This is a genomic window from Nonomuraea sp. NPDC048892, from assembly GCF_040649735.1.
In the GTDB taxonomy this organism is placed as follows: Bacteria; Actinomycetota; Actinomycetes; order Streptosporangiales; family Streptosporangiaceae; genus Nonomuraea; species Nonomuraea maheshkhaliensis.
Genome location: NZ_JBEZFZ010000046.1, coordinates 1 through 53,048, shown reverse-complemented (window position 1 = coordinate 53,048; position 53,048 = coordinate 1). Strand labels below are relative to the sequence as shown.

General features: G+C 69.6%; 47 protein-coding genes and 2 pseudogenes. 25 read left to right on the top strand and 24 right to left on the bottom strand.

Going from position 1 to position 53,048, the window contains the following annotated elements:
• Positions 1-263 precede the first annotated feature (263 nt).
• The 7 genes from AB0C28_RS54085 to AB0C28_RS54055 all read left to right on the top strand — a co-directional run bounded on the left by AB0C28_RS54085 (position 264) and on the right by AB0C28_RS54055 (position 6,613).
• Entirely contained in the window at positions 264-485 is a 222-nt protein-coding gene (locus tag AB0C28_RS54085) for a hypothetical protein (RefSeq protein WP_358085018.1), read from the top strand.
• A complete protein-coding gene (locus tag AB0C28_RS54080) occupies positions 472-1,056 on the top strand; it encodes a sigma-70 family RNA polymerase sigma factor (protein WP_358085015.1) in 585 nt (194 codons plus the stop codon). The genes AB0C28_RS54085 and AB0C28_RS54080 overlap by 14 nt, the downstream gene beginning before the upstream one ends.
• Positions 1,053-2,237: a hypothetical protein gene (locus AB0C28_RS54075; protein ID WP_357863038.1), complete on the top strand. Its 1,185-nt coding sequence runs from the start codon at positions 1,053-1,055 to the stop codon at positions 2,235-2,237. The genes AB0C28_RS54080 and AB0C28_RS54075 overlap by 4 nt, the downstream gene beginning before the upstream one ends.
• 120 nt (positions 2,238-2,357) lie before the next feature.
• Entirely contained in the window at positions 2,358-3,431 is a 1,074-nt protein-coding gene (gene pstS, locus AB0C28_RS54070; RefSeq protein WP_358085012.1) for a phosphate ABC transporter substrate-binding protein PstS, read from the top strand.
• Positions 3,432-3,503: 72 nt separating this feature from the next.
• Positions 3,504-4,631, top strand: coding sequence for a mandelate racemase/muconate lactonizing enzyme family protein (locus AB0C28_RS54065; RefSeq protein ID WP_358085010.1), 1,128 nt, complete (start codon positions 3,504-3,506; stop codon positions 4,629-4,631).
• 48 nt (positions 4,632-4,679) lie between these two features.
• Positions 4,680-5,783 (top strand): mandelate racemase/muconate lactonizing enzyme family protein, encoded by a 1,104-nt coding sequence (locus tag AB0C28_RS54060; RefSeq protein ID WP_358085026.1) that lies wholly within the window; start codon positions 4,680-4,682, stop codon positions 5,781-5,783.
• An 11-nt stretch (positions 5,784-5,794) separates the two neighbouring features.
• Positions 5,795-6,613: a FadR/GntR family transcriptional regulator gene (locus AB0C28_RS54055; protein ID WP_358085007.1), complete on the top strand. Its 819-nt coding sequence runs from the start codon at positions 5,795-5,797 to the stop codon at positions 6,611-6,613.
• 51 nt (positions 6,614-6,664) lie between these two features.
• Here the strand turns inward: AB0C28_RS54055 and AB0C28_RS54050 are convergent, their stop codons facing one another.
• From AB0C28_RS54050 to AB0C28_RS54030, 5 genes are read right to left on the bottom strand one after another with little or no spacing between them, the layout of a single operon-like run.
• Positions 6,665-7,939, bottom strand: coding sequence for a glucarate dehydratase family protein (locus tag AB0C28_RS54050; protein WP_358085004.1), 1,275 nt, complete (start codon positions 7,937-7,939; stop codon positions 6,665-6,667).
• Positions 7,936-8,346 (bottom strand): universal stress protein, encoded by a 411-nt coding sequence (locus AB0C28_RS54045; RefSeq protein WP_357863029.1) that lies wholly within the window; start codon positions 8,344-8,346, stop codon positions 7,936-7,938. Before AB0C28_RS54045 ends, AB0C28_RS54050 begins: the two co-directional genes overlap by 4 nt.
• Complete coding sequence (locus AB0C28_RS54040) at positions 8,343-9,851, bottom strand: tripartite tricarboxylate transporter permease (protein WP_358085001.1); 1,509 nt, start codon at positions 9,849-9,851, stop codon at positions 8,343-8,345. The genes AB0C28_RS54045 and AB0C28_RS54040 overlap by 4 nt, the downstream gene beginning before the upstream one ends.
• Positions 9,852-9,860: 9 nt before the next feature.
• Positions 9,861-10,451, bottom strand: coding sequence for a tripartite tricarboxylate transporter TctB family protein (locus AB0C28_RS54035; RefSeq protein WP_357863025.1), 591 nt, complete (start codon positions 10,449-10,451; stop codon positions 9,861-9,863).
• A 26-nt stretch (positions 10,452-10,477) separates the two neighbouring features.
• A complete protein-coding gene (locus tag AB0C28_RS54030; protein WP_357863024.1) occupies positions 10,478-11,485 on the bottom strand; it encodes a tripartite tricarboxylate transporter substrate binding protein in 1,008 nt (335 codons plus the stop codon).
• A gap of 171 nt (positions 11,486-11,656) precedes the next feature.
• On the opposite strand from AB0C28_RS54030, the gene AB0C28_RS54025 reads away from it, so the two are divergent.
• The 3 genes from AB0C28_RS54025 to AB0C28_RS54015 all read left to right on the top strand — a co-directional run bounded on the left by AB0C28_RS54025 (position 11,657) and on the right by AB0C28_RS54015 (position 14,955).
• Complete coding sequence (locus AB0C28_RS54025; protein WP_358084998.1) at positions 11,657-12,571, top strand: LysR family transcriptional regulator; 915 nt, start codon at positions 11,657-11,659, stop codon at positions 12,569-12,571.
• 135 nt (positions 12,572-12,706) lie between these two features.
• Positions 12,707-13,621 carry a 5-dehydro-4-deoxyglucarate dehydratase gene (kdgD, locus tag AB0C28_RS54020; protein WP_357863020.1) on the top strand — a complete coding sequence of 305 codons (915 nt, stop codon included), beginning with the start codon at positions 12,707-12,709 and terminating at the stop codon, positions 13,619-13,621.
• A gap of 11 nt (positions 13,622-13,632) precedes the next feature.
• Positions 13,633-14,955, top strand: a complete 1,323-nt coding sequence (locus tag AB0C28_RS54015) for an enolase C-terminal domain-like protein (RefSeq protein ID WP_358084996.1) — start codon at positions 13,633-13,635, stop codon at positions 14,953-14,955.
• 11 nt (positions 14,956-14,966) lie between these two features.
• On the opposite strand, the gene AB0C28_RS54010 is transcribed toward AB0C28_RS54015, so the two are convergent.
• Positions 14,967-15,830 (bottom strand): DUF72 domain-containing protein, encoded by an 864-nt coding sequence (locus tag AB0C28_RS54010; RefSeq protein ID WP_358084993.1) that lies wholly within the window; start codon positions 15,828-15,830, stop codon positions 14,967-14,969.
• 82 nt (positions 15,831-15,912) lie between these two features.
• Between AB0C28_RS54010 and AB0C28_RS54005 the strand changes: the two genes are divergently transcribed.
• Positions 15,913-16,770 (top strand): NAD(+)/NADH kinase, encoded by an 858-nt coding sequence (locus AB0C28_RS54005; protein WP_346110270.1) that lies wholly within the window; start codon positions 15,913-15,915, stop codon positions 16,768-16,770.
• Here AB0C28_RS54005 and AB0C28_RS54000 read toward each other — a convergent pair.
• Positions 16,764-18,170 (bottom strand): YibE/F family protein, encoded by a 1,407-nt coding sequence (locus AB0C28_RS54000; RefSeq protein WP_358084990.1) that lies wholly within the window; start codon positions 18,168-18,170, stop codon positions 16,764-16,766. The two genes, AB0C28_RS54005 and AB0C28_RS54000, sit on opposite strands and share 7 nt — an antisense overlap.
• A gap of 73 nt (positions 18,171-18,243) precedes the next feature.
• On the opposite strand from AB0C28_RS54000, the gene AB0C28_RS53995 reads away from it, so the two are divergent.
• Together AB0C28_RS53995 and AB0C28_RS53990 are read left to right on the top strand one after the other, a co-directional pair.
• Positions 18,244-18,951 carry a DUF72 domain-containing protein gene (locus AB0C28_RS53995; RefSeq protein WP_357863012.1) on the top strand — a complete coding sequence of 236 codons (708 nt, stop codon included), beginning with the start codon at positions 18,244-18,246 and terminating at the stop codon, positions 18,949-18,951.
• Positions 18,951-19,922: a magnesium transporter CorA family protein gene (locus AB0C28_RS53990; RefSeq protein ID WP_357863010.1), complete on the top strand. Its 972-nt coding sequence runs from the start codon at positions 18,951-18,953 to the stop codon at positions 19,920-19,922. Before AB0C28_RS53995 ends, AB0C28_RS53990 begins: the two co-directional genes overlap by 1 nt.
• Here AB0C28_RS53990 and AB0C28_RS53985 read toward each other — a convergent pair.
• From AB0C28_RS53985 to thrS, 4 genes are all read right to left on the bottom strand, one after another.
• Complete coding sequence (locus AB0C28_RS53985) at positions 19,889-20,350, bottom strand: DUF1850 domain-containing protein (protein ID WP_357863008.1); 462 nt, start codon at positions 20,348-20,350, stop codon at positions 19,889-19,891. The two genes, AB0C28_RS53990 and AB0C28_RS53985, sit on opposite strands and share 34 nt — an antisense overlap.
• A gap of 11 nt (positions 20,351-20,361) precedes the next feature.
• The gene (locus AB0C28_RS53980; protein ID WP_357863007.1) at positions 20,362-21,315 is read right to left on the bottom strand and encodes a TAXI family TRAP transporter solute-binding subunit; all 954 of its coding nucleotides are present in this window, start codon (positions 21,313-21,315) and stop codon (positions 20,362-20,364) included.
• The gene (locus tag AB0C28_RS53975) at positions 21,312-23,249 is read right to left on the bottom strand and encodes a TRAP transporter fused permease subunit (RefSeq protein WP_357863005.1); all 1,938 of its coding nucleotides are present in this window, start codon (positions 23,247-23,249) and stop codon (positions 21,312-21,314) included. The genes AB0C28_RS53980 and AB0C28_RS53975 overlap by 4 nt, the downstream gene beginning before the upstream one ends.
• An 88-nt stretch (positions 23,250-23,337) precedes the next feature.
• Complete coding sequence (gene thrS / locus AB0C28_RS53970) at positions 23,338-24,705, bottom strand: threonine--tRNA ligase (RefSeq protein ID WP_357863003.1); 1,368 nt, start codon at positions 24,703-24,705, stop codon at positions 23,338-23,340.
• 17 nt (positions 24,706-24,722) lie between these two features.
• Between thrS and AB0C28_RS53965 the strand changes: the two genes are divergently transcribed.
• The 3 genes from AB0C28_RS53965 (at position 24,723) to AB0C28_RS53955 (ending at position 27,520) form a co-directional block, all read left to right on the top strand.
• A complete protein-coding gene (locus tag AB0C28_RS53965) occupies positions 24,723-25,760 on the top strand; it encodes a LuxR C-terminal-related transcriptional regulator (RefSeq protein WP_357863001.1) in 1,038 nt (345 codons plus the stop codon).
• A 99-nt stretch (positions 25,761-25,859) separates the two neighbouring features.
• Positions 25,860-26,204: a YciI family protein gene (locus AB0C28_RS53960; RefSeq protein WP_357862999.1), complete on the top strand. Its 345-nt coding sequence runs from the start codon at positions 25,860-25,862 to the stop codon at positions 26,202-26,204.
• A gap of 35 nt (positions 26,205-26,239) precedes the next feature.
• Positions 26,240-27,520, top strand: coding sequence for a DUF6596 domain-containing protein (locus tag AB0C28_RS53955; RefSeq protein ID WP_358084987.1), 1,281 nt, complete (start codon positions 26,240-26,242; stop codon positions 27,518-27,520).
• 16 nt (positions 27,521-27,536) lie between these two features.
• Here the strand turns inward: AB0C28_RS53955 and AB0C28_RS53950 are convergent, their stop codons facing one another.
• The gene (locus AB0C28_RS53950) at positions 27,537-27,956 is read right to left on the bottom strand and encodes a hypothetical protein (protein ID WP_358084984.1); all 420 of its coding nucleotides are present in this window, start codon (positions 27,954-27,956) and stop codon (positions 27,537-27,539) included.
• Positions 27,957-28,134: 178 nt separating this feature from the next.
• On the opposite strand from AB0C28_RS53950, the gene AB0C28_RS53945 reads away from it, so the two are divergent.
• Positions 28,135-29,148, top strand: coding sequence for a nucleoside hydrolase (locus AB0C28_RS53945; protein ID WP_357862994.1), 1,014 nt, complete (start codon positions 28,135-28,137; stop codon positions 29,146-29,148).
• A 24-nt stretch (positions 29,149-29,172) separates the two neighbouring features.
• On the opposite strand, the gene AB0C28_RS53940 is transcribed toward AB0C28_RS53945, so the two are convergent.
• On the bottom strand, positions 29,173-29,565 hold the full coding sequence (locus AB0C28_RS53940) for an ATP-binding protein (protein ID WP_357862992.1): 393 nt from the start codon (positions 29,563-29,565) through the stop codon (positions 29,173-29,175).
• Positions 29,566-29,870: 305 nt separating this feature from the next.
• Here AB0C28_RS53940 and AB0C28_RS53935 point away from each other — a divergent pair, with 305 nt between their 5' ends.
• The 3 genes from AB0C28_RS53935 to AB0C28_RS53925 all read left to right on the top strand — a co-directional run bounded on the left by AB0C28_RS53935 (position 29,871) and on the right by AB0C28_RS53925 (position 32,016).
• Positions 29,871-30,338 carry an adenylyltransferase/cytidyltransferase family protein gene (locus AB0C28_RS53935; protein WP_358084981.1) on the top strand — a complete coding sequence of 156 codons (468 nt, stop codon included), beginning with the start codon at positions 29,871-29,873 and terminating at the stop codon, positions 30,336-30,338.
• Between the two features lie 292 nt (positions 30,339-30,630).
• The gene (locus AB0C28_RS53930; protein WP_346110285.1) at positions 30,631-31,218 is read left to right on the top strand and encodes a hypothetical protein; all 588 of its coding nucleotides are present in this window, start codon (positions 30,631-30,633) and stop codon (positions 31,216-31,218) included.
• Between the two features lie 54 nt (positions 31,219-31,272).
• Positions 31,273-32,016, top strand: a complete 744-nt coding sequence (locus tag AB0C28_RS53925) for a DUF427 domain-containing protein (RefSeq protein WP_357862988.1) — start codon at positions 31,273-31,275, stop codon at positions 32,014-32,016.
• 61 nt (positions 32,017-32,077) lie between these two features.
• Here AB0C28_RS53925 and AB0C28_RS53920 read toward each other — a convergent pair whose 3' ends face one another.
• The 5 genes from AB0C28_RS53920 to AB0C28_RS53900 form a co-directional block, all read right to left on the bottom strand.
• The gene (locus AB0C28_RS53920) at positions 32,078-32,332 is read right to left on the bottom strand and encodes an NUDIX domain-containing protein (RefSeq protein WP_358084978.1); all 255 of its coding nucleotides are present in this window, start codon (positions 32,330-32,332) and stop codon (positions 32,078-32,080) included.
• A gap of 430 nt (positions 32,333-32,762) precedes the next feature.
• Positions 32,763-33,362: a TIGR03086 family metal-binding protein gene (locus tag AB0C28_RS53915; protein WP_358084975.1), complete on the bottom strand. Its 600-nt coding sequence runs from the start codon at positions 33,360-33,362 to the stop codon at positions 32,763-32,765.
• A 198-nt stretch (positions 33,363-33,560) separates the two neighbouring features.
• Positions 33,561-34,823 carry a M20/M25/M40 family metallo-hydrolase gene (locus AB0C28_RS53910; RefSeq protein ID WP_357862982.1) on the bottom strand — a complete coding sequence of 421 codons (1,263 nt, stop codon included), beginning with the start codon at positions 34,821-34,823 and terminating at the stop codon, positions 33,561-33,563.
• Positions 34,820-36,676 carry a prolyl oligopeptidase family serine peptidase gene (locus tag AB0C28_RS53905; RefSeq protein WP_358084971.1) on the bottom strand — a complete coding sequence of 619 codons (1,857 nt, stop codon included), beginning with the start codon at positions 36,674-36,676 and terminating at the stop codon, positions 34,820-34,822. The genes AB0C28_RS53910 and AB0C28_RS53905 overlap by 4 nt, the downstream gene beginning before the upstream one ends.
• 4 nt (positions 36,677-36,680) lie before the next feature.
• On the bottom strand, positions 36,681-37,784 hold the full coding sequence (locus AB0C28_RS53900; RefSeq protein ID WP_358085023.1) for a C39 family peptidase: 1,104 nt from the start codon (positions 37,782-37,784) through the stop codon (positions 36,681-36,683).
• Between the two features lie 565 nt (positions 37,785-38,349).
• Here AB0C28_RS53900 and AB0C28_RS53895 point away from each other — a divergent pair.
• Positions 38,350-41,280 carry a DUF6493 family protein gene (locus AB0C28_RS53895; protein ID WP_358084968.1) on the top strand — a complete coding sequence of 977 codons (2,931 nt, stop codon included), beginning with the start codon at positions 38,350-38,352 and terminating at the stop codon, positions 41,278-41,280.
• A 342-nt stretch (positions 41,281-41,622) separates the two neighbouring features.
• Here the strand turns inward: AB0C28_RS53895 and AB0C28_RS53890 are convergent.
• From AB0C28_RS53890 to AB0C28_RS53880, 3 genes and pseudogenes are all read right to left on the bottom strand, one after another.
• A pseudogene (locus AB0C28_RS53890) lies at positions 41,623-41,853 on the bottom strand (IS30 family transposase); the annotation flags it as partial.
• Positions 41,769-42,011 carry a hypothetical protein gene (locus AB0C28_RS53885; RefSeq protein WP_358085029.1) on the bottom strand — a complete coding sequence of 81 codons (243 nt, stop codon included), beginning with the start codon at positions 42,009-42,011 and terminating at the stop codon, positions 41,769-41,771. The gene AB0C28_RS53885 and the pseudogene AB0C28_RS53890, both read right to left, overlap by 85 nt.
• A gap of 42 nt (positions 42,012-42,053) precedes the next feature.
• Positions 42,054-43,166 (bottom strand): IS30 family transposase, encoded by a 1,113-nt coding sequence (locus AB0C28_RS53880; protein ID WP_358085020.1) that lies wholly within the window; start codon positions 43,164-43,166, stop codon positions 42,054-42,056.
• A gap of 351 nt (positions 43,167-43,517) precedes the next feature.
• On the opposite strand from AB0C28_RS53880, the pseudogene AB0C28_RS53875 reads away from it, so the two are divergent.
• Together AB0C28_RS53875 and AB0C28_RS53870 are read left to right on the top strand one after the other, a co-directional pair.
• Positions 43,518-44,159 (top strand): annotated as a pseudogene (locus AB0C28_RS53875) (polymorphic toxin-type HINT domain-containing protein); the annotation flags it as partial.
• Between the two features lie 9 nt (positions 44,160-44,168).
• Positions 44,169-44,933 (top strand): hypothetical protein, encoded by a 765-nt coding sequence (locus AB0C28_RS53870; RefSeq protein ID WP_357862975.1) that lies wholly within the window; start codon positions 44,169-44,171, stop codon positions 44,931-44,933.
• Positions 44,934-46,062: 1,129 nt separating this feature from the next.
• On the opposite strand, the gene AB0C28_RS53865 is transcribed toward AB0C28_RS53870, so the two are convergent.
• Genes AB0C28_RS53865 through AB0C28_RS53855 form a run of 3 tightly spaced genes read right to left on the bottom strand, consistent with a single transcriptional unit; the run spans position 46,063 to position 49,304 of the window.
• On the bottom strand, positions 46,063-46,704 hold the full coding sequence (locus AB0C28_RS53865) for a hypothetical protein (protein WP_358084966.1): 642 nt from the start codon (positions 46,702-46,704) through the stop codon (positions 46,063-46,065).
• 12 nt (positions 46,705-46,716) lie between these two features.
• On the bottom strand, positions 46,717-47,592 hold the full coding sequence (locus AB0C28_RS53860; protein ID WP_358084963.1) for a hypothetical protein: 876 nt from the start codon (positions 47,590-47,592) through the stop codon (positions 46,717-46,719).
• A complete protein-coding gene (locus tag AB0C28_RS53855; RefSeq protein WP_358084960.1) occupies positions 47,589-49,304 on the bottom strand; it encodes a hypothetical protein in 1,716 nt (571 codons plus the stop codon). The genes AB0C28_RS53860 and AB0C28_RS53855 overlap by 4 nt, the downstream gene beginning before the upstream one ends.
• Before the next feature lie 80 nt (positions 49,305-49,384).
• Here AB0C28_RS53855 and AB0C28_RS53850 point away from each other — a divergent pair, with 80 nt between their 5' ends.
• A complete protein-coding gene (locus AB0C28_RS53850; RefSeq protein ID WP_358084957.1) occupies positions 49,385-50,140 on the top strand; it encodes an NUDIX domain-containing protein in 756 nt (251 codons plus the stop codon).
• Positions 50,141-50,750: 610 nt separating this feature from the next.
• The gene (locus AB0C28_RS53845) at positions 50,751-52,406 is read left to right on the top strand and encodes a DUF6119 family protein (protein ID WP_358084955.1); all 1,656 of its coding nucleotides are present in this window, start codon (positions 50,751-50,753) and stop codon (positions 52,404-52,406) included.
• The last annotated feature ends 642 nt before the right edge of the window (positions 52,407-53,048 follow it).

The window sequence follows — 53,048 nt, the reverse complement described above, 5'->3', positions numbered from 1 at the left end:
CGCCGGCACCACCCTCGGCCTCGGCAACCTCCCCATCGTCCAGCGCACCCCCTGGCTCAAGTAGTACGAACGCCCCCACGCCCACCCCCGGCAGACCGGAGGTGGGCGTTCGGCTTGCCGAGTGCTTCAGGTGCTGCGGAACCAATCGCCTATGACTCCTCCCGATCAATGCGACTGACGGCCACTTATAGACGTAGAGCGGGACTTCGGTATCCACCCCTCCGAACCCCCCGTAAGGGAGGCAAACCATGGATCCCGTCCAAATGGCCGCCGCCGTGTCGGCCGTGCTGGTCGCCGGTGTCACGGTCGTCGGTGCGTGGCTGCGCAGCGTCGTCAGCCGCGAGAAGAGCAGGGAGGTGGCACGGCGTGACCTCGTACGCCGGCTCCCTGAAGGCAGTCGCATCCTTGATCTGGGCAAGCACGGCATTCTGATCGAGTTCGGTCCTGTCTCCCACGCGAAAGCCTCCGACGATGGCGACCGATGATCAACACCTGCCCCTTCCGATGGAACATCTCCCTGATCCGGCAGAAGACCGCGTCGCGGTGCGCGGGGATTTCCTCGACTTCTACGATCGCGAGTATCACCTGCTGGTGAGGTTCCTGCTGTGCTGCGGCGCTCCGAAAGCTGAGGCGGAGGACGCCGCGCAGGAGGCTTTCCTAGAAGTGTGGGCCCGCTGGGACTGGGTGCGGGACACGGTCCGAAGACCCTCCCTCTATCTGCGCAAAGTGGCGTACCACAAGTATCTGCGGCCGCCCGGTCCACGTCGCCGGCCGTTACCGGCCACCATGAGGGAACAGGAACCTCCGGAGCGATCAGGGCCGGACCACGCCGTTCTGACCGATGAGTCCCTGGACGTGCTGGCAGCGCTCCGCGAGCTGGACGGCAACAGCATGATCGCGATGGCCCTGCGGGTGGACGGCTTCACCGCTGTCGAGATAGCCGATCATCTCGGCCTGAGCGCACAGAAGGTGCGCGACCTGCTCAAGAAGGCACGAAAAGCACTGAGAGCGCGACTCTATCCGGCACGCGCGAAGGAGGGAGGCGCACCACGGTGAGCATCGACGATGAGGCCTGCCATGACGAGCTGTCCGAGGAGGAGCTGGACAGCGTGCTGTCCCGCACCGCGGAGAATGTGCTGAGCCACGTCCACCAGGTCACCGACCCCACGGTCACGCTGCTGGCCATCATGGCCGGCCTGGACTCGCCACCCGCCTCCAGGCCGTGGCCCGAACCGGAAGGGGGCGCTCAGAACCCCGAACGGGACATCTGCCTCTACCGCCGTCTGGCTCTGGCCCGCCGGCGGATGGACGCGACGCTGGCCGGTGCGGTGCTGCCAGAGGCCGTCCTCGACGAGTGGGAGGCGCGCACTGTCCGCCACGGTGAGCAGTACATCACCGCGACGGCGCCGCTCGAACTGCTCACCGACGTCCTGGTGGACTTCGGGGAGGTCAGCCGGCTGTGTGAGCAGCGGCATCCGATCGACTGTCATCGTCGTCTGCACCGGATCGCGGCGAGATTGGCCGGTCTCATCGGCATGCTGCTGATCAATCTGGGCCTGTGGGACTCGGCCGGCTCGTACTTCGAAACGGCCCGCCGGGCCGCGGAGGAGACGGAGGACCCCACGCTGCGAGCTTGGGTCATGGTCCGTCAATCCATGCTGCCGCACTACTACGGTGACCCGCTCGACAGCCTGAAACTGGCGCGGGCGGCCGGTGACCTCGCGGACAAGCAGGTGTGCGCGGTCAGCGCCATGGCACCCGTCGCCGAGTTACGGGCCATGGCGCGGCTGGCGCAGCAAGGACGCGGCATCGGCTTTCCTGCGCGAGACGACGTACGGGCCGCCGCCGAAGAGGCACGGAGCAGAGGGGAATCGGTGCTGGCGACGGTGGAGGGCAGCGACCCGGTCTTCGGCTACACGCGCAGGCAACTGCTGTTCCACCTGGGCGAGGCCCTCGTCGAGTTGGGCTGCTTCCGCGACGGTTATGTGTATCTGACCAAGGCGCTGAAGCTGTACGACCACCACGAGCAGCTCGACCGCACGCTGATACAGCTCGATCGGGCCTTCTGCCGGGTGGCGGGAGGTGAGCCGAAGGAGACCCTCCGGCAGGCCACCCGGGCCACGCACGAGTTGCCGCCGGAATATCGCTGGAACATCGTTCAACGGCGGGTCCGCCAGCTCGAATCCGCGGTCGCGCGGTTGGCCGCTGAAGGAGGAACGGAACCCGCACCCGGTTGAGGCGACCCGTCTCCCCGCCGTCCGTGAGCTGGCACGCAAAGAGGGAAATGACGGACTCATGCGGCCGGCTTGACGGTTGATCGAGGTGCGCGGGAACGGGTGCTTCCTAAGCTGGGCGGGGTGGCAAACCTGAAGCGGGTCGCGTGGCCGGGGCTGCTAGTCGCCCTGGTCCTGACCGCGGGCGTCGTCACCCTGTGCGGGATCCGATACTTCACCAGCGGGAACAAGGGGACCGGCGGGACCAGGATCGTGAAGTCGATCACCGGGTCCGGGTCGACCGCGCAGAAGGGGGCGATGGACGCCTGGCGGGCCGAGTTCCAGCGGATCCATCCCGAGTTCCGGGTGGACTACCGCGCCAACGGGTCGGGGGCCGGCATCCGGGACTTCATCGCCGGCGCCACCGCGTTCGCCGGGTCCGACATCCGCATGCCGCCGAGGGATCAGGAACGGGCCGACCGGCGCTGCGGTGGCAGGGCGTTGCATCTGCCCATGGTGATCGGGCCGGTGGCGCTGGCGTACAACCTGCCGTCCGTACCGGATCTGAGGTTGTCGCCGGCCACGCTGACCGGCATCTTCACCGGGCGGATCACCCGATGGGACGCCAAGGAGATCCGCGCCGACAACCCCGGCGTGCGGATGCCGGACGCGCGGGTCCGGCCCGTCCACCGCGCCGGCGACTCGGGCACGACGCACAACTTCACCGCGTTCCTGCGGGCGACGGGCCGGTGGCCGGACGAGCCGTCGATGGTGTGGCGGGGTGCGGGGCGGCCGATCGGGGGTTCTGACGGGATCGTCCAGGTCGTCCAGTACTCGGAGGGTTCCATCGGGTACGTCGAGTACGGCTACGCCAGCAACGCCCGCCTGCGCATCGCCAAGATCCGCAACGCCTCCGGGCGCTTCGTCGAACTCTCGCCCGAGAGCGCCACCCTGGCGATGGAGGGCGCCAAGGTCGTCAACACCGAGAACGGCCCGATCGTGGAGTTCGACTACCGGACCAGGATCCCGGGCGCCTATCCCATCGTCATGATCACCTACGAGGTCACCTGCCAGGGCGACGCCGACCCGCTGGTGCAGACCTTCCTGAGCTACACCGCGGGCGACGCCGGCCAGTCCTACCTCGCTCTGTACGGCTACGCCCCGCTCCCGCACGACATCCTGGCCGCCGTGCGCACCCGGCTCGGCCTCAGCAGCTGAGCGAGTTGTCAGATGACTTATGGATTTGTACGATGACATACGAATCCTGCCGCCCCACGCCCGAGGACCACCATGGCTTCCGACCGCATTCGTCACGTCGCGCTCTCCTCCGTCACCCTCCCTCTCGACGTCCCCGTCAGCGACGCCAAAGTCCTGACCGGACGGCAGAAGCCGATGACCGAGATCGCCTTCCTCTTCGCCGAGATCACGACCGAGGACGGCCACGGCGGCACCGGCTTCAGCTACAGCAAGCGAGCCGGCGGACCGGCGCAGTACGCGCATGTCAAGGAGGTGGGGGAGAACCTGCTGGGTGAGGATCCGTCGGACATCGGCCGGGTGTATGAGCGGTTGTTGTGGGCGGGGGCGTCGGTGGGCCGGTCGGGGGTGGCGACGCAGGCGCTGGCGGCGATCGATGTGGCGTTGTGGGATCTGAAGGCGAAGCGGGCGGGGCTGCCGCTGGCGAAGCTGCTCGGCTCCTACCGCGACTCCGTCAGGACGTACAACACCTCGGGCGGCTTCCTGCACGCGCCGATCGAGGAGGTGAAGGAGCGGGCCTCCCAGTCCTTGGCGGACGGGATCGGGGGGATCAAGATCAAGGTGGGGCAGCCGGACATGCGGGAGGATCTGCGGCGGTTGGCGGCGGTTCGGGAGCATCTGGGGGACGGGGTGCCGTTGATGGTGGACGCCAACCAGCAGTGGGATCGGGCGAGTGCGTTGCGGTTCGGGCGGGCGGTGGAGGATCTGGGGTTGGTGTGGATCGAGGAGCCGCTGGACGCCTATGACGCCGAGGGTCACGCCCAGCTCGCCGCCGCGCTCGACACGCCGATCGCCACCGGTGAGATGTTGTCCAGCGTGGCCGAGCACGTACGCCTCATCGAGGCCCGCGCCGCCGACATCATCCAGCCCGACGCCCCCCGCGTCGGTGGCATCACCGCCTTCCTGCGCCTGGCCACCCTGGCCGACCACGCGGGGCTGCAGCTCGCGCCGCACTTCGCCATGGAGATCCACCTCCACCTGGCCGCCGCCTACCCGCGCGAGCCCTGGGTCGAGCACTTCGAGTGGCTCAACCCGCTGTTCGAGGAGCGGCTCGAAACCCGCGACGGACGCATGATCGTCCCCGACCGGCCGGGGCTCGGGATCACGCTGAGCGAGCAGTGCCGCAAGTGGACCGTGGACAGCGTCGAGTTCGGAAAGGCGTAGGCCGTGTCCGGCACGCGGGCGCGCGTCACGTCAGGGGCCGTCGGCGCCGTGCGGTTCGGCCGCTACGCGGTGCCGCTGGAGCGGCCCGTGAGCGACGCCAAAGTGGCCACGGGACGGCAGCGGCCCCTGTCCCAGCTCGACGTCCTGACCTGCGAGATCACCACTGGCGACGGCCTGGAGGGGCTGGGCTTCTCCTACACGACCAGGGCCGGCACGCCGGCGCAGTACGCGCATGCCAAGGAGGTGGGGGAGAACCTGCTGGGTGAGGATCCGTCGGACATCGGCCGGGTGTATGAGCGGTTGTTGTGGGCGGGGGCGTCGGTGGGCCGGTCGGGGGTGGCGACGCAGGCGCTGGCGGCGATCGATGTGGCGTTGTGGGATCTGAAGGCGAAGCGGGCGGGGTTGCCGCTGGCGAAGCTGCTCGGCTCCTATCGCGATTCGGTACGGGTCTACAACACCTCCGGCGGCTATCTCCAGGCCCCGATCGAGGAGGTGAAGGCGCGCGCTTCCCAGTCCTTGGCGGAGGGCATCGGGGGGATCAAGATCAAGGTGGGGCAGCCGGACATGCGGGAGGATCTGCGGCGGTTGGCGGCGGTTCGGGAGCATCTGGGGGACGGGGTGCCGTTGATGGTGGACGCCAACCAGCAGTGGGATCGGGCGAGTGCGTTGCGGTTCGGGCGGGCGGTGGAGGATCTGGGGCTGGTGTGGATCGAGGAGCCGCTGGACGCCTATGACGCCGAGGGTCACGCCCAGCTCGCCGCCGCGCTCGACACGCCGATCGCCACCGGTGAGATGTTGTCCAGCGTGGCCGAGCACGTACGTCTGATCGACCTGCGTGCCGCCGGCTTCCTCCAGCCCGACGCCCCCCGCGTCGGTGGCATCACCCCCTACCTCAAGATCGCCGCCCTCGCCGACCACGCCCACCTCCAGGTCGCGCCGCACTTCGTGATGGAGATCCACGTGCACCTGGCCGCCGCCTACCCGCGCGACTCCTGGGTCGAGCACATCGAATGGCTCTCGCCGCTGTTCGAGGAGCGGCCCGAGATCAGGGACGGGCGCATGCTCGTGCCCGAACGGCCCGGCCTCGGCCTCACCCTGGCCGCGCACGCCCGGGACTGGCGGCTCGACGACGTCATCCTCGGAGGCGGGTAGATTTGTCAGCCGTGCCCCCCGACCCCAAGGCCGGCCGCGACACCGGGCCCAGGCCCGGCAGCGCGCACCAGCCCGGCAGCGCGCACCAGCCCGGCAGCGCGCGCGAGGCCGACCGCGACACCGGGCGCAGGCTCGACCGTGACAGCGGGCGCGGGCTCGCGCACGAGCTCGTCGAACGGCTCAAGGCCCGCATCCTGGCCGGCGAGATCCAGCCCGGCCAGAAACTGCCCACCGAGTCCTCCCTCATCCAGGAGTTCGGCGTCAGCCGCACCGTGGTCCGCGAGGCCGTCTCGCGGCTGCAGGCCGCGGGGCTGGTCGAGACCTTCCAGGGGCGCGGGTCGTTCGTGCTCGCGCTGCCCGCCTCGACGGCCTTCTCCGTGGAGGCGTCCGGCATCCGCACTCACCGCGACGTGCTCGACATGATCGACTTCCGGATCGGCGTCGAGTCGGAGGCGGCCGGGCTGGCCGCGGAGCGCCGGACGGACCTGCAGCTCAAGGCGATCGAGCGGGCCCTGGTCGACCTCGGGCGCTCCGGCGAGCAGCCGGGCCACGCGGTCGAGGCCGACTACGCCTTCCACCTCAAGGTCGCGCTCGCGTCGGGGAACCGGTTCTACTCCGACCTGCTCGCCTCGCTCGGGCCGATGATGATCATGCTGCCGCGCACGCGGCTGCCGCACGTCTACACGGTGTCCGACGCCACCCACTTCACCCGGGTGACCCTGGAGCACGAGAACATCTACCGCGCCGTCGCCGACCAGGACGCCGCGGCGGCGCGGGCGGCGATGCGGCTGCACCTGTCCAACTCCCGCGCCCGCCTCCAGGCGCCCTAGGGCTCCGGCCGAGGCTCCCGGTCAGCACTCCAGGTGCCCTGAAAAATCACGTCACCAGCGGGCCGTGCTCGGGGTGAAGTCCGGGACGATCGAGCGCATGTACGCGGTGTCCTCCCGCCCCCGCTGCCCGCACGCGACGTACTGCTCGTGCAGCGCCGCCAGCGCGTCCTCGTCCAGCTCCACGCCCAGGCCGGGCCCGGTGGGCACGGCCACGCTCCCGTCGCGGAACTCCAGCGCCCCCGGCTTGACGACCTCCTCCGTCTTCCACGGGTAGTGGGTGTCGCACGCGTACGTGAGGTTCGGGGTCGCCGCCGCGAGATGCGTCATGGCGGCCAGGCTCACGCCCAGGTGCGAGTTGGAGTGCATCGACAGGCCGAGCCCGAACGTCTCGCAGATGCCGCCCAGCAGCGCCGAGCGGCGCAGCCCGCCCCACAGGTGGTGGTCCGACAGCACGACCTGCACCGCGTCGGCGGCGACGGCCGGCTTGAGGTGCTCGAAGGCGATGACGCACATGTTCGTGGCCAGGGGGATCGAGGTCTGCCGGGAGACCTCCGCCATGCCGGGGATGCCGGGAGTCGGGTCCTCCAGGTACTCCAGCACGCCCGACAGCCGCTCGGCCGCCTGGACGGAGGTCTCGACGGTCCAGGCGCCGTTGGGGTCGATGCGCAGCGCGTGGCCGGGGAAGGCGTCGGCCAGGGCCTCGACGGTCTCGTATTCGTGGCGGGGCTCGTACACGCCGCCCTTGAGCTTGAGCGCGGTGAAGCCGTACTCGTCGACCATCCGCCGGGCCTGGGCGACCATCTGCTCGGGTGTGCGGCCCTCGCCCCACGAGTCGTCGTCGTGGCCCGGATGGCCGGCCCACTTGTAGAACAGGTAACCCGAGAAGGGGACGCGGTCGCGTACGGCGCCGCCGAGCAGGTCGCTCACCGGGCGGCCGAGCGCCCTGCCCTGGAGGTCGAGCAGCGCCACCTCGAACGGCGCCACCACGGTGTCCACGGCGCTGGAGATCTCCAGCATGCCGCCGAAGCTCGCGCCCGCGCCGCCGGTACCCTCCCCGAGCGTCTTCACCACGGTCGCGCGCAGCGCGTTGAGGTCGAACACGTCCGCGCCGGGCAGCGCGGCGGCCACCGCGCCGAGCCGGTCGAGGTGGGACTGGTCGGCGTACGTCTCACCCAGGCCCACCAGCCCGGCATCGGTGTGCACCTGGACGATCGCGCGCAGCACGTACGGCTGGTGCACTCCCACCACGTTGAGCAGCGGCGGGTCGCGGAAGGCGACCGGGGTGACGACCACCCTGCTGACCCGGCCCGCCTCGCGCGGGCTCAAAGCTCGGCTCGCACGGCAGGGGCCTTCACGGTCAGTACGGGCACGCTGGCCTCCATGAGGATCCGCTGGGCCTCGCTGCCCAGGATGAACTTGCCCACCAGCGACCGGTGCCGCAGCCCGATGACGATGAGCGTGCCGCCGCTCTCCCTGACCAGCTGCTCGAACGTCTCGGGCAGGTCGTCGTCGTGCAGCGGCTGGCGCAGCTCAGCGTCCACCCCGGCTTCACGGGCCCGCCGCAGCAGCTCCGAGCCGGCCGCGTCGTCGATCTTGCGCTCGTCCACGGGGGCGCCGCGCCGTGGCGAGTTGACGATGATCACGCGCTCTCCGCGCAGCCTGCCCTCGCGCAGGCCGGCGTCGACGGCGGCCTCGCCCTCGGGCGTGGGCAGGTAACCGACGAGGATGGTCATGAAACAGTCTCCTCCACACGATCGGGGGTCTTGCGGCGCAGCGCCTTGCGGATGAGCGGCCAGACCGCGACGATCACGACCAGCGCCAGCACCGTCCCGGAGATGGGGCGGGTCAAGAATCCCGCAGGATCGCCGCCGAAGATCAGCAGCGACTGCCGCGACGAGTTCTCGATCATCGAGCCCAGCACGAACGCCAGCACCAGCGGCCCCGGCTCGAAGCCGAACTTCTTCATCAGGTACCCCAGCACGCCGAACACGATCACCATGAAGACGTCGTACACCTTGTTGTTCACCGTGTACGCGCCCAGCAGCGTGATGAGCACCGTGATCGGGGCCAGGATGGCCGGCCGTACCCGCAGGATCCGGACGAACACCCCGACCATCGGAATGCTCATGATCAGCAGCAGGATGTTGCCGATGTACATCGAGTTGATGACGCCCCAGAACACGTCCGGATGCTCGGTGACCAGCTGCGGCCCCGGCTGGATGCCCTGGATGAGCAGCGCGCCGAAGATCAGGGCCATGGTCGCGTTCGCCGGGATGCCGAGCGTCAGCAGCGGGATGAACGAGGAGGTGGCGGCGGCGTTGTTGGCCGTCTCGGGCGCGGCCACGCCCTCGATCGCGCCCCGGCCGAAACGCTCGGGCTGCTTGGCGCGCCGCTTCTCCAGCGCGTACGCGGCCAGAGACGACAGCACCGCGCCACCGCCGGGCAGCACGCCGAGCACGAACCCGATGAGCGAGCCGCGCCCGATCGCGCCCTTGGCCTGCCCGAGGTCCTTGCGCGACGGCCAGACGTTGCCGACCTTGGCGGGGGAGTGGACCTGGTTGTGCCGTTCCTCCAGGTTGTAGAGGATCTCGCTGAGGCCGAACAGGCCCATGGCGATCGGGATGAAGTCGATGCCCTCGGCGAGGTCGAGGCTGCCGAAGGTGAAGCGCTCGGCGCCGGTGAAGGTGTCGCGGCCGACGGTCGCGAGCAGCAGGCCGACGCAGGCGGCGATGATGGCCTTGAGCCGGTTGCCGTTGCCGACCGAGGAGATCAGCAGCACGCCGAGGATGCCCAGAGCGGCGTACTCGGGCGGGCCGAAGTCGAGCGCGAACCCGGCCACGACCGGGGCGACCAGCGTCAGGGCGAGGATCGAGATCGTGCCGCCGACGAAGGAGCCGATGGCCGCGATGCCCAGCGCGGTGCCCGCCCGGCCCTGCTTGGCCAGCGCGAACCCGTCGAAGACGGTCACCACCGAGGACGCCTCACCGGGCAGGCGGAGCAGCACCGAGGTGATCGTGCCGCCGTACTGGGCGCCGTAGAAGATGCCGGCGAGCATGATGATCGCCGACACGGGGCCGATGCCGTACGTGATCGGCAGCAGGATCGCGATCGTCGCGCCGGGCCCGAGGCCGGGCAGCACGCCGATCAGCATGCCGATGATCACGCCGATCAGGCAGTAGAGCAGGTTGGCCGGTTCGAGGACGACGCCGAAGCCGTCGAGGATCGGGGAGATGTCCATGTGACTTTCTCAGATGAGTCGCGGGAGCGGGATCGACAGCAGCAGCACGAAGAGCACGTAGAACGCGGCCACGGCGCCGATGCTGATCACGATGGACGAGCGCCACGACTCCTTGCCCAGCCAGCGCAGCCAGACGAACATGAGCAGCAGCGAGGGGATCTCGAAACCGATCACCGGCAGCAGAGAGGCGAGCCCGACCAGCGTCACCAGGCCGACGACGGTGAGCAGGCTCGACCGGGAGAAGCGCTCGGTGTCCTGCAGCCCGCGGCCGGTGAAGGCCAGCGTCGCCGACAGCACGATGATGACGATGCTGATGGCGAACGGCCACAGGCCGGGACCCGGCTGGGTGAGCTGCCCGAGGCCGAGCGTGTACGACACGACGGCCCCGAACACGCCCGCGGCCAGGGCCACCACAGCCGCGCCGAGCTGCGCGAACGGGCCCGCGTGCGGCGGCCTGGCCTCCTCCAGCTCGGCCTGGAGCCGGTCGGCCTCGGCCTGCAGCGCGTCGGCGTCGTCCAGCGGCGCCGCACCGGGCCGGTCCGGCTCGGGCGGGGCCGAGCCGGGGTCCGGATGAGAGGCGGTGGGGTCGGGCGGGGACATGCGCACTCCTTAGCGGGGGGCCGCGCTCAGCCGGCCAGGCTGATGCCGAACTTGTCCAGCTGCGCCTTGTACGTGGTGGAGTCGTTCTGCAGCGAGGTGAGCACCTCCTGCGGCGCGACCTCCATCGGGGTGAGCGAGTTCTCCTCGTTGAACTTCTTGTACTCCGGCGTGGCGAACACCTTCTTCGCGGCGTCGAGCAGCTTGGTCTTGACGTTCTCCGGCGTGCCCTTGGGCGCGGTCAGGAAGCGGTACTGCGTCACCAGGACGTCGAAGCCCTGCTCCTTGGCCGTCTTCACGTCCGGCAGGTAGGGGATGCGCTCCTTCGAGAAGACGGCGAGCGGCACGAGCTTGCCCGCCTTGACGTTCTCGATGGCCTCGCCGATCTGCATGGTGGAGACGTCGACCTGGTTGCCCAGCAGGGCGGTCAGGGCGGGGGCACCGCCGTCGAACGGCACGGCCGTGGCCTCGATGCCGGCGGTCTTGAACGTCAGCGCCGAGGCGAGCTGCGCGCCGGTGCCGACGCCCGTGGTGCCGTAGCGGATCGTCTTGCCGGCCTTCTTCATGTCCTCGATGGACTTGTAGCCGGACTGGGAGTTGGTCGCCATGACGTAGTCGTCGCGCGAGATACCGGTGATGACGTCGAACGAGTCGATCTTCGTGGCCTCGGCGGCCGACACCGTGAGCGGCGTGATCGTGAAGAGCGAGGCGTTCTGCACGGCGATCTTGTAGCCGTCGGGCTTGGCCGACTGCAGCTCCTTGGCGTTGAGCGCGCCGTTGGCACCGGGCTTGTTGAGCACGGGCGCGGAGACGCCGAGCTCCTTGGCCATGCCCTGGGCGAGCGCCCGGGTGATGAGGTCGGTCGAGCCGCCGGCGGAGGCGCCGACGCTGAACTCGATGTTGCCGGACGGATATTCGCCGTCGCCGCCACCGGAGGAGGTCGTCTTGACGCCGCCACACGCCGTCAGCGCGATCGCGGCGGCAGCGCCGGCGACGCTCACGAGGATGCGGCGGGAGGCTGGCCGAGATGTCGGCATGGACTTCTCCTTTGCCCGGGCGGAATGCCGCCCGTGGTGTGCTATGGAGCGGAGTGAGGGGGTTGCGTAAGGTTACGGCAAGGTTTCCGCTCGTCAGTCTCCGGAGACTATGGACGTGCCTCGATGCCTGTCCAGGCTCAATTTGGTATCGAATGATACTCTACGCGCATCATGCTGACACTGGATCAGATCCGGGCCTTCGTGGCCGTCGCCGAGGAGCTGCACTTCGGCCGCGCGGCCGACCGGCTGCGCATGACCCAGCCCCCGCTCAGCCGTCACATCCAGAAGCTGGAGCGCTCGGTCGGCGTGACTCTGCTGGAGCGCGACAACCGGCGCGTGGTCCTCACCGACGCCGGTCGCGCCTTCCTGGACGACGCGCGGCGCATGCTCTCGCTCGTCGACACGGCGGGCGATCGGGCCCGCAGGATCGCCAGCGGCGCGGCGGGCACCGTACGCCTCGGGTTCACCGCCGTCTCGGCGATCAGCATGCTGGGCGCGCTGCTGCGGCGGCTGTCGGAGCGGCTGCCCGAGATCGACGTCATCCTGCACGAACGGGTGACCGCCGGGCAGGTGGACGGCCTGCTGCGCGGCGAACTCGACCTGGGCCTGGCCCGCCCGCCGTTCGACATCGCCACGCTCGACTCCCGCGTGGTCTTCCGCGAGCCGCTGTGCGCGGTGGTGCCCGCCGGGCACCGGCTGGCCGAGCTGGGCCGGCCGCTCGCGCCCGACGACTTCGACGGCCTGCCGGTGGTCAGCTACAACCCGGTCCAGTCGCGTTACTTCCACGAGCTGACCGTCCGTTTCCTCACCAACGCCCATCCGCGCATCGAGCAGCAGGTGCACCAGATCCTCACCGCCGTGCTGCTCGTGGCGGCCGGTCGCGGCGTCGCCCTGGCCCCGGCCAGCGCGCGCTCGCTCGGCGTGGACGGCGTCTCCTTCTGCGACCTCGTCCGCGGCGGCGGCGACCCCCTCGACGAGGGCGGCGGCTCAGGCGAACCCGTCGAGCTGCACGTCATCTGGGACCGCACCTCGACCAACCCCGCGCTCGGCCGCGTGCTGGAACTGCTGCCCGCCCTAGGACCATGATGCCCTGCCGGTATCACCGGATTCAGAATCGCACTTGGACAGGAATTGTCCCACCTCCTTAGCCTGGCGAGCGTCAGACCTTACCGGCGGTGCGGGGAGATCCCACAGCCGCATGTGAAGCGAGGAGCGCCCGCGATGCCCAGTTACTCCCCACAAGAGCTCGCCACGCGGCTCAAGAGCGGCCTGCTCTCCTTCCCCGTCACGCATTTCACCGCCGAGCTGGAGTTCGACGAGGCCGCCTACCGCGATCACCTGTCCTGGCTGAGCGGATATCCGGTGGCCGGCCTGTTCGCAGCCGGCGGCACCGGCGAGGGCTTCTCGCTGACCGCCGCCGAGATCGACCGCGTGGTACGGGTGGCGGTGGACGAGGTGAACGGCAGGCTCCCGGTCGTGGCCCCCGCCACCGGCGGCACCGCGACCGCCGTGGCCCAGGCCAAGGCGGCCGAGGCCGCCGGGGCCGACGGCGTGCTGCTGATGCCTCCTTACCTCACGGAGGCCGGTCAGGAGGGCCTGGTCGAGCACGTCTCCGCGGTCTGCGCCGCCACCGGCCTGGGCGTGATCGTCTACAGCCGGGCCAACGCCGTGCTGAACGACCGCTCCGTGGCGGCCCTGGCCGAGCGGAACGAGACGCTCGTGGGCTTCAAGGACGGCGTCGGGAACATCGAGAACCTCACCCGCATCTACGCCGCCGTCGGCGACCGCCTGGCCTACATCGGCGGCCTGCCCACGGCCGAGACCTTCGCCCTGCCGCTGCTGCAGCTCGGCATGAGCACGTACTCCTCGGCGATCTTCAACTTCGTGCCGCAGTACGCGCTCGACTTCTACGCCGACGTCCGCGCCCAGGACCGCGAGGCCGTCTACCGGCGCATCCGCGAGTTCGTCATCCCCTACCTCGACATCCGCGACCGGATGAAGGGGTACGCTGTGTCGATCATCAAGGCGGGCCTGACCGCCGTCGGCCGTCCGGCGGGGCCGGTGCGCCCGCCGCTGCAGAACCTGAAGGACGGCGAGCTCGCCGAGCTGACCGCCCTCATCAACAAGATCAGCTAGGGGCGGGGCGCATGTCACCCACCATCAGCGGCGTCGAGGTCGTGCCGGTCGCCGGGTACGACAGCATGCTGCTCAACCTCAGCGGCGCGCACGGGCCGTTCTTCACCCGCAACGTCGTCATCGTCACCGACTCCGACGGCCGCACCGGGCTGGGCGAGGTGCCCGGCGGCGAGGCCATCCGCAAGACCGTCGAGGAGGCGGCCGGGCTGCTGACCGGCCGGCCGGTGGCCCGATACCGCACGCTGCTGCGCTCGGTCGCCGAGCGGTTCGCCGGCCGCGACGCGGGCGGGCGCGGGCAGCAGACCTTCGACCTGCGCACCACCGTCCACGCCGTCACCGGCCTGGAGTCCTGCCTGCTCGACCTGCACGGCCAGTTCCTCGGCCTGCCCGTGGCCGACCTGCTCGGCGAGGGCCGGCAGCGCGACCGGGTGCCGATGCTGGGCTACCTGTTCTACGTCGGCGACCCGGGAAAGACCGACCTGCCCTACCTCGTGGACGACGGCGCCGGCGACCGCTGGTCCGAGCTGCGCCGCCGCGAGGCGCTCACCCCCGACGCGGTGGTCGCGCTGGCCGAGGCCGCCCAGGAGCGTTACGGCTTCACCGACTTCAAGCTCAAGGGCGGCGTGCTGGCCGGCGAGCAGGAGATCGAGGCGGTCACCGCGCTGGCCCGCCGCTTCCCCGACGCCCGGGTCACCCTCGACCCCAACGGCGGCTGGCTGCTGGCCGACGCCGTCCGGCTCTGCCGGGGGCTCGGCGGCGTCCTGGCCTATGCCGAAGACCCGTGCGGGGCGGAGGGCCGCTTCTCGGGGCGGGAGACCATGGCCGAGTTCAAGCGGGCCACCGGGCTGCCGACGGCGACCAACATGATCGCCACGGACTGGCGGGAGCTGGCCCACGCCGTCCGCTCGGACGCCGTGGACATCCCGCTCGCCGACCCGCACTTCTGGACCATGGCGGGGTCGGTGCGGGTGGCCCAGCTCTGCCACGACTTCGGGCTGACGTGGGGCTCGCACTCCAACAACCACTTCGACATCTCACTCGCGATGTTCACCCACGTCGGGGCCGCCGCTCCGGGCGAGATCACGGCGCTGGACACGCACTGGATCTGGCAGGACGGCCAGGCGCTGACGACGAAGCCGTTCCAGATCACCGGCGGCGCGATCGACGTGCCTGCCACGCCGGGGCTCGGCGTCGAGCTGGACCGGGAGGCGCTGGAGCGGGCGCACGAGCTCTACCTGCGCCACGGCCTCGGCGCCCGCGACGACGCCGTGGCCATGCGATATCTGGTGGAGGGCTGGGTCTTCGACCCCAAGCGCCCCTGCCTCGTTCGCTGACCCTGTTCTGATCAGAAGAGGGTCAGCGGCTCGTCGGGGCTCTCCAGGGGCATCGGCTCGGGCAGCGGGGCCAGCGCGGGGACGCGGGCGCGTACCTCGTCGTGGAAACGGCGGGCCAGCCGCGGCGCCTCCGCGTTGTCCGGCGTGTGCACGAACACCGTGGGCGAGCGCCCCTCGCGCAGCCACTCCGCCACCGTCTCCACCCACGGCCGCCAGCCCTCGACCGTCCGCTCCTCGTCGTCGCGGCCGAGGTAGCGGACGATCGGATGCGCGGTGAGCGCGCGGGTCCGCCGGGGCACGCGCGGCTTCTTCGTCCAGGCGTCGCGCTCGGCGTCGCTGGTGGGCGGGCTCGCGAACATCACGTTCGTGTCGAACGGGACCCACTCGGCCGACACGGTCGCCAGCACCCGCTCCAGCAGCCGCGCCGAGCGTTCGTCCTCGAAGAAGGCACGGTGACGCACCTCGACGGCGTAGCGGTGCCCGCCGGGCAGCGCGCGCAGGAACGCGGCCAGGGCGCCCAGCTCGGCAGGGGAGAACGAGCCGGGAAGCTGGATCCAGAACGCGTGCACACGCGGGCCCAGCGGCTCCATGACGTCCAGGAACGCGGCCACGTCCGCCTCGGCGCCCCTGAGGCGGCGTTCGTGGGTGATCGGCTTCGGCAGCTTGATCACGAACCGGAAACCGGGATCGGTCTGGGCCGCCCAGGACTCCACCGCCGCCCGTGACGGGGTCGCGTAGAACGTGGTGTTGCCCTCCACGGCGTCGCACCAGCTCGCGTAGGCCCGCAGGCGGTCGCCCTGGTCGAGGTGGCCGGGCAGGAAACGTCCGCGCCAGCGCGCGTGTGTCCACATCGCGCATCCCACGTGAAGCCGCATGGATCCGACGTTAGCGGAGATCACGCGACGGGACGCCGGGCCACTGGCGGGCCGGCGTCCCCGGCCGTCGTAAGGTGGGCGCATGGGCATGATCGGGACGGTCGGGCTGGTGCTGCATCCCCGCCGCGACTCCAAGCAGGCGATCGACACGATCCTGCGGTGGGCCGCCGGCAAGGGCGCCACCGTGCTCGGCCTGCCCGAGGAGGTGGGCCGCATCGACTGCACCGCCGTGCCGGTCGACGCCGCCAGCATGGTGGAGCGGGCCGACCTGCTGGTGGGGCTGGGCGGCGACGGCACGATGCTGCGCACCATGCGGCTGCTGGCCGGGCGACCGACCCCCATCCTCGGCGTCAACCTCGGGCGGCTCGGGTTCCTGGCCGAGATCGACGTGGACGAGCTGTCCGAGACGCTGTCGGCGATCGACGCGCACGAATACAGCATCGAGCCGCGCATGGCCATCCGCTGCATCGTGGCGGGCGCGAGCGTGACGGCCTTCAACGACATCGCCCTCGTCAGGACCCCCGGCGACGGGCTGGCCGGAGTGTCCGTCACCCCGTCGGGCAGCCCCTTCGTCCGGTACGCCGCCGACGCCGTCATCGTGGCCACCTCCACCGGCTCGACCGCCTACAGCTTCTCCGCCGGAGGGCCGATCGTCTCGCCCAGGGTGGAGGCGATCCTCGTCGTGGCCGCCGCCGCCCACTCCTCCTTCAACCGGGCCCTGGTGCTGCCCGCCGACGAGGAGGTGACGCTGCAGGTGCTGCCGAGCAGCGGGCGGCTGGCGGTGGAGGTCGACGGGGCCGTCATGGGGCATCTGTGCCCCGGCGACAGCCTGACGGTCACCGCCTGGCCGGGCGCGGCCAACGTGGTCCGGGTGGGCACCACCTTCTACGAACGCGCCCGGCGCAAGCTGCGCGTGGACGGCAGCGCCGAAGCCTACTGACGGCTCTGGTGCCGGCCGGGACGCGACTGCGGCGTGAAGAAGCTTCCGCCGTCCGGCGGCGGCGTGGCGGCACGGGGCGCGGGCCCGCCGTCCTGACGTGAGCGGGTCGCGAAGAATTCGTCGTCGTCCGGCTGCGGCGCGAAGAAGTCGTCGTCCTCGTCCCGCCGCTTCCGCCGCCGCCGTGAGTCGGCCCGCTCCTGAGAGTCGGGGGAGTGCGGCTCGTCGTCGTGCGCGGGCTCGTCCCGGTGCCGGGAGGCCGTCAGGGCGGCCAGGGCCGTGGTGATGGGGACGGCCGCGATGAGGCCGAGCGTGCCGACGATGCTGCGGACGATCTCCTGCGCGATGACCGGCGTCGTCATCACCTCGCCCAGCGGCTGCTGCCCGATGCTGAACAGCAGCAGCAGCGGCAGCGACGCCCCCGCGTACGCCAGGATGATCGTGTTGATCACCGAGGCGATGTGCGCGCGCCCGATGCGGCCGGCCGCCCGGTAGAGGCGGGCGAAGCCGTAGGACGGGTTGGCGCGGGCGAGCTCGGCCACCGTCACCGCCTGCGTGACCGTGACGTCGTCGAGCACGCCGAGCGCGCCGATGATGATGCTGGCCAGCAGCAGCCCCTGCGTGTCGATGGACAGGCTCATGTCCAGGGCGAGCGCGCTGTCGTCGGTGATCCCGTTGAGCCGGGCGAACCCCAGCGCGCCGTACGACAGCAGCCCCGTGAGCGCCAGGCTGGCCAGCGTGCCCAGCACGGCCACGGACGTGGACAGCGAGAACCCGTGGGTCAGGTAGAGGACCGCCAGCATGATCGCCGCCGCCCCCACGATGGCCACCAGCATGGGCGGCCGCCCCTCCAGGATCCCGGGGATGACGAACGTCAGCAGCAGCACGAACGTCACCGCCAGCCCCACCAGCGCCGTCACCCCGCGCCAGCGTCCGAACGCGATCACCGCCAGCGCGAACGCGGCCCCGAACAGCCACAGCGGCAGCGCCCGGTCGTGGTCGGAGATCTGGTAGGCCCCGTCGGGCCCGCGCAGCAGGATCACGTCGTCGTCGACGGTGAAGCGCTGCGCCCCCGGCCCGCCCGGCAGGCGCAACTCGACGTCCTTGCCCGCGTCGGGACCGTCCCCGACCTTGACGACGGCCTGGCCGCACGTGGCGGGGTCGGGCGCGGGCAGCCCCTCGGAAGGGGCGGGGCAGCGGCCGAGCGTGACCCCGACCACGGTGCCGGTGAGCCGCTCGACGCCGCCCTCGGCGGGCGCGGCGCCCTTGCCGGCGCCGTCGGGCCACAGCCACAGCAGCGCGGTCAGCGTGATGATCGCCAGCGGCACCAGGACGGCCAGACCGGCCATCACCGTGCGGCGCGAACGGGGTACGGCGGTGCCGTGGACGTGATTGGCGCCCATCGCGTGAAAGGTCCTCCTCGGCAGACGACTCAGGACAGTACTGCACCCGGGCCCCCGGGGTAGGGCCAACGGCATGACCTGGCTGGTGGGCACTTCCGGATGGCAGTACAAGGACTGGCGCGGACCCCTGTATCCGCCGGGCGTGCCGCAGCGGCTCTGGCTGGAGACGTACGCGGCGGAGTTCCCCACCGTCGAGAGCAACAACGCCTTCTACCGGCTGCCGAGCCCCGAGTCGTTCGCCTCCTGGCGCGACCGTACGCCGCCCGGCTTCGTGATGGCGGTCAAGGCGAGCAGGTTCCTCACCCACATCAAGCGGCTGGCCGACCCCGAGGAGCCGGTCGCGCGCCTGATGGGCGCCGCCTCGGAGCTGAAGGACAAGCTCGGCCCGATCCTGCTGCAGCTCCCGCCGACGCTGAAGGCCGACCCTGATCGCCTCGACCGGTGCCTGGCCTGCTTCCCCGGCCACGTCAGGGTGGCCGTCGAGCCGCGCCACCCGTCGTGGTGGAGCGAGGAGGTGCGCGCCATCCTGACCGCCCGCTCGGCCGCGCTGTGCTGGGCCGACCGCCGCAGCCGCCCCACCGGCCCGCTCTGGCGCACGACCGGCTGGGGCTACGTACGCCTGCACGAGGGCCGCGCGGGCTTCGAGTACGGCGAGCGCGCCCTGCGGACCTGGGCGGGCCGGATCCGCGAGGCCGGCTGGCCGGACGCCTACGTCTACTTCAACAACGATCCAGGAGGGGCCGCCGTGCGTAACGCGAGACGATTTGCCACACTCCTCTAGTGCTGCACACGCGTCTCTACCGGAACGGCGTCCTCGAGAGGGAAGGCTTCCCCATCGAGGAGGTCTCCGACCATGTGTCCGATCCGGGAAACACGGTCTGGTTCGATCTGTGCGCCCCCTCGCCGTCCGACCTGGCGCTGATCAGCGAGGAACTGGGGCTGCACGAGCTGGCCGTCGAGGACGTCTTCTCCGACCACCAGCGGCCGAAGGTGGACGTCTACGACAACCACCTGTTCATCACCGTCTACGGGCTGCACCTCGAAGAGGGCAGGCTGCACCCCGTGGAGGTCGACATCTTCGTCACCGGCAACGCCCTGGTCACCGTCAGGGAGAACGAGCACTTCCCCATCGACGAGGTGGTCAGGCGCTGGGACGCGAGTGCCCGCATGGCCCGCCACGGCGTCACGTTCCTGCTGCACGGCCTGCTCGACTACGTGGTGGACGGCCAGTTCGAGCTGGTGCAGGACCTCGACGCGCAGGCGGAGGCGCTGGAGGACGACCTGTTCGAGGGGCAGGTGCACGACGCCAAGGAGCTGCAACGCTCCCTGTTCGTCCTGCGCAAGAACACCACCAGGCTGCGCAAGATCGTCCTGCCGATGCGGGAGGTGATCGGCACCCTGATGCGCCGCGGCCAGGACATCGTCGCCGATCCCGAGATGACGCCCTACTACCAGGACGTCCTCGACCACGTCCTGCGCGCGACCGAGTGGGTGGAGGCGGTCCGCGACATGCTCGCGAACGCCGCCGACACCCGCCTGGCCCAGCAGGGCTTCCGGCTCAACGAGATCATGAAGCGGCTCACGGGCTGGGCCGCGATCATCGCGGTGCCCACCATGATCACCGGCTTCTACGGGCAGAACATCCCCTATCCCGGCTCGGGGACGTCCTGGGGCTTCTGGGTGTCCACGGTCCTGGTGGCGGTGACGTCGGTGGGGCTCTACGCGGTGTTCAAGAAGAAGGACTGGTTGTAGGGCGGGCGGCAGGGCTCGCCCCGCGTGCCGGGCGTGAGCCGCAGTGCCAGGCGCACCTCGCCCTCGGCGGGGAAGAGGGGCAGGCAGCGCCCGCCGGAGATCACGGTCCTGCGCCCGATCGAGGTCGTGAGCAACGACAGCGACTCGTACGCGACCGGCTCGGCCAGCACCAGCTTCCACAGGCCCCCGGGGACGCGGACGCGTTCGCCCTCCACCGCGTAGTAGTCGAGCACGCCCTCGTTGCGCGAGAGCACTTCCCGCATGGTGAACCGGCGGCCCTCCACGGTGAACACCTCCGCGGAGGGCGCCCGGTAGATCGAATGCACGTACCCGATCGAGAAGCGGCCCCCGACGACGGGCAGGCCGTTCACGGTCAGGTGGCCGGCGCCGCCGCCGGCGCCGAGCGCGGCGACGGCGGCCAGCGCCACGAGCAGCCGGGTCAGGCCTTCTCCTTGTAGTAACGCGCCGCGCCGGGGTGCAGCTCGACCGGGGTCACCTGCTGGCCCAGCGCCGGGTCCAGCTTCTTGGCCTCCGGGTGCACGGCCGACAGCTCCGCCTTCTTCTCGAAGAGCGTCTTGGTGATGTCGTACGCGAGCTGCTCGTCCATCGAGTCGGGCACCAGCAGCACGTTCGCGATGCCGACGGTCTTGACCGCGCCGGTCAGCTTGTAGAGCGTCAGGTCCACGTCCAGCGGCACGTACTGCTGGCCGTAGGTGGCCTGCATCTTCTGCAGCACGTCGGTGGTGTCGAGGATCTTGATGTCCGGCTTGCTCGCGGCCAGGTCGGTGATGCCCGCCGTGGGCAGGCCGCCGACCCAGAAGAAGGCGTCGATGGTGCCGTCCTTGGCGGCCTGCACCGACTCGTTGATCGACAGCTGCTGCTTGGTGATGTCGGCGTCGGGGTCGAGCCCGGCCGCCTCCAGCACACGCCGCGCGATGACCTGGGTGCCGGAGTTGGCCGGCCCGAGCGAGACGCGCTTGCCCTTCAGGTCGGCGACCCTGTTCGCGGCGACGCCGGAGGCGACCACCAGGTGGGTGTAGTTGTCGTAGATGCGGGCCAGGGCCTTGATCGGCTGCTTGCCGGTGAAGGTGTCCTTGCCGTTGACGGCGTCGGCGGCGGTGTCGGCCTGGGAGAAGCCGAGCTGGGCCTTGCCGGAGACCAGGAGCTTGATGTTCTCGACCGAGGCCGAGGTGACCGACGCGGTGGCCTGGGTGCCGGGGATGTTCGCCGACAGCTGCTTGGCCAGGCCGCCGCCGTACACGTAGTAGACGCCGGTCGTGCCGCCGGTGGCGATGAAGATCCGGTTGCCCGAGCCCCCTCGCACGCCACCGCCTCCGCAACCCGCCGCCGCCAACAGGAGTGCGGTGGCGACTATCGTGAGTATTCGCTTCACGCTGGGTCCCTTCTCCTTCTTCTGACGAGATGCACGACGGCGGCCACCCCCAGGACGGCCAGACCGGCGACGATCGGAACAGGTTCGAGAAAGAGCAGGAGCACGGCGGCCACCGCCGCCAGCAGGCGTTCCGGCCAGGCGGCCATCCCGCCCGTGGCCACGGCCAGGGCGGCGACCGCGACCGCGGAGACTGCGGTCATCAGCAGCACGGTCCCGATCGGCCCCTGCCCGAGCAGCGCCTGCCCGTTCGGCGTCAGCACGAAGGCGAACGGCACCAGGAAGGCCGGCAGCGTGTAACGCCAGGTCATCATCATGGTCTTGTACGTGTTGCCGCCGGTGATCGCCGCCGCCGCGACGGCCGACAGGGCGGTCGGCGGGCTCACCTCCGACAACACCGCGTAGTAGAAGATGAACATGTACGCCTCCGGCCGCTCCACGCCGAGTTCGAAGAGCGCCGGCGCGATGATGACCGCCGTGATGATGAAGCTGGCCGTCACCGGCACGGCCAGGCCGAGCAGCAGCACCGCCAGCGCCGCCATGACCGTGGTGAGCACCAGGTTGCCCGCGCCGATGCCGATGATGATGTCGGCGAGGTCCTGGCCGAGGCCGGTCAGCGTGATGGCGCCGACGATGATGCCGGCCGCGGCGCAGACCGCGGTGACGGGCAGCACCTCCAGCGTGCCCTTGGCCAGCGCCTGGCCGACCCGCTTGGGGCCCATCCGGTGCTTCGGGTCGAGGAACGACAGCAGGAACGCGACCGCCGTGGCGATCACCACCGACTGGAACGCCGAGCGGTCCAGCGCCATCAGCACGACGATGAGGATGAGCGAGCTGAAGTGGTAGCCGAAGCGCAGCAGCAGCCGCCCGATCCTGGGCGCGTCCACGTCCACGGTGTGGGTGCCGAAGCGGCGCGAGTCGATCTCGATGGCCAGGAAGATGCCCAGGTAGTACAGGATCGTGGGGATCGTCGCGTACAGCAGGACCTGGAGATAGCCCGTACCGAGATATTCGGCGATGATGAACGCCGCCGCGCCCAGCGTGGGCGGCGACAGGATGGCGCCGATGCCCCCGGCCGCGAGGATCCCGCCGGCCGCCTCCTTCGGATAGCCGGCCCGCCGCAGCACGGGCCAGGCCACGCTGCCCAGGCTGACCGTGGTGGCCACGCCCGAGCCCGAGACGGTGCCGAGCAGGAATCCGGCCGTGGTGACCGTGCGGCCGGGGGCGGCCCGTGATCTGCGGAAGGCGGCGAAGCTCAGGTCGATGAAGAACGCGCTCGCGCCCGAGTGGTCGAGCACCGCGCCGTAGATCGTGAACAGGATGATGTAGCTGGCGGCGACCTGCATCGGCACCCCGAAGAAGCCCTCGGTGCCGGTGTAGAGCTGCGAGACGATCCAGTCGATCGGCAGCGCCGCGACGTAGTAGGTGTAGAGCAGGAACAGCACGCAGATGACGGAGAAGATGGCGCCGACGGTCCTGCGTACCGCCTCCAGCAGCAGCACCGTCAGCACGACGCCCGCCAGGATGTCCAGGTCGGTCATCGCCGCGCCCGAGCCGCGGTCGCGGAAGCCGTCCATGTCGGCCAGCGGATAGACGAGCACCGCCAGCGACGCCGCCGCCAGCAACCAGTCGGCCACGGTCGGCCACTCCGCCCCGCCCTCGCGAGGGGCGGGCGCGGGACGCCGCAGCAGCCGCCGCACGCGCGTGGCCAGCCCCGAGCGGTAGCAGAGGAAGACCAGCGGCAGCGCCACCGCCAGGAACGTCATCCGGTGCTCGATCGCCTCCACCGGGCGGAACACCACCAGCAGCGAATAGACCGACAGCAGGCCGCCCACGACCCAGACGCCGAGCCGGAGCGGCCCGCCCAGCTGCCGGGCCGGACGCTCCTGCTCGTGTGCCGAGAGCAACTCGGCCTCACGGTCGCTCAGCTCGGTCAAGTCTTCCTCCCCGACACGGCGTTGCAGGGACTGTACGAGCCGGTTACACGCTTCGGGAACCCTCCGTTATTAGATTGATCTCCATTGATCAGCCGAACGGCCGCGATCTTGCGGCGAGCTGCTCGACCGGTACCTCGCCGGCCTGGCTGCCGTCGCGCATCCGCACCGCCGCGCCCCCGCTCGCCGCCTCACGCGGCCCCACCACGAGCTGGTACGGCACCAGCCGGTGCGCCCTGATCCTGGCACCCAGGCTGCCCCGGTCGGCCGGCGCCAGCTCCGCCCGCAGCCCCGAGGCCACGCAGCGGCGCAGCACCTCACCCGCGGCCGGCAGCTCGGCGTCCGACAGCGGCAGCACCACGGCCTGCACGGGCGCCATCCAGGCGGGAAACGCGCCGCCGTGCACCTCGACCAGATGCGCGACCAGCCGCTCGATGCCGCCGACGACGCTGCGGTGCACCATGACGGGCCGCCCGCCGCCCGCGTAGCGCAGGTCGAAGCGCTCCGGCTGGAAGTAGTCGACCTGGACGGTGGACAGGGTGGACTCGCGGCCGGCCGGATCCTCGATCTGGATGTCGATCTTCGGGCCGTAGAAGGCGCCCTCGCCGCGCTCCTCGTCGTACGCGCGCCCGCGTTCTGCCAGCACGTCGCGCAGGAGCGACTCCGAGCGCGACCACATGGCGGGGTCGTCCACGAACTTGGCGCCCTCACCGCGCAGCGAGAGCCGGTAGCGGGCGGCTCTGATGCCGAGCCGCTCGTGCGCGGCCTCGATCAGGTCCAGCGCCGCCGACACCTCCTGCGCGGCCTGCTCGGGAGCGCAGAAGACGTGGCCGTCGTTGAGCTGGATGGCCCGCACCCTGCTGAGCCCGCCGAGCACCCCGGACAGCTCGGAGCGGTACATGCCGCCCAGCTCGGCGATCCGCAGCGGCAGGTCACGATGGCTGCGCGGGCGCGAGCGGCAGATCAGCGCGTGGTGCGGGCACAGGCTCGGCCGCAGCACGAACTCCTCCCCGCCCACCTTCATCGGCGGCCACATGTCCTCGGCGTAGTGGGCCCAGTGGCCCGATCGCTCGTAGAGCTCGCGTTTGCCCAGGACCGGCGAGTTGACGTGCTGGTAGCCGTTGCGGCGTTCCAGCTCGTGGACGTAGTCCTCGATCGCCTTGCGCACCGCCGCGCCGGCGGGCAGCCAGTAGGGCAGGCCGGAGCCGATCAGCGGGTCGGTGTCGAAGATGCCCAGCTCGCGGCCGAGTCTGCGATGGTCGTTCATGATCATCCTTTCCAGGGAAAGGGCGAACGACCAGGCTCCCGGGCGTCCGCCCGGGAAGCATGCGATCAGCGCGCCGGGACGGTGTCCGGCGTCGTCGTGACGAGAGCGCGCTGCATGCGTACGACCATAGCACCCGGCCTCGCGGGGCGTCCCTGGCCGGGATTCGGCAAAGCCACGGGCTGATTTCGGCAAATGATATAAAGAGCTGCATGAGCCGGAGCGGCGATGGCCACAGCGGCATGGGCCGCGCCGGTGTGGATCCTAGCGGCGTGGGCGGCGGCGTGATCACCGTGGACGCGCGGCAGGTGCAGGCGTTCGCCGAGGTCGGCTTCCAGGTCGCGGGCGGCGGTGGCGCCCACGGGGCGATGGCGGCGCTGCGCCGCGTGGTCCCGCTCGACGCCTACGAGTTCGTCGCCTACGACCCCGCCACCGGGCGCCACCACAGCGTCGTCTCCGACGGCCATCCGCGCATCGACCACGACGCGGCGGAGGAATACGCCGGCCTTGACGCGTACCGCAGGGCCATGGCCACCCGCGCGCCGGTCGGCATGCCCGAGCCCGGCACCGAGCGTTACTTCCGCCGCCACCTGGCCCCCTACGGCTGGCGGGCCGGCCTGACCGCGCCGCTCTTCCTCGACGAGGGCCGCTACACGGGGCTGCTGCACCTGGCGACCAGAGACGCCTTCCCCCGGCGCACCGGAGCCCTGGTGAGCGCGGTCAGCCCGATGCTGGCGCACCTCACCGACCTCAACCGGTGCGTGATCGACCCGGTGGGGCTGCCGCCCGACTTCCGCGCGGTGGCGTTCGACCGGCTCGGCACGCGGCGCGAGGTGCCCGGGCGCGAGATCTCGGCCGCGCTGCGCGACGACCCGGCGATGGCCGCCCGCGCGCGGGAGTTCATCGACTCGCGCGAGCTCAGCAGGCACGGGCTCTGGCTCGGCGCCGGCGGCCGCTGGCACGAGGTGCGGCTGCTGCGGGCGGGCGTCGGCTACCAGGGCACGCTGCAGGGCGCGGTGGCGGCCGAGCGGCCGTGCGTGCTGCCGTACGAGCTGACCGGCCGCGAGCTCGACGTGCTCACCCGGGTGGCGGCCGGCGACTCCAACCCGCAGATCGCGGCCGCGCTCGTGCTCAGCGTCCGCACGGTCACCACCCACCTGGAGCACATCTTCGCCAAGCTGGGCTGCGACAGCCGCACCCGCCTGACCACCAAAGCGCTGGCCGAAGGGCTGTGCCGGCTCGACGTGTGAAACTTCTTTCCTGGGCCTGTCCTTCCGCCCGGACGCCGTTCGTCGTCATAGGGAAGCGGCGGACGGCGCCGTACGAACGACGACACAGGAGAGCCGGATATGAAGTACATGCTGCTCATCAACAGCCCCACCACGGACGAGCCCAACTGCGACGCGGCGTCGTTCGAGGAGTGGGTGACCTACGACAAGACCGTCAAGGAGTCGGGCGTCTTCGTCACGGGCCACTCGCTGGCCGACCTCACCACCGCCACCGTCGTCCGGGTGAACGGGGCGGGGGAGCGGGCCATCACCGACGGGCCGTTCGCCGAGACGCGGGAGGTGCTCGGCGGCTACTTCGTGATCGACGTGCCCGACCTCGACGTGGCGCTCGACTGGGCGGCCCGCTGCCCGGGGGCGCGCGGGGGCGGCTCGGTCGTGGTCCGCCCGATCGCCGACTTCGACTGACGCGATCCGGCCGAGGGCGTGAGGTGATGACGGCTGTGGGCGATGACGAGGGCTCGATGGGGCCTGTGGAGGCGGTGGGGAGCTCCGTCGAGGCGGTCTTCCGTGAGGAGCGCGGGCGGTTGCTCGCCGCCCTGGTCCGCCGCTTCGGCGACCTGGACCTGGCCGAGGAGGTCGCCTCTGAGGCGATCGAGGCGGCGCTGGTGCACTGGCCGGCCGGCGGGGTCCCGTCGAAGCCCGGCGCGTGGCTGCTGACCACCGCCCGGCGCAAGGCCGTCGACCGGCTGCGGCGCGACCGCGCGTACGCCGCCCGCCTGGCCGTCCTCCAGGTGGAGGCCGACCGCGCCGCCCCCGCCCCACCCGCGGACACCGCCGCCGACACCGGAGGAGAGCTGCCCGACGAGCGGCTGCAGCTCTTCTTCACCTGCGCCCACCCCGCCCTGCCCGCCGAGGACCGCATCGCGCTGACCCTGCGCTGCCTGGCCGGCCTCACCACCCCCGAGGTCGCGCGCGCCCTCCTGCTCCCGCCCGCCACCACGGCCAAGCGGATCGTCAGGGCCAAGAAGAAGATCCGCGAGGCGCGCATCCCGTTCCGCGTGCCGGGCGCGGACGAGCTGCCCGACCGGCTGCCCGGCGTGCTCCAGGTGATCTACTCGATCTACACCGAGGGGTACGCGGCCAGCTCGGGCCCCGGCCTGCTCCGGGTGGACGTGGCCGAGGAGGCCATCCGGCTGGCCCGGATCCTGCGCCGGCTGCTGCCCGGCGAGCGTGAGGTGGCCGGGCTGCTCGGGCTGATGCTGCTGACCCACGCCCGCCGCGCCGCCAGGATCGGCCCCGGCGGCGAGCTGGTCCTGCTCGGCGACCAGGACCGCGCGCTGTGGGACCGTCCGATGATCGAGGAGGGCCAGGCGCTGGTGGTCACCGCACTCACGGGCGGCTCGCCAGGGCCGTACGGGGTGCAGGCCGCCATCGCCGCCCTGCACGACGAGGCCCCCGACTGGCCGGCCACCGACTGGCCGCAGATCGTGGCGCTGTACGACGTGCTGCTCGCGCTCGCGCCGTCCCCTGTGGTGGCGCTCAACCGGGCGGTGGCGGTGGCCATGCGCGACGGTCCTGAAGCGGGGCTCGCGCTGCTCGACGAGCTGGCCGGGGAGCCGCGGCTGCGCGGCTACCATCCGTACGCGCTGGCCCGGGCCGACCTGCTGCGGCGGCTGGGCCGCCGCCGCGAGGCCGCCGCGGCCTACCGGGAGGCACTCGCCACGGCCGGCACCGAGCCGGAGCGAGCCCACCTGCGCCACAGACTGCGGTCCTGCGAGTGAGCGCCCGCCCGGCCGGTCAGCAGCGTGCGACGCCCGGGTACGGGTCGGTCGACGTCCACACGTTGACCGCGGCCACGTAGCCCCAGCGGCCGGTCTGGTCGCCGTAGGTGTGGTACCAGATGCTGTTGCCGCCGCCGTGCGGCTGGCCGGAGACGTAGCACTTGAAGTAGCTGAACGTCGTTTCCAGGCGGTCGACCACGGTCTCCGGGTTGCCGTTGGGCTTCGTGTAGCCGGGCGTGGCGTAGATCGGCGCGTTGGCCGCGTTGCCGCAGTAGAGGTTCCCGCCGCTCGCGTAACACGCGGCGGCGGTCGCCGTGCTCGCCGCCGTGCTCGCCGCCGTGGTGCTGGTCGCGGCCTGCGCCGGCCACGCGCAGGACGCCGCCGTCGCCGCCCCGCAGACGATCGCCGCGAGCGCCGCTCCGCTGAACTTGCCCATTGTTGTCTCCCACCGTAGGACCGCCTGACGGGAGGCAACGCTACGACGCGCCCATCGGGCCAGGAACCCCGCGAACCGGTGGTGAAGCGGCCATGAAGCCCGTCTGAAACCCCGGCGCCCGGAGGCTGTGTCAGGGTGAGTTCCGGTCGCCCACCCGTCCTCGTGAATTCGGGAACCCATGAAGAGAATCCTGCCGGCCCTCGCCCTCGTCCTGACAGCACTGGTAGCGCCCACGCAGGCGGCGTCCGCTCAGCCGGCGGCTCCTCCCGCGATCATCTTCGACACCGACATGGACTTCGACGACGCCGCCACGCTGGCCTACCTCTCCCAGGAGCACAGGGCCGGGCGCATCGACCTGCGCGCCATCACCGTGACCGACGCCGGCGCCGGCTTACCGGGCCGGGCGATCCGGCACGCGCGGTGCCTGGCCGAGCGATTCGGCCTGCGTGGCGTGGCCGTCGCCGGCTCCCCGGCCACCGGGCCCAACTCCTTCCCCGCCGACCTCAGGCAGCTGTTCGACCGGGTGCTCACCGCGGCCACCCCCGGCTGCGCCGGCGACGAGACGCCGTCCCGGACGCGTGCCCCCGAGCTGATCAGGCGGCTGGTACGGGCCGAGCCCACGACGCAGATCATCGCCACCGGCCCGCTCACGAACGTGGCCGCCGCGCTCCCGTACAGTGCCGTCCGGCTGACCACGATGGGCGGGGCCGTCGCGGTCGGCGGGAACCTGTGCTGCGGCACTCCGCCCGAGTTCGACGGGAGCCAGGAGTTCAACTACTGGCTCGACCCGGCCTCCGCGCGGGCCGCGCTCACCGGGAGCCGTGGGAGCGTGCGCATGGTGTCGCTCGACGCCGCCAACCAGGTGCCGATCACCGCCGCCTTCCTGGACCGGCTCGCCGCCGACCACGGCGCCGCGGCCGCGGAGACCGTACTGGAGATCGTCACCCATCCCGAGGTGCGGCCCCTGATCGACGCCGGCCTGCTTTACTGGTGGGACCCGCTGACCGCGATGAGCGCCGTCCATCCTGGGCACGTCACGTTCACCGCCGGGCGCGTCGACGTGGTGACCGACGGCCCCTCGGCCGGGCGCACCGTACTGTCACCTTCCGGTCGCCTGCTCCGGTACGGCACGGCGGCCGGCACCGCCGCCTTCGAGCAGCGCTTCCTCGACACCCTCAACGGCCGCACCTGACGCTCGGCTTCGACGGCTACACGGCTACACGGCCACGCCGGCGGGCACCCGGGCGCGCAGCAGTTCGAACCAGACGGTCGTGGAGCCGGCCTCGCGGGTGAAGCCCCAGCGGTGGCTGAGCGCCTCGATCAGCGGCAGGCCGCGGCCGCTGGTGGACTGCGTGCTCGTACGGCACACGCACGGAGGCCCGTCGGAGCCCGCGTCCGAGACGGACACCCGTACCCCCAGCTCCGAGTTCTCCACCGTCACCGTGAACGAGCCTCCCGCGCCTGATCTGGTGTGCAGGATCGCGTTCGTGGCCAGCTCGCTGGTGAGCAGCACCACGTCGTCGTAGAGCGGGTGATCGCGGCCCAGCACCGCCGTGACGAGCTCCCTGGCCCTGGACACCTGGGAGGGCATTCCGCGCAGCCGGACCACGTGATCACCTGGGTCTGGCCGGTCGTCCCCATCTGCGTGGTGCGGAATCGGCGCTGCCACGGTGACCTCCCCCAAAACCGGCGACGTTATGAGACGCGCCAGGGGTGGGGTGGAGATTATCGCGAAAAGGTAGGAATGGGCTTTCCCAAGGTCGGTTTCCCGTAGCCGGGACGGGTGAGGACGCTCTTCCGCCGACCGGGGAGGTCGCTTCCACGACAGGGGAGGTCGCTTTCGCGGGTGGGGACGCCGACCGAGTACGCTGCGATCGACGAGTCGTCTAGGCCCGTGGGGGAACAGGAGGTCGCGTGAGCAGCCTGGAGGCCGTCTGGGTGCAGCCGTACGAGCTGCCGGGAGCGGCGGTCGTGACCGGCGTCTTCGACATCCTGCACGTGGGCCATGTGCGCTACCTCGGCGCGGTGGCGGCGCGCGGGCTGCCGCTGGTCGTGGGCGTCGAGGACGATCCGAGGGTGCGTGCCTGGAAGGGGCCGACCCGCCCGTTCAACCCGTCGGCGGAGCGGGCCGAGGTCCTCGCCGCGCTCCGGTTCGTGACGGGGGTCTTCGTGGTCAAAGGACCCTCGGAGGCACACGGGCCCGACGACTACATCGACCTGCTCGCCCCGATGCGCCCGGCCGCGCTCGCCCACACGGCGGGCGACCCGCACGCCAGCGCCCGCGCGGCTGCGGCCGCGATCCTGGGGGCGGAGTGCTGGGAGCTGGAGGCCATCCCCGACCGCTCGACCACCCGCATCGTCAACGCGGCCGGCAAGGGCTGACCCGCGTTCTCACTGCCACCTCACTGCCACCTCACTGCCACCTCACTGCCGCCACGAACGCGACACCGACGAGCCCACCACGGCTTTACGCGCCCCCACCACGTACGGCCTGTGCACGGCCCCACGTGGCCCACCACGCACGGCCTGTGCACGGCTCCACCACGCACGGGACGCATGGGCGCCCACCGCACAGGCACTCGGGACGTGTGACGGATGACGTACCACGGGGAGAGAGGCCGTGGGGCGGGTCGTTGGGCAGCTGATTGGTCATGATCGCGTAATCTGTCGTGACATGACGGCCGACCTCGTAGCCAAACGGGTGACGAACCTGCTGGCGCCCCAGGTGCTGGTGATCGTCATGCCGCCGCTGGTCGGACTGCTCGCCCAGGGGTGGACGGGCGCCGCCTGGGGCCTGGTGGCGTCGGCGTTCTGCGGTGGCGTCCCGGCGGCGGTGATCGCGCTGGGCGTGCGCTCGGGGCGCCTTGACTCCCACCACATCGTCGACCGCGCCCGCCGTACAGGACCGCTGCTCGCGGCCGTGGCGGCCGTGCTGGTGGCGCTGGCCCTGCTCGTCCTGATGGGCGCGCCCACCCTGCTGGTGGCGACTGTGACCGCGATGCTGGTGGCGCTGGCGGTGACCGTTCCCATCACCTTGCGGTGGAAGATCTCCTTTCACGCCGCCGTGTCCGCCGGCACGGTGGTGGTGTTCGCGCACGTCCTGCCCGTGTGGCCGGCCGTGCTCGCGGGGGCCGCCGTCGTGGCGCTGGTGTGCTGGGCCAGGGTACGGCTCACGCACCACACCTGGCCCCAGGTGGCCGCCGGCACCGCCGTGGGAACACTCACCACGTGGGCCACTCTGAGTGCGTTCGGCCTGAGCTGATTACTCTCGTCGCGACCGTGGAATAGCGAGGCCGCCGCCGGGGTTGCCGCGAACATGGATGTCACGAACCGCGGCCGGGTGCGCGTGGAGCGCACCGCCAAGCGTGTGCGTACCTACCTCGGCGGCCGGGTGGTGGCCGACACCACCTCCGCCCTTCTCGTGTGGGAGGTGCCGTACTATCCCGCCTACTACTTCCCGCTCGCGGACGTGGACGAGTCCGCGCTGAAGCCCACGGGGGCCACCCAGCACTCGCCGAGCAGGGGCGACGCGGTGCTCTACACGGTCACGTCCGGCTCCGCTGAGGCCGTGGACGCGGCGCTGGCCTATCCCGACTCGCCCCTGGAGCAGATCCGCGGCTACGTCCGCTTCGACTGGGACGCCATGGACGCCTGGTTCGAGGAGGACGAGGAGGTGTTCTTCCACCCGCGCGACCCGTACACGAGGATCGACATTCTGAGCAGCTCGCGCCACGTGCGGGTCGAGGTGGACGGCGTCACCGTCGCCGACTCCCACAGCCCGCGCATCCTCTTCGAGACGGGCCTGCCCGCCCGCTACTACCTGCCGAAGACGGACGTACGGCTCGACCTGCTGGAGCACACCGACACCGTCACCCACTGCCCGTACAAGGGCAGCGCCGAATACTGGACGGTCAACGGCCAGAAGGACCTCGCCTGGTCCTACCGCACGCCGCTGCCGGAGAGCGAGAAGGTGGCGGGGCTGGTCGCGTTCTACAACGAGAAGCTCGACATCTACGTCGACGGCGAGCTCGAGGAGCGCCCGAAGACGAAGTTCTCCTGACCGGAGCGCTGCCGGCTGCGGGCCATCACGGGGGAAGGCCCGCAGCGCGGCACCGCACCGCTCAGATCGCGGCGACGCTGTTCGCGAGACGGACGGTGGGCAGATCGGCTGGGCTTCGCCAGTCGAACGCGCTGACCTCTTCGGCCTGCAACGTGATGGGCGTGTCCTTCACCCAGAACGCGAACCGGAAGTCCGCGTGCCAGTGGGCGGTCTCCTCCTCCAGTTCGCGCAGCGCGGCGCCGTACAGGCTGTGGTCGTCGGGTTCTACGTGGCCACCCGGCAGGAGCCAGCGGTCCAGCGCACGATGGTGGATCATCAGCACGGCCGGTGTCGTCGATCGCGGCAGCGCTCGCCGTCACATGGAGCGGGAACGTACTGCGCGAGGCGAGATCCCGCCCCGGGACGAGCGCGTGGGTCAGCCGGGCGATGCCGGGTGCATGGTCGGGGTGGGCGTCGAGATAGCGGGCCAGGACACCGCGGATCTCGTCGAGGGTGACGGTCATGACATTCCATGGAAGTAAGTCAGCCAGGTCGCCGCAATCGACTGCCGGACTTCCGGAGGAACCTCCCACATACCCGGGTCATGCCGGCGGCCGGCCGGCAGACCCAGGGCGGCGCCATTCGATGAACGTCCACCGGCGGCCGGTGGCGGACCCTTGGGAGACGGCACGGCTGGGTTTTTCCGGGCAGGATAACGCCCCGTCACCTGAGGAGGTGGCGGGGCGTCGAGGCCGTTCACAGGGTGCTTAGGAAGCGGTCCAGTGGGGGTCGCGGCCGAGGTAGCGCAGGAGCTCCGCCACGTCGTCGTCGCTCTCCTGCGGCGTGAGCGCGGCCGCGTAGGCGCCCCACGCGCGCAGCGGCTCGACGATCTCCTTGGCCACCGTCATCAGCGGCCGGGCCAGCTCCGGCGTGAGCGGCGAAGGGCGGCCGGTCGCCATGGCGATGTCCCAGGCGTGCACGCCGGCGTCGAGGGCGCAGGCCGCCGAGCCGGACCAGGGGGACATCTTGTGCGGCGGCACCGGCGTCGGCACCTCCGCCGCCTCGCGGTCCACTCCGGCCCACGCCCGTGCCGAGCGGCCCAGGGCGTCCTCCAGGACGGCCGCCGGGTCGCCGTCGAGCTCGCCCGAGGGCTCGAACGGGTTGAAGGTCGGGCCGGGCTCGCCGGTCAGGGCGGAGGCGAAGCCGATCTGGTCGCCGACGGCGTGCTGGAAGACCTGGGCGAGGTTCCAGTCCGCGCAGGGCGTCGCGCGGGTCCAGTCGTCCGGTCCCACGCCGCTCACGGCCTCGCGCAGCGCGTCGTGCGCGGCGTCGAGAGCGGTCCAGCCGGTGACGATCTTGCTGCTCATGGCGAGCCCCTTCCGTTCGTGTGTCTTCACTCTATCAGAACGGAATGCTTTGTTCCACTGTTTGGCACTGCCGGGATGACGCCGGTGCGCGCGTGGAGTGGGGCAAACGTCCGCTGAGTCGGGCATGCGGGTGCATGCCCGACTCAGCATGGGGGCAAATAGTGTGACTTATGCGTCTTTTTCGGTTTTTTAGAAGGATCAGGTGAGCAGGCGGGTGAGCACCCGGGTGCCGAACTCCAGGCCCTCCACCGGCACCCGCTCGTCCTTGCCGTGGAACATCCCGAAATAGTCGAGATCGGGCCGGAGCATGAGCGGCGCGAAGCCGTACCCCTTGATGCCGATCCTGGCGAACGACTTGGCGTCCGTGCCGCCCGCCATCACGTACGGCACCGGCCGGGCCAGCGGGTCCTCGGCCACGAGCGCGCCCGCCAGCTCGTCGAAGAACGCCGACGGATACGGCGCGTCCGGCGCGTCCTCCAGATTGACGAACTCCCTGGTGACCTTCGGGCCGAGCAGCGAGTCGATCGTCTCCAGGAACTCCTGCTGCAGTCCCGGCAGATAGCGCCCGTCCACGTGGGCCCCGGCCGTCGAGGGCACCACGTTCACCTTGTAGCCGGCGTCCAGCATCGTCGGGTTGGCCGAGTTGCGGATCTGGCTCTTGAACAGGTTGCCGAGCTGCCCCAGCCGGGCCGCCTCGGCGTCCAGGCGTTCGAGGTCGATCGGCTGCCCGGTGATCTCCGACAGGCTCTCGACCAGCGCCGCGACCGACGGCGTCAGGCGTACGGGCCACTGGTGGGCGGCCACCCGCGACAGGGCGTGCACCAGCGTCGCGACCGGGTTGTCCACGGGCGGCCTTGAGCCGTGGCCGGCCACGCCGTGCGCGGTCAGCCGCATCCAGGCGGTGCCGCGTTCGCCCACCGCGATCGGGTACACCCGGTGCTCGCCGGATGCCACGCTGAAGCCGCCGGACTCGCTGATCGCCTCGGTCACGCCGTCGAACAGCTCGCGGTGCTCGGTGACCGCGTGCCGGGAGCCGTAGTCGCCGGTCGCCTCCTCGTCGGCCAGGAACGCCAGCACCAGGTCCCGCCGGGGCCGCACGCCGCGCGCCGCCAGGTCCAGCACCGTGGCCAGGGTCATCGCGCACGAGCCCTTCATGTCGACCGCGCCCCGGCCGTACACGCAGCCGTCCGTGATCTCGCCCGAGAACGGGTGCATCCGCCACTCGGACGGGTCGGCGGGCACCACGTCGAGGTGGCCGTGCACGAGCAGCGCGTCGGGCGAGTCGCCGGCGATCCTGGCCACGACCGTGGTCCGCTTCGGCGCCGACTCGAACACCACCGGCTCAAGCCCGGCGTCGGCCAGCAGCGTGGCCACGTACTCGGCGGCCGGGCGTTCGCCAGAACCGGGGTTGGTGGTGTCGAACCTGATCAGATCCGAGCAGATCTCGGCGACGCTCTTCACGCTCTTCCCTTCAGTGTCAACGGCGGCACCCCGGGCGCCTCCATGGCGAAGATCAGCCCGTAGAAGGCCAGCTCGGCCTCCAGCACCGCGACGATGGTCTCCTCCCTGCGCCAGCCGTGCTGCTCGCCGGGGAAGGTCAGCAGGGCCCACTCCTTGCCGTGCCGGTCGAGCTCGGCGGTGAACCGCTCGGCCTGGCCGACGTCCACGATCGCGTCCTCCAGGCCGTGCAGCATGAGGCACGGGCCGGACGCCTTGAAGGCGTTCAGCAGCGGGGAACGTTCTGTGTAGCGGTCGTGGGTCTCCGGCAGCGGGCCCACCAGGCCGTCGAGGTAGCGGGACTCGAAGTCGTGCGTCTCGGCCGCCCAGCTCTCCGGGTCGGTGATCGCGTAGTGCGCGACGCCGCCGGCGAACACGTCACTGTGAACGAGCGCCGCGACGGTGGTCCAGCCGCCCGCGCTGCCGCCCCTGATGGCGAGCTTGGCGGCGTCGGCCCGGCCCATCTCGACCAGGCCGCGCGCCACCTTGGCGCAGTCGTGCACGTCCACCACGCCCCACTGGTGGCGCAGCCGCTCCCGGTACGCGCGGCCGTAGCCGGTCGAGCCGCCGTAGTTGACCACGGCCACGCCGATGCCCCTGCTGGTGAAGTAGGCGATCTCCAGGTCGAGCATGATCGGCATGTTCCCCGTCGGGCCGCCGTGCACGAAGATCACGTACGGGCTCGGCCCCGGCTCCCCGGCCGGGGGATACAGGTGCGCGTGCACGCCCTCGACGGTCACGGCCTCCGGCGTGGGCAGCAGGGCGCGGTCGGGGAGCGGCTTGGGCGCCGACACCACCTCGTGCGCGCCGTCGTCCAGGCCGACGAGCGTCACTTCCAGCGGCGTGTACGGCGTCGCCCCCACCGCCACCGCCCGGCCGCCCGCCACGGACACCGTCGAGGCCCAGTGGGTGGCCGCCCCGCCCAGCTCGCGCAGCTCGCCGCTGACGGGGTCGAGCACGCCCAGGCGGCGGCGGTCGGCGGTGCCGTGCACGACGACGAGGCGGCCGTCGTCGGCGACGGCGAAGCAGGCCAGGCCCGGCTTCCAGGCGGCGGCGCCGAACTCCAGCTCCATCGGGGTGAGGTTGCGGGCGGGGGAGCCGTCCAGGGGGACGAGGTGGACGTTCCACCAGCCGGTGGGGTCGGTGACCGCGTAAAGGGCCTCGGCGTCGCGCCACTCGGCCTGCGTCACCGACTCAGTCGGGCCGCCCGCCAGCACTCGGTACGGGCCGGCGGTGCCGTCCTCGTTCAGCTCGGCCACGCACAGTTCGGTGCCGTCCCAGGGCATGTTGGGGTGGTTCCAACCGATCCAGGAGACATGACGGCCGTCGGGCGAAATACGCGGATTCATCAGGAAATGTTGGGCTTTGGTGATGGCTCTGACCGGGCCCCCGTCCAGCGGCACCGCCACCAGGTCGCGCACGTCGTCGATCTCCCTGACCGCCCAGACCTCGCCCCGGCCGGGCGGGAGGTAGAGGTCGCCGTACCGGGACGGGCCCGCCTCGGTGAGCGGCACGGGGGCGTCACCGTCCAGGCGGTAGAGGCGCTGGTCGGCCCAGTTCGTGAACACCAGGCCGCCGCCGGGCAGGGGGCGCCACGAGCGGCCGCCGTACTCGATGAGGCGGTTGCGCGCGTTCCACCCCTCGGGCAGCGCGTCCACGCGGGAGCCGTCCGGCAGCCGGCGCACCACGCAGCGCCGGCCGCCCTCGTGCGGGCGCGGCTCGTCCCACCAGACCTCGACGCCGGAGGGCGTGTCCACCGCCTCCACCCACTGGGGGCCTCCGTCGGTACGGGCCACGTCGATCGGTCGAATGCTCATCAACTCACCAATTGCCGTTGGTACAGGGAGGAAGGGGGAACTCGGGCGGATGCACGACGTACACGATGCCGCCGCTGCCCGAGCTCCTGAGCCACACGTGCTCGAACGCCGCCCGCGGATAGACCCGGCGCACCTCGGAGTCGCGGGGCGCGGCCGGGTCGTTCACGATCACGTCGCCGCCGGCGGTGAAACCGGTGACGACCATGATGTGGCCGCTGGTCGTGTAGCAGGAGCCGGGCAGCTCGTGGGCCTTGAACGACTGCGAGGTGATCACCGGGATCCCGGCCCGGACGAACTGCTCCAGCTCCGCCGCCGACCGCAGCCGCGTGACGAATCCGGACAGACCGTACCGGCCCGCGTAGGCCACGTTGAACGCCCAGTTGCCGGTGCCCTGGTAGCTCACGTCGTACGTGCCCGCCGCCGCATGATCCACACCCGGCGCAGGGTCGCCGTCGCCCACCCAGGCCAGCTCGCCGGGGCCGGGGCCGCGTCCCCAGAACTCCAGCACCATCGCCGTCGAGGCGGGGGCACACCAGTTGGCGCCGCCGCCGTCGAGGTGGGGGTGGTGACCGGCGTGCGCGTGCTGCGAACGCCGCGGCACCACCAACTCCACCACCTCGCCCGCCGCTGACCCAGGACCGGCCGTCCCTGGATCGGGGAGGCTCGTGCTTTGCGGGGCCGGGTCGGGAGCGGGTGGGTGTCGCGAGGGCGCGGAGGCCATCGCGGCCAGTCCGGTCAGGCGGGCGTCCGTGCCGTGCGTGGTCACCCGTAGCTGGTACGCCACCACCGGCCGCCTGGCCACGAACGTGTCCACGGCCACGTCCCCGTCCTCGTCACCCTGGCCGGGCACCGAGGTACGCGGCTCACCGTGCTCGGACCAGCGGCCCATCACGTACCACTTGGTGAGCCCGCCGGACGCGGTCCTGGCACGCAGCTCGACCTCGATCCAGGAACCGGGCGAAGTGCGCGCGGTCCACGACGGCACGATCTGGGTGGCCGCGAAGCCGATCGCGCGCTCCTCACCGACCCACACGGCCGCGGGGGTCTCTGGCAGGGCGAACCGGGTGAAGGCGACGCGGGCCAGGTCGACGGTGAGCACCAGGCACATTGTGCTTTTGCACTCCATGTCGCACATCGGATGTTTTACGTACCGGCCCGTCGTGCGGGGGGCCGATTGTGTCAGTGATCATCTCTATGGTGCGGGTCATGAGATCCGCAACGCAGACGTACCCGTACGCGAGCCCCGCCGTCCTTCGCGCGGGCCGCAGCCTTGTCCACGCGGCGTTACCCGGACCCCGGACCTTCGGCGACGCGGTGTTATCCGGCCGCCGGCCCCACCCCGAGCCGTCCGGTGGACCGCTTCCCCTGGCTGCCTACCGGCCGTCGGCGGTGGAGGCGACTCCATGACCGCCGAGCAGCCGGTCACCCGGAGGACGAGCACGGTGGGGATGGGCCGGTGGGCATTCGATCGGGAGGCGGGTGTCCGGGAGACGGTGGTTCGGGGCGCCGGGGAGCCGGCGTCTGCAGGAACAGGTGCGACCTCGCCGTCCACAGGGGCGACGGCGAGTTCGATCAGTGGGAGTTCGGCAGGGATGGCTTGGAGGGGTGAGAACTCGGCGGGGATGGGTTCGCGTCAAGAGGGCTCGGCGGGGACCGGGTCTAGGACTGCCGGGGTGAGCTGGGGCTGGGATGCGGTGGTGGCGGCCATCGACACCGGGGAGCTGGAGTCGGTGGCCGGGCGGGTGCTGCGGCTCGACGACCAGACCCGCCGTGAGGTGGCCGCGGCGCTGCCCGGTCACCTCGCCGTGGCCAGGAAACGCGCCGAGGCCAGGCGTCGGGCTCGCGAGATCGGGCGGCAGCAGGTCACGGAAGCAGCCTGGCGGGAGCACGTACGCGCCGCCGCCCGCGCCGGCCGTACCGTGTCCGCGCACGAACACTGGCAGCGCGACACCCCCTGGAACCCGCCGTGGACCCCGGCCGCGGACGAGAGCTGGGCGGCCCCGATGCTGGTCGCCGGAGCGGCCGCGATCGGCGGCGTGGCGGGCGTCGTCGCCTGGCTCAACCGGCGCGACCTCCAGGACCGCTGGGACGAGTACGGCGGCGACACCACCTCCACCGTGCTCGAACGCGTGCTGTCGGCCCGCCCCCTCGCATGGCAGGCCGACTTCGCCGTCCGCGCCGCGCTCAAGCTCCGCCCGGTCTCGCGCAGGAGTGCGGTCACCACGAGTCCTGTGTCGGGGCTGGTGCTGGCCATGCTGCGGCGCAGCGGCGTCACCCCGCCCGAGCACGATCCGCTCGCGGTGGCCTGGGCCGCACATCCGCCCAGCGCCGCGAGCCTGCGTACGGACCCGCTGCTCGACCACCTTCTGCCACGGCTGTTCGAGGCGGAGGGCGTGGGAGCGGCCCTGCGTCACGAACGCGGCTCCGGGCGGGCCACGGACGCGGGGCGCGGCTGGCTGACCGCGCTCACGGCGCTGGCACGCGAAGGCAGGATCGGCCGTGACGTGCTGCTCGACGGGTGCCTGCGGCGGTTCCTGCGCGGCGGGCATGCGGCTGACCTGCGCTTCTTCGTACGGCTGCACGATTCGCTCGCGCCGACGCGCGACGAGGTGAGCGAGCGTCACCGCGACTACCTGAGACTGTTGCCCGCCGCGCCAGGGGCCGTGGCGGAGACGGCGCTCAAGCAGGTGCGGCGGCTCGGGGAGACGGACCCGGCGGAGGTGACGGAGGCGCTGCGGGCCCTGCTGGCCAGGGGCGAACGGAAGTTGCTGACGGCGGGGCTGACCTGGCTCGACGAGTTCGCCGCCGCCGACCCGGACGCCGACCTCGGCTCGCTGGCGCCGGCGCTGGGGAAGGCGTTCGGGTGCGAGTCCGGTGACGTGCAGGGCCGGGCGGTGCGGGTGGCGGTCAAGCATGCCAGGCGGTTCACGGGTGAGGGGGCGCAGGCGCTGAGGGAGGCGGTCGTTGTACTGCCGCAGGAGCTCGGGGAGACGCTGGCGGAGCTGTTCGGCGAGGAGACGGGTTCTGACGCGCGGGACGACGGCGGGTTCGTTCCGGTACGGCTGCCCGAGCCGGTGCGGGTTCCCGATCTTCCGCCCCCCGTGATGTCGGCCGTGGACCTGGATGCTCGTCCGGTGGTGGCGAGATGGGAGCCTGCGGAGGCATGGCTGGCCGGGGTGGTGCGGCTGCACGGGCAGGACCGGGACGGGCTGGTGGCTCGCCTGTCGGAGGTCCCGCACGCGGCCGACCCGCCGCCGGGGCCGTGGACGGAGGTCGCGCAGTGGGCCGAGGAGATCACCCGCGTGATCGTGCACGGCTCCCCTGGTGGGGTGCCGGCCGGGAAGCCGGGTGATGGGCCGGCCGGAGCCGGGGGTTCGGAGCAAGGGGTGAGAACGGGCGGACGTGGGTGGGAACGCTCCCGGCTGCCGGAGATCGGTGAGGTCGCGGGGCCGCACCTCCTCCTGCTGCGGCGCCTCGCCGAGGTGTACGACGGGATCCAGGCGGGGACGCTGCCCCTGTACCTGCTGGCCGAGCCCACCGAGGGCACCGGGCACGTGGACGCCGGGCGGCTGGTCGAGCGGGTGGCCGGCTACGAGCGCGACGGGGTCGAACCCATGCCCGCCGACCTGGCTCAGGCGTTGTTACGGGTTCCGCGTTCGGTCGCACCAGACGTGGTGGCGCGCGCCGGGCGGCTCACCTCGGCGGCAGGTCAGGCGTTGGCCCTCCGGCTGCACGGTGAACAGCCGGAGGGCCGCGCCGAGATCACCTGGGTGCGCCTGCTCGTGGAGGGGGCGGGTTCGGGTGCGGTGGTGGGAGATGGCGATGACCGTGGGATGCGTCTGCCCGTGGAGAGGCCGGGATCTGGGACGGCGGTTGCGTATCGCGACGACCACGAACCGGTCCAAGCCGGCGTGCATGCGCTCGTGCCACGGCTCCATGGGGAGGAGCTGACCGGGGTGGCGATGGCCGACGAGTTGCTGACCGGGGCCCTCGCTCGCGGGAGGCGGGGGCACGGCGGTTGCATGCACTGGTGGCCGTATCTGATGCCGTCTCATCGGGAGGTCGTGGCCGCGCATCTCGTGCCGTATCTGCTCGAACGGTGGCGTCCGGACCGCGTCGAGCCTCGACTGGCCCAGGCGCTGGCGTCGGCCGGCGGGGCCCCGGGGGAGGCGGTGGCGCTGGTGCAGGCGTACTTCATGGCCGACCGGAGCTGGTCTGCCGATGCCCGGGAGCGGGCGCGGCCGGTGGTGGAGATGGCGGCCCGGGGCGAGCTCGACGGCGAGGAGGTGGGGCGGCAGTTGGCGCTGCTGGTCCGCAGGGCGGGGCTGAGGCCGGGGCCGGTGTTCGAGACGCTGGAGGGTGCGGCCGGGCTTGGGGCTCATCGGGAGGTGTGGCGGATCATGACGGGGTTTCTGTCCGTGTACCTGCCCGGGGCGGGGGAACGACCGCACACCCGGCACACGCAGGCGCTCACGTTCGCCCTGCGGGCGGCGCGGTGGGCGGGGGCGCGAGGAGCGGTGGGGTGCGTGGCGGAGATCGCGCGGCGCCGGGCATCGAACAACTTCGTCCGCGAGGCCCGCCGCCTGCACACCTACCTCACCTGACCGCCACCCCAGAGCCCGGCGCCCATCCGTTGGCGGGGATCGCTTTAGACTATTCTCTGTGAATCTCACCGAGGATCAATCGCAGGGGAATGCCTTACTCGCGGGTTCGTTGCAGGTGGGCTGATGGATCATGTCGCTGATGGCCGCCCCGAGCTTAAGTCGTTCAGCTCTTAAGCTTTCTTGAAAGAATCAATGTCAGCTGCTGAGAGCGAACTCGACGTGAGCCGAGGTCGGACGAGTTCCGGATGCCCGATGTATACTGCTCGATTACCTTATCGACTTCCTCGGCCGTCATGTTGACCATTACCGCAAGGGATGCCAAGAGGCCGTTGTTGCTTGGGTTCAAGGGGCCGTCGCAACGCTGCTGCTCAGGAGGGAGTTTAGATGATCGTTGAAGGCTCCAGCCGGGGTTTTCCAGCCGAGACTCTTGCGGGGGCGGGCGTTGAGGGTGGCGGCGACGGCGTCAAGGTCGCTTCGAGCGTGCCTGCTCAAGTCGGTTCCCTTGGGGAAGTATTGGCGAAGTAGGCCGTTGGTGTTCTCGTTGGTGCCGCGTTGCCAGGGGCTGTGCGGGTCTGCGCGGTCAGTACCTGGTCCTGCCGCGCTCGCGCCGAGGGGCCGCGCCGCTGCCGGGCCGCCCAGGCGTAGTAGCCCTGGCGCGACACACCCAGCACCCGGGCCAGCAGGGAGACCTCGTGGTGGTCCTTCTCCGCATGGATCAGCCGGAACTTCATCTCGGCAGATCCGTCTCCCGCGCGAAGAAAGCCGCCTTAGATTCAGAGAGTCAAGGCAACGCATTGGGCGGGGGTCTGGTAGCCGAGGCATTTGCGGGGGCGGTTGTTCAGCCGGGCGGCGAGGGCGTCGAGGTCAGCTTGGCTGTATAGGCTCAGGTCGGTGCCTTTCGGTAGGTATTGCCGGATGAGTTTGTTGGTGTTCTCGTTGGTGCCTCGCTGCCATGGGCTGCGCGGTGCGGCGAAGAAGACGTCGATGCCGGTCGCTTCGGTGAGCAGCTGGTGGCCGGCGAGTTCCATCCCGCGGTCCCAGGTCAGAGTGCTGCGTAAGCGTGCATCCATCCGTGTGAACGCCTGCTGCAGGGCGGGGATGACCGTCGTGGTGTGACGGCTGGGTAGCGCGACCATGGTCAGGTAGCGGGACTTGCGGTCGACCAGCGTCGCGATCTGGCTGTTCTTGGCGCCGATGATGAGGTCGCCTTCGAGGTGGCCGAGCTCGGTTCGGGCGTTGGCGGCGTCAGGCCGTTCCTCGATCGGCCGTGCCCCGGTGATCTGGGAGCGCCATTGGCCCTTGACCGTGTTCTTCTTGTTCTTGCGGATGGGACGGCGCGTGCGCAGCTTGGTGCACAGCTCACGCGGGATCAGCTTCCACCGGGTCGTGTAGATCGCTCGGTAGATGCTTTCGTGGCTGATCCGCATGAGCGGGTTGCCGGCGTGCGTCAGCCGCAGATGTCCCACGATTTGCTCCGGGGACCACTCGTTGTCGAGGAGTTCGATCACCAGCCGGCGCAGCACCGGGTTGTTCTGCAGGGCGGACGGTTTTGGGCGGCGTGCCTGCTCTTGGGCGCGTTGCTCGGCGGCGACCGCACGGTACTTCGCTCGGCCGCCGTTGCGGGCGACCTCCCGGCTCACCGTGGACGCTGAGCGGCCGATCGACACGGCGATCGACCGTAGTGAGGCTCCTGCCTCCAGGCCGCGGGAGATCGATTCCCGCTCCTCGGCGCTCAATCGGTCGGCCCGGCGCACCCGCGCGGCCGGCGCGATGCCGCCATGGTGCTTCAGCACCGTGAAAACCGACCCCGGAGGCTTGCCCAGCGCTCGGGAGATCACGCTGATGGACTCACCGGCGCGCCACCGCCGCCACAAGTCCTCTTTCATCACGTCTGACATTCCCGGCCGACCCATCCGAGCCACGATCCACCCATCCACTTGCAGTGTTGCGTTGATCGTTTGAATCTAAGGACGCGCTGGCCTGCGCCGGCGTCATCCCCTGGGGGAAGGCCATCGGGCTGCCGGCCAAGGTCATCAGGAAGCTCGTCAGCAAGGCTGACGACACCGTCCAAGCAGGACGGAGCGCGAGGAAGACCGGCAAGGCGGGGTGCAGCAGCTTCGTCCCCGGTACCCGCGTCACCATGGCCGACGGGACGACCAAGCCCATCGAGGACGTTAAGGTCGGCGACAAGGTGATCGCCACCGACCCCGAGTCGGGGCCGGACCCGCGCCGAACCGGTCATCGCGGTCATCACCAGCAACGGCGCGAAGAACCTGGTCCGGGTCACGGTAGACACCGACGGCGCACGCGGGGACGAGGTGGGCGTCGTCGTGGCCACCGAAAGCCATCCCTTCTGGGCGTCCGGCTCGGACGAGTGGCAGGACGCGGGCTCGCTCACGCCGGGACAGTGGCTGCGGACCAGCGAGGGCCGCCTTGTCCAGGTCACGGCCATCCGCAAGTGGAGCGCCAGCGATCAGCGGGTGCACAACCTGACAGTTGCGAAAGCCCACACCTATTGTGTCGAGGCGGGGCGGCAGGACCTGCTCGTCCACAACGTCGGTCCCTGCATCCCGGGCCCTGCTCGGTATCACGACGAGGAAGGGCTGTCCCATTCGTTCGATCGTCACGCGCAGCAGTGGTATGGGAAGGAAGTGAAGAAGGAGAAGCTGCTCGACGACTGGAAGAACCTCATCGAACGAGGGATGAAGTCGACGAAGGTGGTGTTGTGGAAGACGGGAAGCATCGAGACCTATGGGCACCTGATGCGTGTGGATGGGAAGTGGTTCTTCGTGCAGTTCGCCCGCTCCGACGGGCGCCTGATGACGGCCTTCGTCCCCAACCAAGCGCAGCTTCGCCGAATCCTCAGCCTCCTGAAGTAGGACGTCCCCATGCCCAGTAGCCCGCTGTCCCCGGAACCCCCGCACCTGTCGTTCGGGCTCTACTCGGAGCACGGAGAGAGGCTGCTGCTGTCGCAGGTGTGTGCGGCGATCGGCAGCGGCGCGGGCGGGCTGACGGGGGTGATCGGCGTGGCTCCGCGGGACAGCCAGTTCGAACTGGTGAGCGACCTGGGCGCGGACTACTACGAGACGGAGTTCCCTCTGCCGCACGCGGCGGCCGTCGTCAGCGATGCCGACCCTGAACTGCGAGCCGTCAGGGTCGGCTTGCGGCACGAACTGGTCGGGGCGATGGTCGCCGGTTATGACTGGTCGGACAGCGGCGCCGATCACGCCGTCTCCGTCTTGGCGGAGGCCGGGCCGCTGGGCGTTCCGGACGAGATCTGGACCGGCGCGGAGAGGCGGCGGGCGAGGAAGCGGGCGGAGCGGTTCGTGGCCCTGATGCGGCACGTGTGTGACGAGGTGGATCCCCTGTACGGCGCCGTGGGCGTCGAGATGTCGATGCCCACGCCGCGGCTGCTCGCCAGGTCACGGAACGGGCTGGGGGATCTGTACGTCTCGGATCGCCTCATGTCCCGATCTCCCGCCCTGCGCGATGGGTTGTCTGGCTGCTTCGCCAAGGCTCAGGTCGATACCTGGGGCAACGGCACCTACTTCTCCTCGTGGGGGCCGTTCAACGGCGCTGGTGTGAGCGCCCCCCACGCCGAGGAGATCTCGCGCGAGGCGGTGCGGCTGCTCGGACGGGCGCTGGCTCGTTGACCGAGGGCGGTAGCGCCAGGGCATGCGGCTTCACGTGGGATGCGCCACGTGGACGCCCACGCCGTGGCAGGGGCGGTTCCTGCCACATCCGCTCGCGCCGGCCGAGCGGCCTATGCTGGTGCAACGCGGTGGAGGACGTCACTCAGCGGCGAAGCCTGAGCGACAGATGCTCAAGAGCTCCACATCCGTGCCGAAGCCCCCGCCAAGCACCTGGTCTCCTGCTCCCCGAAGCAGCGGAAAGGCCGGAACCGGGTTCGCTCAGTCGTGGGCCGCTCGGTCACCGACCGGCTGATCCTTCCAGCTGCACTCCACGACTCTCTGGACACACACGGTCCAGCAGCTCGACCTACCTCGCAATCGCCGTTCTCCCGCCGGCACCGCAGCTACGCCCGAGATCCTGCTGGCTAACTCGCGAAACAACAACACGCGGCGGCGGATGGTGGCCCGCCAGCACGGAACAAGAACTGTTCAACCCCGGGAAGGTCGGCACCACCCGCTACCAGTACCGGGGCGCAGTCATCCCTTCCCTCCGGTCGAGCCAGCACGATGAACACTCGCTGTCCGTGGCCATGTAAAAGTGGGCCAGACCCACACGCACTTGGCCGTTGACAGCGTCGCTGGTGAAGATTCGAGGACTCTGTCTGATGCAGGTAGCAGGATGGCTTGACCTGTGGGCTCAAGGGCCGTGGTCGATGGCTCTGCAAAGACACTGCGTCGGGGTCAGCGCCGTCAATGTCGATCTTAATTGTGGAGGTGGGCTGAGGCTGAACGCCCCAGATTCAGGTCCTGAACTGGGGAAACGGCTTTAAGATCATCCCCCGCATGTCCCCTGATCATGGTCGTACGGCTGCGTACGGGCACTGTCCGCTGCCTATCGAAGGTGGCGAAAAAAGACCTGCAGCTGTGAAACCGCAGGTCAGAGGCCTTAAATGCCGATCTAGGTGAGTGCCCCTGGCAGGGTTCGAACCTGCGGCACCCGCTTTAGGAGAGTGGTAGCCGTAGGGCTGGCGCACACGCTCTGACCTGTGCAGAAGCTTCGCGACTCCTGCGCCAGCTGGAAGATCATCCCGCGTATGTCCCCGGACTCGTCGAGGCTGGCCACTACCACGTCACTTAACGTCACGCCCATCTAGGCATGGTCCCAGGCCGTGGTGAAGAGCTGAAGGGCGTAGTCGTACATTAGGCCAGGCCGGGGCGCCACGATGCAGGGCGAGTCGCGGCCGTGGGCCGCTCGACGGTAGAGAGTGAGGAAAGCGACGCGATCGGTGATCACTATTCGGTGGAGGTTGGGAAGGTTATAGCGGCGCAGCTCGATGTTGTCCCTGTCAGCCGCGACCTCCCTGACGTATCCAGCGTTGATGTCGACCTGCTCGGCCAGCATTCCGCGGGAGAAGCCCGGGTCGATGCGCTGGATCTGGTCCTCGCGCCACTCCAGCCATGATGCGGAGGCGTGGTTGGTGTCGGGAAGCAGTACGTGAACGAACTCTAGGCGACGTCCTTCGTCCTCCCACAGGGCTACGAACCCGTCGCGGGTGAGTTCATTCCCTCGGCCTGCGAGCACCCGTACCCAGCGGGCCTTGCCGAGTTCTGCTGTGAGATCTTCGGTGGCGACGCGCTGTCGTGGATGCACCCGGGAGATTCCCAAACCGGTGAATCTGGACAGAAGCAGGGCTGGCCAGGAGCGCACACGGGGCGACAACGCCATACCTCCCACAACGGCGAGCGCGGTGGCGACGAGGGAACTCACCACCCCGATAACGAACTCTCCCATTGGGGCTTCCCGTCAGGTGTGAGACGGAAGGTAGGGGATTAGGGCTCGCAGTACCTCTGCGGCGTTCCGGGCGGCCGATTTCTGTAGGATGTCATCCTTTTCTTCGTTCGAGTAGTCGGAGACTCCGCGGATCACTACCCATCCGCGCATCTGAGCCAGATTGCCGCGCTCGTGGAATGCTTGAGCCAGACCGCCGGCTTCCATATCAACCACGGAGATCTTGTCATTGTAGTGTTTGAGGTATTTCCTGATCTCGGACTCGGCGTCCGCGATAACGGCGTCACCGGTTCCGACGATGCAGGGGATGACCTGAAATTCGTTCTCTCCGCTTCCGAATCGTGCAGGTTCGCCGTAGTCGACGAAGAAGCTGTTTACGGCGTTTCCCACGATTGCTGATGTCTCACGGTCCTCGCCTCTGCGTTGGGTGCCGTCAGCCGTCTCCTTTCGGAGGTCATAGTAGACGGCTCTCGTTGCTATGGCGACGTCGCCGGTGGAGACGTCCGGCTGGAATCCGCCACCGATGCCGACAAGTGCGACGACCGCCGGGCGGAACGTCTCCCTGAGATTCTCGAACGCGGCCATTGTCGATCGTTGGCCCTGGCGCAGCGATCGAGTCATCGCCACTCTGGAGGGTACGCCTCGGAGGTCGATAGTGCCGTGCCAGAAGGGAATCCCGTTCACGGGGGCATGTTCGAGTTTGAGGGTATCTATGACTGCCCTGGCCTCCGATTCTTTGATTGTTATCACGCCGACGTCTGCTCGCCTACCAGCCACGGCCTCCGTTAGGTGGTGGTGGACGACCGCAGCGCCGTCGCCGATTGCGGAGCCGCTGATGGTCATAGGGCCGCCCTGATTGATTATTCCGCTATTCTTGAACTGATCGTTCATGTGTGGCCTCCTCTTGATGCGCTTCCGAAGTTCTCAGGTAAATCGAGTTTCACCGCGTTGGTGCCGACTGCGGAGTTGTTTACATTCATCGATTCACCGAAGTTCATAATCCCTGTATTGATGATGTTGGTGGCGCGTTCTTCGAATTCCGAGATGTCGACCTTTTTTTCGCGCAGGAACTCGGTCGCCGCCTTCAGTAGGCGGTCTTCTATGAGTTTCACGTGGTCGGAGATGAGCGTTCGGTCGAGTTGGGCCGTCTCCCACGACATGCGCTCTTCTTCGCGCACACTCAGCTTTGCTCCGATCCTCACACCGCGTTTGGGATAGAGTACGCGGGCTCGCCGTGCTCGAAGGGCCCCGAGCAGGGTGGCCGGGACGTGGATGAGACGCCATGACTGCATGATGTCGGTCGGAAGTTCGGTAAGTGCTCGGACCGCTGCCCGGAGGATGGCAGTGACTCCGACCTCGCCGTACTCGTCTAGGACGTGATATTCGTCCGGCGTCCGCGTCAGCGCACAGGCAGCGAAGTCGAGGCTGAGCGCGCGTCCTTTGACTGTGGTGCGAAGGAACACAGTGGTGACAAGCTCACCGGCTACCGATGTACGGACCTCAAGGAAGTGATGGAATCGGTCGAACGGCCGATCGATGATCTCGTTGATTTCATGCGCAGCAGGGGTGCCTTGTAGCCAGCCGCGCTCTGGGTCGACATCAGCTTCCGCTACATAAATACGGTCTGCTTTTCCGAAGTCCGGAAGGCTGGTGGCGTCATCCTGCCCGTCGAGCCGTTGCATCTCGTCCTTCAGATACGCGACCAGCTCATGGGCCTTGAACGGGGGAGGATCAAACTCCCGATCGGCCATGCTGCCTACGCCTATCTGCAACAGGTGGATGTTGAGTGGCGGGTTCCAGCGATGAGTCAATCGTCCGGCTCCGACGAATGGTTTATGTGAGTCGTCGCGTGCCAGGATGTCGCGGAAGCTCTCCGGCTCCGGCTCCTCCTTGGGCGCCCTGCGGTAAATGACGAATGTGTGGTGCTGCTGTTCGTCGATCGCTTGATATCGGTGGCTGTCAGGCGAGGGCAGCTGACTCTTGGCTGTTTGGTGCAGCGCGCCGCGTTGGGCTGCACCACAGCCGCCCGCGACGAGAACCGTCAAAATCCCCATGATCGCTGTTTGCTGCAGCAACTGGGAGAGCGGAATGCCGGCTATACCGGAGATCATGGGAACGGCGACGACTAAAGCACCGCTGCCGATACAAGCAAGCTTCAGGGAGCGGAGGTACGCGGCGAGGTCGTTCGACTCGCTGTTCCAGCGGGCGCGTCGCAAGAACCGGTCCGCACGCTCTTTTGCCTTTAGTGGTAAGGCGACCAGAGCGCTTCTGACAGCGACCGCAGCAGACCAGCACAGGCCGAATACCGCGGCCTCAGCGGCGGTCGCGGCCGGGGCCCATGCGATGCCACCCAGGAGGACTGCGAGGACCAGCATCCACTTCAGTGTCTCCAGGCGCCACGCCCGCCACGCGTGCACAACGACTGGCACCAGATCGAAGCCGTAGGAGGGCGCGACCATGTGCTTGGAGTCGTTGTAGACCCGGCGGATGACCATCTCGCGGAAGTCGCGATCGAGGTAGACGCCGGCACAGAGGTACCGTGTCGCCTTCGAGTCGACTGCCCCCGTGCTCTTCTCGAGACGTACCGTACGCGATCGGGCCATGAGCCCTCCCGGTAGTCCTTTAGGTAAATCTGACCATAAGTCCGTCACGACTTGGAGTCAACTAGACCTTTAATAGGGGTATGGCAATGAGCAAGGCAGTTCGCCGACGCCGCCCGCCCGCCTCCCTGGCCGTAGCCGTGGATCTGGTGATCTTCACCGTGCGCAATGGTCGACTCCAAGTTCTGCTAATCGAGCGCGGCAACCTGCCCTACCGTGGCGAAGCGGCGCTGCCCGGCGGGTTCGTCCGCGACGGCGAGGCGCTGGGCGCGGCCGCGCGGCGGGAACTACGAGAAGAGACCGGAGTCGGTGGCGGCAGTCTGCACCTGGAACAACTGCACGCCTATGGCGAGCCCGGTCGCGACCCGCGTGGACGGATCATCTCCATCGCCTATCTCGCGTTCGGTCCCGATCTGCCTGTGCCCCAGGCAGGAACCGACGCGTCCGCCGCCCACTGGATCCCGGTCTCTTCCGTCCTCGACGGGCAAATCACACTTGCCTTTGACCACGAAGAGATCCTCCGTGATGGCCTCGAGCGGGTCAGGTCCCAGATTGAGCACACCACAATTGCCGCCGCTTTCTGTAAGGAGCCCTTCACTATCGCTGACCTGCGTCAGATCTACGAAGCTGTGTGGGGCGTCCCTCTCGACCCCAGCAACTTCCGTCGTAAGGTTATGAAAACCGAGGGCTTCGTCGTTCCTATCGGTGAACGACGAAGCCCTGACATCGGACGCCCTGCTGCCCTGTTCCGCCGAGGACTCGCCAAGACACTCACTCCACCCTTGACAAGGTTGGGCAGCATCGCGCAGCTTTTGGCTGACGACGAGAAGCTCACCTAGCTATCTAAGTCGTTATCTGGCGCGTCAATTTCTGGGCGAGATGCGAGGCATGCGGAGCGTCTGAGGCGTAAGTATCAGCTGCTCCTGTCTGTGAAACCTGGACTGCTTCCGTGCTTGGATGGCATAGACCAATACCCCCATTTCGGATACGCCGAACTGTCGGTCGGCTCCGTCCCAGATACCGCGCGATAGTGAGATCGACTAGCCACATGTACAAATGCTGGGCTTCTGTGTCTTCCCCCTGCGTGAGCACTAATACGGGACGAGAGTGGGCGAATGCGCCACCGTACCTATCTAACTGGAAGTCGCTCTATTTTCTTCCAGTGGCAAACGTTGCACAGAGTCGCCGAAAGTCTAGCGAGCATCTAGTTTCAAAAGGGACGAATCGTCGATGTGCTGCACGTATGACGCCAAATGTAAGTCAGGGTGTCCATATGTGCCAAATCTGCCACTCAGCATCTATGACGGATTTGTGTGGCAAAGTATGCCGAATCAGCATAAATAAAAGCTGCAAAAAAATAGCGAACTAAATGGCAATGCTTTCAGTCGTAGTGGGTGTAGGCAACATCAGAGGCGGCATAGTTGCCTCGGCTACCCCTGGAGAAACGCCATGTCGTCCACCACACTGAGGGCTACCGTCTATCGAATCGCCGGCGTCAAACCAACCATGGAGGGCATGTTCGACGCTACTACCTCCGGTCGTCTGGCAGGGCCGGGCGTCGATTTCCACGCGTTCGAGATCGCGGGCGCTCCGGCGATTCTCTACTACAGCCAGCGGTCCACTGCGGAGCCTGCGTGGTGTCCGAGACTGTCCCAGCTCACGGGCCTGCCTCTTGCCCTCCTTAGGCAGGAGGCGGAGGCAGTACTCGTGGTCGCCGTCGACGGTCACGTCTACGCGCTTGGCTGCGGCCAGGGCTACCTGTCCATCTCCGGCATCAAGGAACGCGGGTTTGGTCTTCGCTGCGCGCTACGCACCGTCGACCCGGGCCAGGTCCAGGATGTCGTCCGCCGGGCAATCGGCGGCTTCTCCAGGCAGGACTCGACGATGGCCCCGGACGGGATTCCTATTGGCGTGGTCGGGGTGCGCGGTTACACCGAACTGGTAAAGAGGCTGGGCGGCCTGATTAAAGCCTCTGATCTGGGCCTCAACCACCGTGAGTCGATCTCTGTCGAAGGCGGAGACGGGCTTCGACTCCCGATCCCATTGGAGCAGGTGAAATTCCTGGCACTGCTGCGGCGCCTCAACGAGATCCGTGACCGCCAGGTGCGTCCCGAGTTCGAGTCGCTTGAGGCGATCCAGCCAGTGGGCGACGAAGCGCTGTCCCAGCGGCTGGACGCGCTGCTAGACGAAGGGCTACGAGAGAGTGGAGACATCGGGGTGCATCTCGTCATTCCGGCGGATCTCGGCGAGCGTCGCCATGGTTGTCGCTCCTATCTCATCAAAGTCGGCAGCGTGCCCATTGTCAGGGACGAGCTTGACCTGGCTGACCTCCAGGGGCGCTGCAAGGTCCAGTACAGCCGCACCCCCGTCGCCGCGCTCCGGGAGGGTCGCGTCGACATGTGCTCCGACGGCGAAGGTACGCAGTCAATCGGCCACACCTCGGCGATCCGTTGGATTGAGGCCACCGTGCCAATCGGGCCGCGTATCTACCAGCTCAGTGACGGTGAGTGGTACGAGTGCAGCACTGTCTACCTGGATTCGATCAAGCGCCGAATGCGCGAACTGGTCGTGGAGCAGCCAGAGCTCGCCATGTTGCCGTGGCATCCAGACGAGACCGAGGAGGACTACAACAGGCGGATGCAGCGCCACTTCGGCTCCGCCACGTACGTCTGCCTTGACCGATACCTCGTCCGAACGCCCCAGCACAGCAGGGGCAGAGGTATGGAGGTCTGTGATGGAATCACTGACCGCCACACTCTGGTCCACGTCAAGGCGGCCGCCAGCTCCGAACCGCTGGGGCATCAATTCAACCAGGCACTCATCTCCACCCAAGCCCTGTACGAGGAGCCGGAAGCGCGGGCAAAGTTCAGTGCTAAAGTCTCGAGACTCAGCGGTGGCCAGCTCACGGTACCGGAGGACTTCAGGCCCGAAAAGGTCATACTGGCAATTCTCCTCAAGGACAAGGAACTAACCCGCGACTCGCTCTACCCGTTCGCGCAGGTGGCGCTCGTGAACCTCGCAGACACGCTCATGCGGCAATATGGCGTGACGGTTGAGGTCGCTGCCATCCCGGTTGAGTCGGCTCATGACGCGGAGGCGGCATGACGGGGACTTCGACGTACGCGACGTTTCCCTGATGCAGGCCCACTTTGAGTAGCTCCCAGTAGCTCCTCTCGCGGGATCATCTGCATAGTTCTTACAGTCCCTCCAGAGCCGGGCGTAGACGTCTCCGGCAGGGCGTCTGCGGCGATATCCCGGAACAGATGGCTCGACCGCTATAAGAGAATGGAGGCTACCATGCCTGTTCCTGCGCCTTGAGCTGGGCAAACAGGCTGTGTAGCACCTGGGTCATGCAAAGATCATTCCGCGCCTATCCCCGGGCAGGCCGGCTGGACTATTGTGGGCGCGGTTGCCTGGCCCTGATCCATATGCAAGCCCTGCCATGACGCCATCCACGCCTGACAACCAACCGCGGCACCCACGGGTAGGCACTGGAGAGCTGGGCGATCGGAAACGATCACGTCCGGTTCGGGCCGGAGGCAGTTGGAAAGGGCCTATGTCAGGCACCTCATCAGCGGCCTACCGGTACTCCTGCTCCTGTCCGGGCGAGGTGCGGTCCTGGGTTCGATCGTCATGTGGATCTTCTTGGTCACTAGGCCGTGTTTCAGAAGTGATCTGAGTGGCGATCGCTTGCGGTGGATCGACAAAAGAAGAGGTCTCCGGTAGATGAGTCAACGACCAAGAAGA

Excerpts from the sequence above, each read along its gene's own strand:
- AB0C28_RS54085 (WP_358085018.1), top strand. The coding sequence starts at position 264 with ATGGCCGCCGCCGTGTCGGCCGTGCTGGTCGCCGGTGTCACGGTCGTC.
- AB0C28_RS54080 (WP_358085015.1), top strand. The coding sequence starts at position 472 with ATGGCGACCGATGATCAACACCTGCCCCTTCCGATGGAACATCTCCCT.
- AB0C28_RS54065 (WP_358085010.1), top strand. The coding sequence starts at position 3,504 with ATGGCTTCCGACCGCATTCGTCACGTCGCGCTCTCCTCCGTCACCCTC.
- AB0C28_RS54045 (WP_357863029.1), bottom strand. The coding sequence starts at position 8,346 with ATGACCATCCTCGTCGGTTACCTGCCCACGCCCGAGGGCGAGGCCGCC.
- AB0C28_RS54040 (WP_358085001.1), bottom strand. The coding sequence starts at position 9,851 with ATGGACATCTCCCCGATCCTCGACGGCTTCGGCGTCGTCCTCGAACCG.
- AB0C28_RS54035 (WP_357863025.1), bottom strand. The coding sequence starts at position 10,451 with ATGTCCCCGCCCGACCCCACCGCCTCTCATCCGGACCCCGGCTCGGCC.
- AB0C28_RS54030 (WP_357863024.1), bottom strand. The coding sequence starts at position 11,485 with ATGCCGACATCTCGGCCAGCCTCCCGCCGCATCCTCGTGAGCGTCGCC.
- AB0C28_RS54025 (WP_358084998.1), top strand. The coding sequence starts at position 11,657 with ATGCTGACACTGGATCAGATCCGGGCCTTCGTGGCCGTCGCCGAGGAG.
- kdgD (WP_357863020.1), top strand. The coding sequence starts at position 12,707 with ATGCCCAGTTACTCCCCACAAGAGCTCGCCACGCGGCTCAAGAGCGGC.
- AB0C28_RS54015 (WP_358084996.1), top strand. The coding sequence starts at position 13,633 with ATGTCACCCACCATCAGCGGCGTCGAGGTCGTGCCGGTCGCCGGGTAC.
- AB0C28_RS54010 (WP_358084993.1), bottom strand. The coding sequence starts at position 15,830 with ATGCGGCTTCACGTGGGATGCGCGATGTGGACACACGCGCGCTGGCGC.
- AB0C28_RS54005 (WP_346110270.1), top strand. The coding sequence starts at position 15,913 with ATGGGCATGATCGGGACGGTCGGGCTGGTGCTGCATCCCCGCCGCGAC.
- AB0C28_RS54000 (WP_358084990.1), bottom strand. The coding sequence starts at position 18,170 with ATGGGCGCCAATCACGTCCACGGCACCGCCGTACCCCGTTCGCGCCGC.
- AB0C28_RS53995 (WP_357863012.1), top strand. The coding sequence starts at position 18,244 with ATGACCTGGCTGGTGGGCACTTCCGGATGGCAGTACAAGGACTGGCGC.
- AB0C28_RS53965 (WP_357863001.1), top strand. The coding sequence starts at position 24,723 with ATGAGCCGGAGCGGCGATGGCCACAGCGGCATGGGCCGCGCCGGTGTG.
- AB0C28_RS53960 (WP_357862999.1), top strand. The coding sequence starts at position 25,860 with ATGAAGTACATGCTGCTCATCAACAGCCCCACCACGGACGAGCCCAAC.
- AB0C28_RS53950 (WP_358084984.1), bottom strand. The coding sequence starts at position 27,956 with ATGGGCAAGTTCAGCGGAGCGGCGCTCGCGGCGATCGTCTGCGGGGCG.
- AB0C28_RS53945 (WP_357862994.1), top strand. The coding sequence starts at position 28,135 with ATGAAGAGAATCCTGCCGGCCCTCGCCCTCGTCCTGACAGCACTGGTA.
- AB0C28_RS53930 (WP_346110285.1), top strand. The coding sequence starts at position 30,631 with ATGACGGCCGACCTCGTAGCCAAACGGGTGACGAACCTGCTGGCGCCC.
- AB0C28_RS53925 (WP_357862988.1), top strand. The coding sequence starts at position 31,273 with ATGGATGTCACGAACCGCGGCCGGGTGCGCGTGGAGCGCACCGCCAAG.
- AB0C28_RS53920 (WP_358084978.1), bottom strand. The coding sequence starts at position 32,332 with ATGATCCACCATCGTGCGCTGGACCGCTGGCTCCTGCCGGGTGGCCAC.
- AB0C28_RS53915 (WP_358084975.1), bottom strand. The coding sequence starts at position 33,362 with ATGAGCAGCAAGATCGTCACCGGCTGGACCGCTCTCGACGCCGCGCAC.
- AB0C28_RS53905 (WP_358084971.1), bottom strand. The coding sequence starts at position 36,676 with ATGAGCATTCGACCGATCGACGTGGCCCGTACCGACGGAGGCCCCCAG.
- AB0C28_RS53900 (WP_358085023.1), bottom strand. The coding sequence starts at position 37,784 with ATGTGCCTGGTGCTCACCGTCGACCTGGCCCGCGTCGCCTTCACCCGG.
- AB0C28_RS53885 (WP_358085029.1), bottom strand. The coding sequence starts at position 42,011 with ATGAAGTTCCGGCTGATCCATGCGGAGAAGGACCACCACGAGGTCTCC.
- AB0C28_RS53880 (WP_358085020.1), bottom strand. The coding sequence starts at position 43,166 with ATGAAAGAGGACTTGTGGCGGCGGTGGCGCGCCGGTGAGTCCATCAGC.
- AB0C28_RS53870 (WP_357862975.1), top strand. The coding sequence starts at position 44,169 with ATGCCCAGTAGCCCGCTGTCCCCGGAACCCCCGCACCTGTCGTTCGGG.
- AB0C28_RS53865 (WP_358084966.1), bottom strand. The coding sequence starts at position 46,704 with ATGGGAGAGTTCGTTATCGGGGTGGTGAGTTCCCTCGTCGCCACCGCG.
- AB0C28_RS53860 (WP_358084963.1), bottom strand. The coding sequence starts at position 47,592 with ATGAACGATCAGTTCAAGAATAGCGGAATAATCAATCAGGGCGGCCCT.
- AB0C28_RS53855 (WP_358084960.1), bottom strand. The coding sequence starts at position 49,304 with ATGGCCCGATCGCGTACGGTACGTCTCGAGAAGAGCACGGGGGCAGTC.
- AB0C28_RS53850 (WP_358084957.1), top strand. The coding sequence starts at position 49,385 with ATGGCAATGAGCAAGGCAGTTCGCCGACGCCGCCCGCCCGCCTCCCTG.
- AB0C28_RS53845 (WP_358084955.1), top strand. The coding sequence starts at position 50,751 with ATGTCGTCCACCACACTGAGGGCTACCGTCTATCGAATCGCCGGCGTC.